Origin of the sequence: Streptomyces sp. AC550_RSS872 (assembly GCF_019049285.1) — a bacterium.
In the GTDB taxonomy this organism is placed as follows: Bacteria; Actinomycetota; Actinomycetes; order Streptomycetales; family Streptomycetaceae; genus Streptomyces.
Genome location: NZ_JAGMUL010000050.1, coordinates 105,680 through 151,084, shown reverse-complemented (window position 1 = coordinate 151,084; position 45,405 = coordinate 105,680). Strand labels below are relative to the sequence as shown.

Below are 45,405 nucleotides of genomic sequence, written 5' to 3'. Positions count from 1 at the left end.
GGCGGATGGGCTGAGTGGGCCTGGGTGGGCGTAGCGCCTTGCGGGTGGGTGGGGGTTGGGGATGGCAATGGCTTGTCCTCGAACGCCGGATGGGTTGAGTGGGTCTGGGTGGGCGTAGCGCCCTGTGGGTGGGTGGGGGTTGGGGATGGCAATGGCTTGTCCTCAAAGGGCGGATGGACTGAAGATGTCCGGGCCGGCGCCGAGAGGGGCCGCCTCTGACCGTTAGGCCACGCGCCCTGCCGGGTGGGCGGGGGTCGGGACGGCAATGGCTCGTCTTCTGGCGCCGGACGGGCTGTGAGGGGCTGGGCCGGTGGCGATGGCTCGTTCTCTGACGACGGGCGGGCTGAAATGCGTTGGGCGGGCCGGAGGTTGCTGGGTTGTGCTGGTCAGATCCAGCCTCGTTCGCGGGCCAGTAGGGCAGCGTGGGGGCGGTTGCTGGCGTTGAGGTGGCGGAGGACGTCGGCTACGTGGCGGCGGTAGGTGCGTAGGGAGATGCCTAGTTGGCGGGCACCGATCTCGTCCTTTGTCACTCGGCACATGGATTTGAGGACCTCCAGCTCCATGGGGGAGAGGGCGATCGCGTCCGGGGCCGGGTCGTCCAGGAGGTGGGAGAGGTCTGTGGCCTGGCTCCAGATCTTGTCGAAGAGGGACAGGATGCTGGCCACCAGGCCCGACTCCTGGGCGACGAGCGCGCCGCGTGAGGTGTCCGCGGGGTCCGCGGGGACCAGGGCGGTGTGGCGGTCGTAGACGAGGATGCGTTCGGCGATGTCGGAGGCGGCCCGGATGCTGGCGCCCTGGGCGGAGAGTTCGCGCAGGTAGGACGCCGTCGGTGGGTCGTCGAGGGCTTCCTTCAGTACGACGCTGCGGATGCGCACGCCGCGGCGCAGACAGCGCTTGTCGAGCGGGCGTGCGTGCTCGATGTTCTCCGGGGTGAGCGCCTTGTAGGGCTCGACGGACAGGATCTCCTCGCGGGCGAAGAACGCGAGGTCGTCGATGCGGTTGCGGATCTGCGCGAGGTTGGTCATGCGTTCCACGCCGCCGCCGGACGGCGTGTGGGCGCCCTGTTCGGCCCGGAGTTCCGCGACCAGGTGACGAGGCCTGGTCACCTGCTGCAACTCATGGTGCAGCTCGCTCAGTCTTCGGTCGGTGAGCAGGCCGACCGCGATCTCCGGGTCCGTGGCCGTCAAGCTGCCGGCCGGGGCGTTCCCGTGGTCCGCGCGGCGGAGCAGACCCAGTTCGGTGAGCCGTTCCAGGGCGGCGCGGACGTCGTCCTGCGGTGTGTGGAGGAGCAGATGGATGTCCTCCGTCGGTGTGTCCGGATTCCTCAGGAAGTGCCGGTAGACGCGTTCCTCCATCGCGGAGATACCCAACAGGCCCATGCCGCCCGCACTGTTCATCCTTCCCCCGTGTTCCCCGTTACGACCACGGTGGCGGGCATCACCGCGTATGGCTGGTCAGGCCGCGACGATGCGGAATCCACCTTTTTGATTCGGACACAGGGTAACGCGTTGGTCAAGGAAGTGGTCGGTGCTCGGCGGCGGGCCGTCGGCAGGATGGTGCCGTCCCCGTGCAGCAAGCTGCTGCGGACGGGCCCCGCCGGGCGCGCCGGCGCTTGGCAGTCTGGAATCCGTCGGACACGAACCGACACAACCGAACGCCGACTGGGGGAAACACATGACTGTTGTCGTACGGGAGGGCGCGCTGGACTTCTCCGCGCTGACCGACCGCGAGCGGGAGGTCCTGCTCCTGCTCGCCACCGGGGAGCCGAACCGCTGGCTGGCCCGCCGTCTGGGCATCGCGGAGCGCACGGTACGGGCCCACACCACAAGCATCGTGCGCAAGCTCGACCTCAAGTCGCGGTTCGAGGCGGCGATCGTCTCCCACCTGTACGCCGACGACATCGCGGCTCACATCAGGAGGGAATCGGTCGCCCGCAGCGCCTGACCGCGACCGTGCGTTGATGGTCGTACGGGGACGACCAGGGCCCCTCCGGCAGAGACCGGAGGGGCCCTCGGTCGTTCCCGCGTGCGGTCAGCCCGGGAGCATCTCGCTCGCCGCTTCCACCGCGAGCATCCACATGGGCTGGGCGCCCGTGCCGAAGGCGGCGGCGAGGGCGTGGCCGATGGCCGTGTCCAGGGCCTCCGGCTCGGCGTCCTCGCGCCATTCGGCGATGACGCGTCCGTCGCCGTCGGAGGAGAAGTCGCCGATGTGCTCCTCGTCCCGCAGCAGGCGGCTGCCGGGGATGGAGTCGGGCACCAGGCGCCAGGTGTGGTCCGCGTGGCGGACGTCGACGCGGTAGGAGCGGCGGGTCAGCCGGCCCTTGGCGGGGTCGAGGACCGCCTCCTCGCCGTCCACGGTCAGCGTGAGCAGGCTCGCGTCCCGGGTGCCGATCGGGATGTGGTCGTCGGCCTCCGTCCCCTCCGCGCGGAGCAGTTCGATCCGGGGGACCGACTCGCCCTCGACGGTGACCTCGCCCGCCTTCATGTCGAGCCGGACCGTTATCGTGCCGAACCGCTCCTCCTCTACGACGGTCTCGACGACGGGCTTCTCCTCGTACTCGTCGTCCTCGTACTCGTCGTGGTCGTCGTACTCGTCGTACGCGTCGGCGTCGTGCGCGTCCTTCGCGTCGGTGGCCGCGGAGGCGGGTGCGGGTGCCGGGTCCTTCGGCATGGGATCTTCCTTTGCTTCTCTTTTTCTGACGGGTGGTCAGGTCGTCGTCGTGGTCAGCTGGGTGGCCGCGAGGTCCCGGTACAGCTCGTCCCTTCCCAGGAGTTCCCCGTGCCGACCATGGTCCCGTACCCGGCCGCCGGCCAGCAGCACCATGTGGTCGGCGGAGGTCACCGTGGAGAGCCGGTGGGCGATCAGGACGACCGTGCAGTGCTCGGCGGCGCGCTCCACGGTGTGCCGCAGCGCGGTCTCGCTCAGCCCGTCGAGGTGGGCCGTCGCCTCGTCGAGCAGCAGTACCTGGGGCCGGCGCAGCAGGGCGCGGGCGATGGCCAGACGCTGGCGTTCGCCGCCGGACAGGGCGAGGCCGCGGGCGCCGACGTGGGTGTCGAGGCCTTCCGGGAGCCGGGCGACGAGCGAGTCGAGCAGGGTGTCCCGCAGGACCCGGCCGACCTCCTCCTCGGTGGCGTCGGGGGCGGCGTACAGCAGGTTCTCGCGGAGGGTGCCCGCCAGCATGGGGGTGTCCTGCTCCACGTACGCGATACGGCGGCGCACCTCGGCGCGGCTGAGGGTGGCGATGTCGGTGCCGTCGAGCAGGATGCGGCCGTGGTCCACGTCGTAGAAGCGCTGGAGCAGTGAGAAGACGGTGGTCTTGCCGCTGCCGGACGGGCCGACGAGCGCGGTGACGGCACCCGCCGGGGCGGTGAGGCTGACGTTGTCGAGGGTGGTGGCGCGTCCCTGGTAGGCGAACGTGACGTTCTCCAGGGTGACGCGGGGCGCCGGGCCGGTCGGGCGGGCGGGGGTTTCGTCCACGTCCGTCTCGATCTCCATGCGCTCCACCTCCTCGATCCGGGCGAGCGCGCCCAGGCCCTGCTGGAGGGAGGCCGTGCCGCCGACCAGGGAGAGCACCGGGCCGCCGAGGTTGAACAGGTAGAGCAGGAAGGCGATCAGCGCGGCCAGGTCCAGCGCGCCGGTCGCGACCAGGGCGCCGCCGAAGCCGATGACCGCCAGGAACGAGGCCTGCACCACCAGCGCGGAGAGCACCGCGATCGTGGCCTGGTAGCGGGCGCCGGCCAGACCCGCCCGGTAGGCGTCCTCGGCGGCGGCCACGGCCCGCGAAGTCTCCGTCGCCTCACCGCCGTTGGCCTTGACCGTGCGGGCGGCACCGAGCGAGCGGTCGAGTGCGGCGCCGATCTCGCCGACCGACGTCTGCGCGCGCGTGGTCACCCGGCGGATCCGCGGCATCACCACGCCCATGGCGACACCGACCACCAGCAGGACGCCGGAGGTGATGCCGAGCAGCGGCAGACTGGTCATGCCCATCAGGACGATGGTGGCGAGCAGATGGATGCCTCCGTCGAGCAGCTGGATGAGACCGCTGGTCGCCGCGTGCTGCACGAGCGTGCTGTCCGAGGTCACCCTGGTCGTCAGCCCGCCGGGCTCGGTCTGGTCCAACTCGCTGGTGCGCAGCCGGATCAGACGGTGGATCAGTCCCTTGCGAACCTGGAGGACGACCTTCTCGGCCGTGCGCTCGCTCACCAGGGCCTGGCTCCAGGTGAGGGCGATCGACACGGCCAGCAGGCCCAGCATGAGCAGGATCTCGTCGCCGAGGCCCTGTCCGGTCATGAGCGCCGTGAGCGCCGACTCGACGACCATCGGCTGGGCCAGCCCCGCCGCGCTGCCCGCGAGGGTCAGCGCCAGGACCAGCACGAGGACGCGCCGGTGCGGGCGCGCGTGGGCGAGCAGGGCCCGCAGCGGCGGCCGGGGCGCGGGCCGCGGGGCCTGGTTGGTTGATGAGTCAGGTGAGTTCACCCTGATCTTTTTACGCGAGCGTGCGGGGGCCGCGGTATTGGCGGTTGCGGCAATGCCGTTTTCGGCCATGCCGGGCCGGGCCATGCCGGGAGAGGTATTGCCTACGGCGGTCATGCCGCAACTGACAATAGCGGGCGGTCTTTTCGGCGGGCCATATTTCTCCTGTCCGCAGCGAACAGCGGCGGGCAGACAGCGGTCGAAACCAAACGGCCGTAATTCACTTCGGTTATTCACCAGAGGGAGAGACTCATGCAGTCCACGCAGAACGAGATGGACCTGTTCGAGGGCTACACCGCCTACACCTCCGCCGAGGAGCTGGGCCTGTACGACGGCAAGGACGCCGCGCCCGCGTTCAGCCCGACCATCCCGTGGGCGATCCGCGCGACCATCATCACGGCCCGCTCCTCGCAGCAGTGCGCCGCGGCCATCGGCTCGCTGACCGCCAAGACCATCGAGAACAAGTGCTGATCGGACACCCCGAGCAGTGACCCGCGGGGAGGGGCCGGCGCCGGCCGCCGGCCCGGTCCCTCCCCGGGCAACACACCACTTTCCGAGCACTTTACGAGCACTTTCCGAGCTTTTCCCAGGAGGACGGCCATGGAGGTCCCGGACCCCACCGGTATCGCGGATCCCGGATTCCGCCGAGTGCTCCTCGTGGGCACCGGAGCGCTCAGTGTGGCATTCCTGCCCTTCTGGACCAACTGGCTGAACAACACCTTTCCGGAGATGGAGAAGAGGGTCGTGCTGACCCGTTCCGCCCGCCGGTTCGTCTCGGCGGACGCGATATCCACACTCTGTGGAAACAAGGTGATCACCGACGACTGGAACGACGCGGAACCCGGCACCGCACCGCATGTGGAACTGGCCGCATGGCCCGATCTCGTCCTCGTCCACCCGGCGACGATGCACTTCCTGAGCCGCTACGCCCTCGGGCTCGCCGACACCCCGCTGCTGTGCGCCCTCCAGTCCACCGCAGCCCTGGTCGGCGTGGCCCCCTCGCTGCCGCCCCGCGCCCAGCTGAGCCCGGTCGTGCAGGCGCACCTCGACACCCTGCGGTCCCGCCCCGGTGTCGTCGTCGCGCCGACCGTGCCCGCGGTCAGCGCGAGCACCGGGGAACGGGAGGACGGCGGCGCGGTCCCGCTCTCGGAGCTGATGGGGCTGTGCGTGGGCGCGTACGCGAGGACGCAGCGGGGGGAGGAGGAGTGACGGCGGCCATCGGACGGCCGGTCACCCCTGCGCCGGCTCCCGCACAGCCGGTCGCCGAGTACGGGACCGGTCTCCAGGTCACCCGCGTCACGCGTACCGCCGACGGGCGTTACGAGTGGTGGCACGGGCCGGGCTCGGACCGTGCCGAACCACTGACCGCGCCCTTCGTGTCGTACGTGCCCCGGGGTGCCTGTCTCGCCACCGCGCGCCCCGCGGGCGACGGTCTCGCCCATCTCGCGGACGGGCCGTACTCGGCCGCCGCCTGGCTGCGTGACGCGCGGCCGCGGGCACGGCTGCTGGTCGCGCACGCGCTGGCCGCGGCGGGCGCCGCGCTGCGTGAGCTGCACGCGACGGACGCGCCCACGGCCGACGTTCCGCCCGCGCTCGCGCGACTGCGGTCCTTCGTCGAGGGCCAGGGCCGCCCGGACGCGCCCGAGCCCGCCGTCCGCCGACTGCGTGAGCACGTCGTACGCGCCTGGGGGCCCGCCCGGCTGGAACGGCTGCGCGCCTGGTGCGCCGAGCTGACCGCCCCCGGCGAGACGGTCCTCGTCCACGGCTTCGCCTCCCTCGGCGCGCTGGTCCCGCCCCTGCACCGGGGTCCGGTGGCGCTGCTGACCGGGGAGGACCTGGGGGCCGGCCCGCCCGAGCTGGACCTGGGCTGGCTGCTGGGCGACCTGGCCGAACTGGCCTGGGCGGTACCGGTGTTCGGCGACGGCGGCTCAGGTCCCGATCTGCCCGGCGTGCTGCTCGACGCGTACGGGCCCGGCGTGGACCGGGAGAGGGCGGCCCGGGCCGCCGTGCTGCGGATCGCCCTGCACATGCGGGACTTCGCCGCGTACTGCGGCTGGAGCGACGAACTCACCGACTACACCGCCTTCATCGCTGACCTGATCGACGAGGAGGGCCGCCGCGCGGTCCCCGGGGGAGCCACACCATGACCACCACTGCCGAGCCGGTGACGACCGAACGGCCGCCCACGCGGCAGCGCTACCGGCCCACCGAGCTGGAGACCGTGCCCGCCGTGAACGCGCTGCTGGAGCGGCTCGGTCTCGGCCGCCTCGACGCGGCGGCGGTCACCGCGTTCGGCGGCCGCAACGACAACTGGGCCGGTCCGACCACGACCGGCGAGCAGGTCTTCGTCAAGACGGTCGCCCTCACGCCGGACGGCGACTGCCCCGAACTCCAACGCGCCCTCAGCTTCGAGGAGTTGGCGGAGCTGCGGCTGCCGCCGGGTTCGCCGCTGCGTTCGCCGGCGCTGCTCGGCGCGGACCGCGCGGCCGGGGTGACCGTGCACCGTCTGGTGCCGGGCGCCCGCTCCGGGGCCGAGCTGGCGCTGGACGGCGACTTCGACGACGAGCTGTGCCGCGCGGCCGGGCGGGCCGTCGGCGCCCTGCACGGTCTCGGCCCCGCCGAGGACGTGGACACCGGCGCGGCCCCGCTGCCGCCGCTGGCCTGGCTGAAGGCCCTGCCCTGGAGCGCCGTCCAGGAGCGCAGCATGGCGCAGATCGCCGCCTGGCAGCTGGTCCAGGACGACACCGAGGTCGTCGCGGCGCTGCACCGGCTGCGGGACCTGGAGAAGACCGTGCCGCACGCGCCGACCCACTGCGACCTGCGGTTCGACCAGTTCATCCGGGCGGAGGACGGGGCCGGGGACCTGTATCTGTGCGACTGGGAGGAGTTCCGGCTCGCCGACCCCGCGCGGGACGTGGGCGCGTTCGCCGGGGAGTGGCTCTTCCACGCCACGTACTCCGTGTTCGCGCCGACGGGCGAGGGCACGCCCCAACGAGAGGGCGACACCGCCGGGTTCGGGCTGTCGCACCAGGAGATCGTGGCGCGCGGCTCGGCCAGTCTGCGCCGCCATCTGCCCCGGATCAGTGCCTTCTGGCAGGGCTACCTGGAGTCGCGTACGCCCGACGCCGGGCTGCCCGAACGGGCCGCCGCCTACGCCGGGTGGCACATGTTCGACCGACTGATCGCCACGGCCGAGTCCCACGCCACGCTCAACCCGGTCGCCCGCGCGGCGGCCGGCATCGGCCGCACGGTCCTCCTCGGCCCGGCCGCCGCGGCACGCACTCTCGGCCTGACGCTCGCGGGCGACACACACGCCTCGGACGACACCTCGACCGCCCGGAACGGGAGCACCCCCCGATGACCCTCGCCGTCCCCCCGCCCCACCCCCTCCTGGACTCCCCGGTACCGGACGCGTCCCCCGGCGTCCGGTACCGGGGCCTCGCACCCCGGTTGGCCGCCGCCCTCGGTGCCGTCGCCGTCGCACCCGGCGCCCGTGAGGCCACCGTCGCCGGGCGCACGGTGACCGCCGACAGCCCGCGCGACCTGCGCGGCAGGCTCACCAACGCGCTGTACGAGGAACTCCACGCGGGCCGCCACCAGGGCGGCGCCCTGCCCGACGGCCCGCCGCCCCGGCGCACCCTGCGCGACCCGGCCCTGGAGGAGCGGCTCGCAGCCGCAGTGCCGCACCGGACCACGCCCACCCGGGGCCGCCTCGTCGAGGTGCTGTCGCGGCCGGACGGCGACCAGCTCGTCGTACGCCTCGCGGAGGTCACCACGCGTGTACCGGCCGACCGGCTGCTCGCCCCGACCACGCCGCCCGCGCCCGGCGAGTACGTCGAACTCGCGCTGGAGGCCGCACGGCCCGCACTGTCCCCCGGGTTCTTCTACGTCATGGGCTCCCGCCCGCTGCCCCGCCCCGCGGGCGCCGTACGCCGGCTCTTCCTGCACGCGCGGGACGCGGACGCGGCCGTCGTGCTGTGGGGCGCGGCGCTCGACGCGCTGGAGGCGGCGGGCGCCCGGTACCACGCGAAGGTGCTCTCCGACCCGCAGGACTTCCCGCGCCGCGACGCCGTCGTGGTGTACCTGCACGGCGACCACCGCCCCGGCGAGCACGCGGTCGCGGCCGCCGTGGCCCCGCACGCCGGCACCCTGACCGGCCCCGCCACCTCGGTGTTCACCGAGGACCTGGCGCCCGGGGTCGCCGCCGCCTGGGACCCCGAGGATCCGCGCCCCGGCCAGAACGGCATGAGCTTCGGCCAGCACCGCGCCTTCGCCCTCGCCTCCGGACTCATCGCACACGCCCTGGCCGACGGCCCGCGTACCCGCGCGGAGTTCGTCGTGCAGGCCTTCCACGAGGCCGGAATCGACCCGCTGCACCCCCAGAACAACCTCGACACCCGCCCGGGAGACACACGATGACCACGACGACCACCGAGGCCCCGGCCGACACCCCGGCGGACGCCGTGTCCGGCGGGCTCGGCACCGCCCTGACCACCGCCTACAGCGACGCCCTCGCCGAGGTGTACGACGAGATCTACCCCTCCACCCCGGACCTGGAGGACATCGCGGACTTCCTCCTGACCCTCACCGCACCGGGTGCGAGCGTGCTCGAACTCGGCGTCGGTACCGGCCGGGTGGCGCTGCCGCTCGCCGACAAGGGCTTCCGGGTACACGGCGTCGACTCCTCCGAGGGCATGCTCGCCCGGCTCGCCGAGAAGGACCCCGACGCCCGGATCACCCCCGTGCACGCCGACTTCGCCGCCCTCGACCTGGGCCGTACCTTCGACGTCGTCCTCGCGCCCTTCAACTCCCTGTGCTGCGCGGTCACCCCGGACGAGCAGATCGCCCTCATGCACGCCGTGGCCCGGCACACCGCGCCGGAGGGACACGTCGTGATCGAGACGTTCGACCCCAGCGACTACCACGTACAGAAGAAGAACGAGATCAGCACGTACCCCGTCGCCGGACGGGGCGCCATGATCGAGTCGATCGGGGTGCTGCCCGCCTCGCAGAACATGATGGTGCACAACACCCTCTTCCTCGACGGCGAGCCGCCCAAGTCCGCGACCACGGTGATGCGTTACCTGTGGCCGAGCGAGCTGGACCTGCTCGCCGGGATCGCCCGCCTGGAACTGTCCGCCCGCTACTCCGGCTGGCGCGAGCAGCCCTTCGACGGGGGCGACAGCCGCAAGATGTGCGTCTCCGTCTACCGGCCGCTGCCGTGAGCCTCCGGCTGGAGAGCGGTCTGCGGCTGGTCACCGAGGAGGCACCCGGACGCGGGCTCGTGGCCGTGGCGCTGACCGTCGCCGCGGGCGGCGACGACGATCCGGCCGGCGGGCACGGCATGGCGCATCTCGTGGAGCACCTGATGTTCCCGCGTGACCAGTCGTACGGGTCCGGGGCCGGGTCCGGGGACGACGACTCCTTCGTCGCCCTCGTCCAGGAGGTCGGCGGCATGTGCAACGCCGAGACCCACCGTGACCACACCGTCTTCCACACCGTGGTGCCCGCCGACGCGCTGCCCGATGTCCTCGCCCACGAGGCCCGCCGGCTGCTCCGCTTCGAGCCGTCGACCGAGACCGTGCGCTCCGAGGTGACCGTCATCGGCGAGGAGATCCGTGCCGCCGGGGCCGGCAGCCGCCTGTGGGACACCGTGCTCACCGCACTCCACCCCGGCGCTCGGGACGCCTACGGCACGACGGCGGAACTGCGCGACGCCACGGCCGGGGAGGCGGAGACGTTCTTCCGACGCCACTACCGGCCCGAGCGGGCCGTGCTGTCCGTGGTGGGGGATGTGGACGCCGGGCTGGTCGGGGAGCTGGTGGAGCGGGAGTTCGGGACGTGGGGCGAGGCGTGCGGCCGAGGGGCGCGGGATTCCGGGCCGGCCGTTCCGAGCGTACGACGGGAGCACCGGGAGCACCGGGAGCACCGGGAGCACCGGGAGCGGCGGGAACGCGGCGGGGACGAACCCCCGCCCGCCATCCCCTACGGCAGGAACGGCGTCGCCATCGGACACGCCCTCGCCGATCCCCGCCAGGGGCTCGGCCCGTACCTCGCCCAGGTCGTCCTCTGCGAGATCCTGCGCCGCGGTCGGCTGCGCCGACTGGTCGCCGAGCGAGGGGCCGTGGACGCGGCGAGCGTGATGTGCGGCTACCAGGGGCAGTGGCTCGCCTCGGCCGCCCCCGACCTCGCGCTCGTCCTGCTCGGCAGGGCACCCGGCATCGGCACCGAGGAAGCCGTCGGCCGGTGGCTGGACGCCCTCGGCGCGTTGGCGGCCGCCCCGCCGGACGGACCCGAACTCCGGCGGGCGGTGACGGTGTTGCGCGCCGCCTGCTACCGCCAGGCCGACTCGCTCACCGCCCGCGCCGTCACCCACGGCCGCGCCGCGCTGCTCTTCCCGAACGGCAGCGACAGCTACAGCGACTGCGACAGCGCCGGCAAGGGCGACGGCGGAGGGGCGAGCAAGGGCGACGGTGACCGCGAGGGTGCGGGCCCCGACGCCATCCCCCGCCGCCTGGCCGCCGTCACCGCCGCCGACGTGTCGTCCGCCGCCCGCGCCCTGCTCGCCGCACCCCGAACCATCCACACCCTGGAGGGAGTCGCCCCATGACGGTCACCTCGCCGACCCGCCCGGCGCCACGGCGGCCCGCCGCCCGCGACACCTTCCGCACGACCCTGCCGAACGGCCTGGACACCGCCCTCGTGCATGTGCCGGGCGCCCCCCTCGCCGAGCTCCGGCTCGTCCTGCCGTACGCCCGCACCGAGCCCGGCCTCCGCCCCGCGCAGGACCTGCTCGCGGCCCGTCTCGGCACTGCCACGACCGTCCGCGACCGACAGGCCGTGGCCGACCGGGCGGCCGACCTCGGGGCGGAGTTCAGCACCGTGGTGACCGCCGAGCAGCTGGTGCTGTCGGTGAGCGTGCCGGGGGAGGAACTGCCGGGCGCCCTGGAGCTGCTCGCCGACCTGCTGCTACGGCCGTCGTACGGACCGCCCCCGCCCCCCGCTTTGACAGCGACCGCGCCACAGCCGCCCCCCGGCCCCCGCACCCGCCTGCGCCGAGCCCAGCTCCGCCGTGCCTTCGGCGGCCCGCACCCCTTGGTCGACGACGACCCCGGCACCGGAACTGCGGAGGTGGACCTGCTCGCCCTGCACAGCCGGGTGATCGTCCCCCGGGGAGCCGTACTCCTGGTGCTGGGCGGCGAGTCCACGGAGCGCGTACTGGCGCGGGTGCGCGAGGAGTTGGACGCGTGGTCCGGCGGCCCGTCCGGACTGGTCCTGCCGCCCTTCCCGCGCAGTGAGCCCGCGCCGGGACGGCTCGCCCTGCACGACCCGTCCACCGACCAGGCGCTCCTGCTCACCGCCGGCCCGGCCGTCCCCGCCCCCGACCCCGGGCACACCGCGCTGCACCTCGCGCAGGTCGTCCTCGGCGGCCACGCCTCCTCCCGGCTCACCCGGCGGCTGCGCGAGCGGCACGGGCTCGCGTACGCCGTCGACGCCCGGATCCGGCAGAACCGCGCCGGCTGCTGGCTGGAGATCGACTGCGCCGGCGCGCCCGGCACGGGACAGCGGCTCGCCGAGGAGGTCACCGCCTGCCTCGCCGAGCTGGCCGAAGCCGGGCCCACGCCCCGGGAGGCATACCGCGCCCGCCGGTACGCGGCCGGGTTCACCCGTTTCGCCCTCGCCACCCGGGCGGAGGAGGCCAGCGCCCTCGCGGGCTTCGCGGCGGGCGGCCTGGACCTGGACTGGCTGACCCGCTACCCGGACGCGCTGGCCGAGGTGACGGACGCCCACATCGCGCAGGCGTCCGCCCACTTCCTGGCCCCGGCCCGCACGTTCGTGGCCACCCTCGACCACACCGCCGACCCCGCACCGGCGCCCGAAGGACTCACACCGTGACCGCACCCGCACCCCCGGCCGTCCTCTACCCCCTCCAGCCCGACCACCCCGAACTGGTCGCACCCTTCGCGGAGTTGGTGGCGCGCACCGGCGCCCGTCGCCTCTGGCTGTGCCAGTCCTTCCGGGCGGAACCGCACCAGGTGCTGGCCCACCTGGCGGGCATGGGCCACACCGTGCCGGTGGGCACGGCGGTCACCCTGATGCCGCTGCGGCACCCCTACGAGGCCGCGCTCCAGGCGCGTTCCCTCGCGCTGCTCACCGGGCAGCCGGTCGTGGCCGGATACGGCATCGGCACCCCCGAGTTCGCGAGCGGTCTCACCCCCGAGCCGTACCGCAGCCCGCGCACGGCCGTCGGGGAGTACGTCACCTCCGTACGGGCCCTGCTGGCCGGCGAGAGCGTGGCGCACGACGGCCCGTACCACCGGCTCCACGCCACCCTGCCACCGGTCGGCCCGCACGCGCCGGTGGAGGTGGGCGCCGGGGTGCTCAGGCCCGGCATGGCCCGCACGGCGGGGGCGACAGCGGACGTGGCGATCACCTGGATGACCCCGCCGGACTACCTACGCGACACCCTCGCACCCCAACTGTCCACCGGTGCCGCCGAGGCGGGCCGCGCGACCCGCCCCCGCATCGCCACGGCGGTCCACGTTGCCGTGAGCCGCCCCGGCCGCGACCCGCGCCGCCTGGCGGAGGCCGCCGCGGGCACCCACCTGCGCGCCCCGCACTACGCGGACATGCTGCGCCGCGCGGGCGTGGACATCGACGCGCCCGACCCCGCGACCGAACTCCTGCGCGCCGACGTCGTCGTCACCGGCACCCCGCGGGAGATCGCCGACGCCCTCGCCGCCTACCGCGCGGCCGGCGTCGACGAGATCCTCCTCAACCCCACGGCCGTCCTGCTCACCGAGGGCGTCCATGCGGCGGTGAGAGACCTGGAGGAGATCATCGCGGCGACGCGGTAGCCGGGTGGTGGCAGCGGGGGAACGTTCCAGCTTCGCTCGAACGGGTGAACCAGGGACATCTGGCCTGGTCAGCACCGACGCCGTCCCTACCGTGATCGCGTTGCTTGTGCCCCGAGCACACCCAGCCCACACTTGAGGAGGAGGTGCCACCTTGACCGCTCTCGCACATGAGAGGCCCGAGACCATGTCCGAGGCTCAGGCTGAATTCTTGAACGTGTCCGACCCGGATGAGGGCCTGTGGCAGCTGTGGAAGGCCATGGAACTCCCCGAGGGCTACCGCGCTGAGATCATTGAGGGAGCCATCGAGGTGTCGCCCACCGGTCGCCGTTCTCACGGCCTCATCGCCAATCGCGTGCGAAGGGCCCTGGACAAGTTCCTGGATGGCGGTGAGTACGCCTGTCATCAGGATGTGAACGTGATCTACAGGCGCAAGGCCTGGATTCCGGATGCCTTCGTCGCCCCGGAGGATACGGAACCGTTCGGCGACGAGGAGGACATGGGAGTCAGGGCCGGCGCCGTCAAGCTTGTCATCGAAGTGGTCTCGCCCGGCAAGGCCAACCAGGATCGTGACCGCATCCGCAAGCGCCGCGAATACGCCCGCGCCGGCATCCCCGCCTACCTCCTCATCGACGACTACGACGGCCAGGGCGCCGTCACCCTCTTCACCAACCCCCGCCCCGACAAGGCCGACTGGGAGGACATCCACCGTGTCCCCTACGGCACCGAAGTCACCATCCCCGAAGGCCCCGCCAAGGGCTTCGTGATCGGTGAGGCGATCACGGGACCTAAGCGGGGCTGACCGGGCGGAGTCTCAGAGCAGGTCCGGGCGGATCATCCACGGATGCGCCGCCCCGGTCTCCGTGCCGTCCGCGAGGACCCCGACGACGCGGTAGTAGGAGACTGAGCCCAGCGGCTGGGTGGTGTCGTTGTAGGTCTGGTAGTAGGCCGTGGTCGGGGAGACCGTGCCCAGTGGGTCGTAAGTCTGGGTCTCCGGGTTCCAGCGGCTCACCCGGTACTCGGTGACCTGGGCGCAGACGTCGCCGGAGCAGTGCCACTGGACCGGCTTCGCCGCCTCGGAGATCGTCCAGCCTCCGCCGCCGTAGAGCGGGCCGCCCGCCTCGAAGTCCTTGCCGATCGGCTCGGCCGGGACGATGTTCAGCTCCGTGGCGGTGACGACCGGGATCGACGGGTCGCTCGCGGAGAGTTCGTTGCCCCAGACGTCCTCGGCGATGACCGTGTAGACGTAGGTCTCGCCGTCCGGGATGTCGATGCAGAGCATGGCCAGCGGGTCGTCGGCCCTGTCCACGCAGTGCGCCAGCTCGCCGATCCAGTCCACGGTGCCGTCGTCCTGCCGTACCCCGCGCAGGGCGCGGTAGGAGGCGATGTCGTCGTCGGCCGGGGCGTTCCAGCGCAGTTCCGTGCCGTCGGCGCGGGGCGTGGCCGTCAGGCCGGTGAGGGGGAGCGGGGCGGTGCGGTCGGAGGTGGTGACGGTGACCGTGTTGGAGGGCGCGGAACGGTTGTCCTGCCAGTCGTTGATGGCGACGGCGTAGGTGTAGGTGGTGCCGAACTCGAACTCCTCGTCGGCGCACCCGAAGGAGTACTCGCCGGCGGCGCTGTTGAGCGTCGTGTTCACGTCGCAGGGCACGGCCACCGCGTCCGCGCCCAGCGTGGTGCCGGGCGAGCGCAACACGGTGAAGTAGGCGTCGTTGTTGATCTCGTCGGAGAGGCGGCCCTCCGGCATGGTCCAGTGCAGCCGCACCGCGTCGTAGGTGGCCGTCGCCTCAAGGTTCTGGGGCGCGTCCGGCGGCGTACGGTCGATGCCGTCGGAGGTGACGGGCGTCGAGTACGCGCCCGCGTTCCCGGCCGCGTCCAGGGCCCGGACCAGGTAGGTGTGCTTGGTCTCGTCGTGCCCCACGTGGTGGACGAAGGAGGTCCCGGTGAGCTGCTTGAGCAGGGTCAGGGAGCCGGTGGCCTGGTCCTTCTCGAAGAGCTCGTAGGAGACCGCCTCCGGCGCGGCGTCCCACTCGATCATCATGCCCCACAGGTCGCCGTGCGCGGTGAGCCCCGTCGGCGCGGCCGGGCCCGTGCGGTCGGCGGTGGTGACGGGCTGGTCGGCGCTGCCGCCGGAGACGTTGCCGGCCTTGTCGTGGGCGCGGACCTCGTAGTAGTACGTCGCGCCGGTCGCCGGCGGGGTGTCCGTGTACGAGGTGGCGGCGGAGCCGGCCGTCGCGAGCGGCTTGTCCGGGTAGGCGGCGCCCTTGAGGCGGCGGTAGACCTGGTACCCGGCGAGGTCCATCTCCTTGTTCTTCGCCCAGGTGAGCTTCGCCCTGCCGGTGGCCTTGTCGTACGTGACCGAGGTGCCGGTCGGGGTGAGCGGCCTGACCTGGTCGACGGTCGCCGAAGTGCGGGGCGTGTAGCCGAACTTGACCGCGGCGCTGCCGGTCCAGTTGACGTAGTCGACGCGCAGGGTGTGCCTGCCGGACGGGATGGTGACGTTGACCGTCCTGGAGACGGTCGTGGAGGTGTTCTTCCACAGGTCGACCTTGCGGCTGCCGTCGACGTAGACGCGGATGCCGTCCAGCCCGGAGGCGGCCAGGGAGAACGGGCCGCCGGAGCCGAAGTCCCGGGTGAGCGTCCAGCGGACGCCGAAGTTGTCCCTCGGTAGTCCGGAGACCGGGGCGCCCGTGCCCCAGTTCTGGTCGATCGTGCTGTCGCAGTCGGTCTTCTTCGCAGTACCGGAGAAGGCCGTGTTCGCGAAGAACTGCCGTTTGAAGACGGGCGAGGCGCAGGTCACGGCGGCGGACGCGGAGGGGGCCGTCGTGAGCAACGTGCCCGCGGTGGCGAGCACGACCGTCGTCGCGGCCGCGGCGGTCGTGCGTCTGGCTGGGTTCATTCGATCCTCTGGGCGAGTACAGGGCAGCGCTGGGCGAGCTGTCGTGATCACGACTCGCGAGGAATGGCGTTGGTTGTGCGGTTCTCGACCAGTTCCTTGATCGATTTTTGATGGAGGGGATGTAACGGGTGTTGGGAGACATTCCTTCATGTCTTTACATGCACAGCGGAGCGTGGCGTTGCGCACTCGTTAAGTAGTTCCGCTTGACGGTGAGGGTTGTCGGCGCGTTGTCTTTTCAGACATCTGGGCGCAATGGCGCGCCCGTGTCCCGAAAGCACCAGAAGTGAGCTCCTGTATGCGTCCCTTGCGCCCCCTGCGTCGTACCGCCACCGCCGTCGCCGCGGCGTCGACGATGACCCTCTCGCTGGCCGCGTGCGGGGCACTGGGCGTCACCGGGGGCAGCAGCGAGGCGAGCCCGACCAAGGGCGACGACATCACCGTGGGGCTGCTGCTGCCGGAGACGGCGAACACGCGCTACGACAAGTTCGACTTCCCCATCATCCGGGACAAGGTCCTGGAGCTCACCGACAAGCAGGGCCGGGTCGTCTACAAGAACGCCGACGCGGACGCGACGAAGCAGGCGAGCCAGCTCCAGCAGATGATCAACGACCAGGTCGATGTGATCCTGCTCGACGCCGTCGACTCGCACGCCATCGCCGACGGCGTGAAGAAGGCCAAGGACGCCGGGATTCCGGTCATCGCCTACGACCGCCTGGCCGAGGGGCCGATCGACGCGTACGTCTCCTTCGACAACGAACTGGTCGGCGAGGTCCAGGCCCGCACGCTCCTGGACGCCATGGGCGGCTCGAACGTCGACTCGTCCGACAAGATCGTGATGATGAACGGCTCGCCCACCGACCCGAACGCCAAGCAGTTCAAGGCGGGCGCGCTCTCCGAGCTCAAGGGCACGGTGGGCATCGCCAAGTCCTACGACACCAAGGACTGGAAGCCGGAGAACGCCGAGGCCAACATGGCCCAGGCCATCAAGGACGTCGGCGTCAACAACATCAAGGGCGTCTACTCCGCCAACGACGGCATGGCCGGCGGCATCATCAAGGCCCTGGAGGCCGCGGGCGTCACCGAGCTGCCCCCGATCACCGGGCAGGACGCCGAACTCGACGCGGTCCAGCGGATCGTGGCCGGCGAGCAGTACATGAGCGTGTACAAGTCGTACCCGCAGGAGGCCGAGAGCGCCGCGGAGATGGCCGTGGCCAAGGTCCAGGGCAAGGACATCCAGTTCGACTCCCTCACCCAGGACCAGGTCGACAGCCCGACCGACAAGGGCATCCCGGCCCTGCTGGTCCCCGTGGTCGCGCTGACCCAGAAGAACATCAAGCAGACCGTCGTCGCCGACGCGATCTACAAGCTGTCGGAGATCTGCACCACCAAGTACAAGGTCGACTGCACGCGGATCGGCCTCAGCAAGTAGGGCCCGCCCCTCGCGCGACGGGCCCTGGATGGTTCACGCCACCCGCGTGAACTCCACCGTCACCTCCGGTGGCCCGCCCGGCACGCCACGGTAGATGCCCTTGTGCGGGGTGACGTCGTCGTAGTCGCGGCCACGGCCGACGACGACGTGGGACTCGTCGGCCCGCGTCCGGTTGGTGGGGTCGTATCCGCACCAGTCTCCCGCCCAGTACTCGATCCAGGCGTGGCTCTGCCCGGCGACCGGCCGGTGCAGCTCCGCCTCCCGCTCGGGGTGCAGGTAGCCGGAGACATAGCGTGCGGGCAGCCCCACGCCGCGCAGCAGCGCGATCGTGAGATGGGTGATGTCCTGGCAGACGCCCGCGCACTGCTCCCAGGCCTCGGTGGCGGACGTGTTCACGCTCGTGGTGCCGGGGAGGTACGACACCCGGTCGGCGACCAGCGCCGACACCGCGAGTGCCGTCTCGTGCGGATCGAGACCGGCCGCCGCTTCCCGCGCCGTCTCGACCAGCCGGTCGGGGACGGTCGTACGGGAGGTCGGGCCCGCGAACTCCAGCAGGCGGGAGGACGCCACCTTCTCGGTCAGTTCCCGCCACGCGGGCGCCTCCGGGAGTGAGCCGGGCGGGTGGGTCTCCACCAGGCTGGAGGCCGTGATGGTCAGGTCGGCGTGCGGGTCCATCAGGTCGAAGCCGGTGACCTGGGTGCCCCAGTAGTCCCAGTACGCCCAGGTGGTGGCCGCCGGACTGACGGTGACCCGGGCGTCCAGGGTGGTCTGGCCGGGCAGCGTCAGCGGGGTCATCCGGACCTCGTTGTGCGAGGACGCGGCCGGCTGGGCGTACGAGACGCGCGTGATGTGCTTGATGCGGAGACGGCGAGTGCCCTGGGCGGTGGTCATCTCACGCTCCTTCCTGGGCCCACTCGACGGGCCCCTGGTACGGGAAGAACCGGTCGGCCACCGCGTCCGCGGAGGCCATGCAGGCCTGCTGCAAGTCCTTCAGCAGCAGCGGCAGTTGGTCCTCCAGTGCGTGGGTGTCCAGGTATTCGAGGCGGGTGCGCATCCGGCCGATCGGGCGGCGCGCCGGGTCCTGCCGGGGGCGCCCCAGCGCCGTGAGGCACTCCTCCGCCGTGGTCAGCGCGTGCAGCGCCGAGCGCGGGAAGTCGCGGTCCAGCAGCAGGAACTCGGCGACGCGCGGGGTGTCGCCGAAGCCGCCGTACACGCGCGCGTACGCCTCGTCCGCGCCGGACGCGCTCAGCAGGGTCGGCCAGTCGGGCGCGTGCGCGGCGTCCAGCACCCGTACCGACAGCAGCCGTACGGTCATGTCCACCCGCTCAAGGCTGCGGCCCAGGACCACGAAGCGCCAGCTGTCGTCCCGGCTCATGGTGGAGTCGGCGAGCCCGAAGAAGAGGGCCGCCCGGCGTCGTACGAGTTCCAGATAGGCGTACGGGCCCGTCCGCCGGGCGGCCATCCGCTGGTCGGCGAGCGCGTGCCAGGTGGAGTTGAGACACTCCCACATCTCCGAGGACACCGCCTCGCGGGCACTGCGCGCATTCAGCCGGGCGGCGCCCAGCGCGCCCTCGATCGACCCCGTCGAACGGGCGTCGAAGGCCAGCTGGTCGAGGACCTGCTGCATGTCCACCGGCGCACCACCGGCGTCCATGCCGAGGATCGCGTACAACGACCGGCAGGCCACGTCCTCGTCGCGCCAGGGATCCTCCAGCATGCGGTGGAGGTAGGCGTCGAGGATGCGCCCGGTGGCGTCGGCCCGCTCGACATACCGTCCGGTCCAGGTCAGGGACTCGGCTATCCGGGACAGGATCACGTCGTTCACTGCTGGTGAGCCCCTTCCTGTACGACGGTGGGGGTGCCGTCGGGTCCGAGCTGACGCGGCGCGACGTCCAGCGGATCGCTCGCGCTCACCGGTGCGGGGGACTCCGCCGGGCCCTCGGCCAGCACCCAGGTGTCCTTGGAGCCGCCGCCCTGGCTGGAGTTGACGATCAGGTTGCCCTCCTGGAGGGCGACCCGGGTGAGACCGCCGGGCAGCACCCAGACATCGTTGCCGTCGTTGACGGCGAAGGGCCGCAGATCGATGTGGCGCGGTGCCATGCGCTCGCCCGCGAGGGTGGGGGACGTGGACAGGGCGACGGGCCGCTGGGCGATGAAGCCGCGCGGGTCGGCGATGACGGCTTTGCGAGTGCGTTCGATCGTGTCCCGGTCGGCCTTGGGGCCGATGACGATGCCCTGGCCGCCGGCGCCGTCGACGGGCTTGACGACGAGCTGCTCGATCTGGTCGAGGACGGCCTCCAACTGCCCAGGCTCGTCAGGCCGGTAGGACTCGACGTTGGGGAGGACCGGTTCCTCGCCGAGGTAGTACCGGATGAGATCCGGGACGTACGTGTAGAGCAGCTTGTCGTCGGCGATCCCGTTCCCCACGGCGTTCGCGAGTGTGACGGTTCCTGCCATGGCGGCGCCCATGATGCCCGGACAGCCGATCACCGAGTCGGGGCGGAAGTGAAGGGGATCGAGGAAGTCGTCGTCCAGCCGCCGGTATACGACGTGAACGGGAACCTCACCGCGCGTGGTCCGCATCCACACCCGGTTGTTGCGGCACACGAGGTCGTGCCCCTCGACGAGCTGCACACCCATCAGCCGGGCGAGGAGGGCGTGCTCGAAGTAGGCGGCGTTGTTGGGCCCGGGGGTCAGGACGACCACCCGCGGGTCGTCGGTCCCGTCGGGCGCGGCGGCGCGCAGGGCGGCGAGCAGCCGCTGGGTGTACCCGTCGACGGGAAGCACATGCTGCTCGGCGAAGAGGGAGGGGAAGATCCGGGTCATGGCACGCCGGTTCTCGATGACGTACGAGACGCCACTGGGCACGCGCACATTGTCTTCCAGCACCCGGAAGTCCCCGGCCTCGTCCCGTACGAGGTCGATCCCGGCGACATGGATACGCACCCCGCCCGGTGGCTCGACCCCATGGGCCGCTCTGTGGAAGTGGGGGGAGTTGAGCAGCAGCCGCCAGGGCACGACGCCGTCCTCGAAGGCGCGGGCGTGCCCGTAGGCATCGGCGAGGTACGCCTCAAGGGCGCGCACCCTCTGCCCCACCCCGCGTTGTATGAGATCCCATTCGAGGGCGTCGAGAATGCGGGGCACGAGGTCCAGCGGCCAGGGCCGTTCCTCGCCCGCGAAGGCGTATGTCACGCCCCTGTCGGTGAACGCCCGGGCCATCTGGTCGGCCCGGAACCGGAGTTCACTCGGCTCGATCGGCTGAAGCGCAGCCAGCACCGGCTCATAGGCGGCCCTGACCTCACCCGGCCGCTCAAACATCTCGTCCCACGCGTCGGCCAACGCGTACGCGTCAAATATGTCCGCCATGGCCAGACGTTAAGTGGGGTTTGTAACGCGGTGATCTCTGGGGGATTTCCGGGAGGTGCACGCGGAAGGGGGGCGTCCGGGCGGCTCGCCGCGCGCGGCCCCTGCCGGCCAACTGGCGGAACCAGGAAGGGAGGGCTGCCTCGGTCGACGCTTGCGGTGGGGGCAGCCCTGCCCCTGTCCTTGCTGTGGTCAGAGAGGGGTGCTGCCGACCATGAGGATCTTGATCGACACCTTGGAGCCGTCGATCTCGTACGTGGCCCGGTAGACACCGACGCGTAACCGCCGCAGGCTGGTACCGCCGAGCTTGCTGCTCGCGGTGGGCTCCGGATCGTCGGCGAGCGCGTTGATCGCTTTGAGAAGTGGCTTCACGGCGTCGCCGTCACGGGTCCTGAGCCGCTTGAGGCCGTCGGATGCGGGCCGTTCCCAGATGATGGTGTAGCTCAAGGGGCTTCCGCTCCGGCGACTAGGGCTTCGATCTCGGCCTGGGTGGACGTGGAGCCGCCCGCGGCGCGTGCGTACAGGGACACGGCTACGTCGGCGAAGTCGATCGCCTGCTCGCGTGCGTCCTCGTCCGTGGCCGAGTCGGCGAGTGCCTGGGTCCACCAGTGATTGAGGAACGCGTCGAAGCCGCCGGAGTCGGCCAGGGCGCCCAGCTCCGTGTAGAAGCCGGCGCGGTGGTCAAGGCGCAGAGCAGCCCCGATTCCGTCGACGGTGCGCTGGACGACCGCGTCCGTGAAGCCGGTGGCTTCCCGCGCCTCGGCCACCGCGTCCTGCCACTCCATCGCCATGTGTGTCCCCTTTCGCCGTGCGGCCAAGGTACCGGTGCGGCACCTTCGCAGACGGCCGAGCAGACTACGCATTCATCGCTCCCTGAATGTCCAGCTCCGCCCAGACCGTCTTGCCCACGGTGAGCTTCTCCACGGACCAGCGCTCGGCGAGTGTGCGGACGATGAGCAGGCCTCGGCCGAACTGGTCGTCGGTGGTGGAGGGGCGGGGGTGCGGGAGCCGCTCGCCCCGCGGGTCGGTCACGGCGACGCGCAGGGTCGTGCCGGTGAGGGACGTCTCCACCCGGAACAGGCGGTCCCGCAGGCATCCGTGCAGCAGGGCGTTCGTGCACAACTCGCTCGCCAGCAGCGCCGCGTTGCCGGCGGCGTGGGGGTGCCCCCAGTCCACGGCGAGTTGGGCGACGTGTCTGCGGGCGAGGGGGATGTTGTGGGGGAGGGGGGTGTAGCTGGCGGTGTCGTAACGGTCGTACGTCTTGGGGGCTTTGGAGTCCTTGGGGTGGCGGGGAGGGCAGGAGTCGGTCACGGGGGCGTACCTCCTTGTGCGAGGCCGGGGTGCCCGGAGCGGACGCCAGATGGGTGGGGGGAGGTGGCTCTGCGGTGCGGGCCTGGTTTGGGCAGCACGGTGCACTTCCGCCAACTGGTGTCGGTGAGTGGGCGATTGAGTACCGACCGTAGCGGCGTGCGAGCTCGGCAGCAACTGATTCTGGGCAGAAATATCCCTGCCCTGGTTGTAGGTTGCTGGCGGAAGGCCTCAAACTGGGGCGACTCATCGGGAGGGATCGCTGTATGGGCAACAACCCTGACCGGGGGCGGACCGTGACAACCGTCCTGGGGCGCAGGCTCGGTGGCGAGCTGCTGCGAATGCGTGAGGCGTGCTCGCTGCGTCAGACGCACGCTGCCGAGGCACTTACGGCTTCCGTCACCAAGGTGGCGAAGATCGAGCGCGGGCAGGTGCCGATGCGAGATCCGGACGTCAGGGCGCTGTGTCATCTATACGGCGAAACGGACGAGTCGGTGGTCGGCAAGCTGCTGGCCCTGGCGAGGGCCGACCGAGATCGACGCAAGGTCCAGGGATGGTGGCATCAGTACCCCCAGCTGAAGGCGCAGATGGAGTACGTGGCACTGGAGGACATCGCCACGCAGCTCCGCACCTGGCAACTCTCCTTCGTCCCGGGCTTGCTGCAAACCGCCGACTACGCCCGCGCCCTCGCGGTGGGCAATGGCACCTGGGAAGACCCCGAGGCGATCGAGTCCTTCGTGGAAGCGAGGATTGCCCGTCAGGCCCGGTTGACCGGTGAGCGCTCGTTGTCGCTCGTGGCGGTGCTGCACGAGGGGGTGCTGCGTCAGTTGGTTGGTGGACGGGACGTCATGCGGGCCCAGTTGGACCACGTTCTCGAAGCGGCTCGGCTCTCCAACGTGTGCGTACAGGTTGTCCCGTTCGGTGCGGGCGCCCACCCTGGGATGACCAGCGCTTTCACCGTGGTCTCCTTTGCCGAGCCAGGCGCCCTGGATCTCGTACAGGCGGATACTCTCTCGACGCAGGTGTGGCTGGAGAGCGAGGCCGATGCCGCACGCCACAATGCGATCTTCGATCGCATCACGCGGCTGGGGTTGGCGCAGCGCGACTCCCTCAACCTCATCGACAGCATCCGCAAGGAGATGTAGGCCGAGTGTCCGAGTTCGACTTCCATAAGTCCACGCACAGTAGCGGCGACGCCCACGGCGAATGCGTCGAAGTCGCCCGCAACATCCCCGGCACCACCGCCGTCCGGGACTCCAAGGCCCCGGACGGTCCGATACTCCGGCTCGCCGCGGAGGCGTGGGTGGAGTTCGCCGCGTACGTGGGGAGGCGTTAGCCAGACGTCAAGCCTCGCCCTCACCATCGATACCTGGTGGCTGCCAGATAGAGGCATTGCTCTTGATCGGCGTCACGCAGTTCACTCGGCTCGATCGGCTGCGGGAGATGCACGCGGAAGGCCCGGGTCCGGGTGCCCATTCCATGTGAATCCCTGGGCAACCAGCTGGCGGAGCTGCGACGAGAGGGCTGCCCATCAGCCAACTCTTGCGACCGTCGGCGCCCAGGTGCTCGATGGCTTGGCGAGAGTGCCCAGCCGGATGGGCGGAGCGACGGGGCAGCCACCGAACCAGCGGGCCAGCACGTCATGGGTGGTGCCATGGCGCAGATTCACCAGGTGGCCGGCAGCCGGTCGACGAAGTCGAGTTCGTGTGCGACGTGGCGCGACGAGCTCAGGCAAGCTGCGAAAAAGGTTCAACGAGTTTGGTGAATTGATGCCATCCAGCTGGGTGATCAGCGGAAGGGGCGCATTGGAGACACTTCGGAGATACCTGAGGGGCATGATCGCCACATGCCTGAGGCAGTAAAGAGTCGCGACGAAGCGATCGCGAAGAGAGGGCCTCGTGAGTCTGTGCAGGCCGCCGACCAACCGGTCCCGGCGGCTCGGCATTTGATTCACGGAGGATTCCTTGAACAAGAACCGCATCATCGCGAGCACCGTGCTCGTCGGCGCGCTCATAGGCGTCGGCGCACCGGCCGCCTCCGCGATGCCCCAGGCTCGCCCCACCGCCGTTGCCCAGGTTCAGACGGTCGACACCCACCGTGCGGTGTCGTCGGCCGCCGAGGTGAAGCTGACGTCGTCGGCTTCGACCGTCGGCACGACGGGTACGGCTTCGACCGAGACCGGGGCCAACAGGGCCGGGGAGAGGGGCCGGTGGGACTGGATCCTCAACAAGCTCCAGGGCCTCGGCTCCGCTGCCTGGAAGAAGCTCAAGGACGCGGCCAAGGCGGGCTACGAGAAGTTCAAGGATGCATACGAGCGCTACGTGCCGTGGCTCGTCCGCAAGGCGATCGAGGTCGGTGCCACGGTCTACGAGGTCTACCAGGCCGTGCGGGACTTCATTGGTCTCTGACCTTCGGGCCATCTGACCGAGGCGTCACAGGGCGAGTCGGTCAGTTGTGAAGCGGTGTGCGGTCCACGGAAGTTCCCCCCTTCCGCGGCCCGCACACCGCACTCCCTCTCCTCCCGCCCCGCCGCATTTCACTTCGACGACTCAAGGAAGACATGAGTAAAGGAAGGCCCTCCGTGACGGCGAACGAGGCTCCAGCCTCCGTGAGTGGCGATGCCTGGCCAGTGATCCCGCTGGGCCTGGCCGCCCTGCTGCTGCGTACTCTGGGCGATCACACCTGGGCGTACGTCGTGGGCGCGGTGATCGGCGGCATAGGCTTGCTGGCAGCGCTGGTCGGTCTGACGGAGTGCGTGCGCGCGGTGCGGCGTGGTCTCGCCCTCGGCAAGGCGGTTTGGGTGGTCATCCTGCTGCTCTGCGGCGGATTCGCCGTGGTTCACCAGCTTGTCACGGCCTGATGAGGCGGGGTGTCACCGATGTCCACGATCGAGATCACTGATCTGACCAAGGCGTATGGGAAGAAGCGCGTGGTTGACGGCCTGTCGTTCACTGTGCGCCCGGGATCCGTCACCGGATTCCTTGGACCCAACGGTGCCGGCAAGAGCACCACACTGCGCATGACGCTCGGCCTGACCAGGCCGGACAGCGGCACGGCCCGAATCCAGGGACGCAGCTACCACGAGCATGCCGAACCGTTGCGCGTCGTGGGCGCGCTGCTGGACGCGCGGTGGGCGCACCCTAAGCGCAGCGCACGGGCTCACCTGGCGTGGCTCGCCCACAGCAACCGGATCCCTGTCGGCCGCGTGGACGAGGTTCTGTCCCGGGTCGGGCTCATCGACGTGGCGGACAAGCGGGTCGGAGGTTTCTCTCTGGGCATGGCCCAACGTCTGGGACTGGCCGGGGCGTTGCTGGGGGACCCGGGAATCCTGATCCTGGACGAGCCCGCGAACGGTCTCGACCCTGAGGGCATCGCATGGATGCGCGGGCTGCTCAGACAACTCGCGGCCGAAGGACGGAGCGTCCTCGTCTCCAGCCATCTGCTCGCCGAGATGGCACAGCTGGCCGACGAGGTGGTGGTGATCGGCCGGGGGCAGCTCATCAAGCAGTGCTCCATCGCCGAACTCACGTCGGCCGGTGCCAGCACGCAGGGCGAGGTTGTCGTACGCGGTCCGGAGCCCGGGCGACTGCGCGAACTGCTCACTCAGGCGGGCGCCACCGTGGTCGATGGCGTGCCGGGAACGGATCCGTCCGCCCCGCCCCTGCTGGTCAGTGGTCTGGGCGGCGAGGACATTTTCAGGGCCGTGGCCGGGGCCGGCCTGGTGCTGTACGAACTGACTCCGCGCCGCGGCACGGTCGAGGATGCCTACCTCCAGCTCACGGGCAGCTCGGTGGAGTACCGGGGCTCGGTGCGACCGGCGGAAGAGAGGGCCGTATGACCAGCACCGCCGTGCTGAAAGCCGAGGCTTACAAGCTCCGTTCACTCACTTCCACACCCTGGCTTCTGGGCATCACCGCGGTCGTGTCGCTCACTCTCAGCGGCCTCGCTGTGCGTTCGCCCATGGAAGGGGAGGAGCCGGGCCTGTCCGAAGTGATGGTGGGTCCGGCCTTCGCTCAATTCCTGATCATGGTGTTCGCAGCCCGTAGCGTGACGATGGAGTTCCGTACGGGCACAATCTGGCAGTCCCGTCTGGCCGTTCCGTCCTGGGCACGGCTGTTGCTGGGCAAGGCCGGGGTGATCGCGGCGCTGGCGGCGCTGATGGGAGTCCTGCTGGGGGCGGGGGGAGTCGCCGTCGCGGCCGTCGTGGCGCCTGACGCCGATGTCGCACCCTCCAGCGGACTCGAATGGCGTCAACTCCTCACCCTCCCTGTAGCCCTCGCCATCGTGGCTGTGCTGAGCATGGCCATCGGCCTACTACTCAAGAGCGGTGGTGCGACCATCACCGTCGTACTGGTCTGGGCGCTGGTCGTCGAACCGGCGCTGTCGGCCACGGGGGACTGGCTGGCGGGGATTGATATCGGCCCGTGGCTGCCGTTCCTGGCGCTGAGCGACTTTCAGGGGCAGTCCGGCGGTGTCTTCTTTCCCGGCGGGCCGTACTTGGCCTGTGTCTACGTGGCGTCCCTGACGGCGGCACTCCTGGCGGCTGCGATCAACGTGCAGGATCGTCGGGAGCCGTGACATCTCGACCCGGAACACCTGAACCCCGGGAAGGAGCCGATGCTCCCTCCAGCGAGAGGCTTGCCCTTCCCGGTGCGGAGATGAGGCGCTGACTGGTCATCGGCAGCTGGCGGCTTCGCCATTCCCCCGTGCACGCGGAGCCGCGCTTCTCCGAGCCCCGCCCCGCCCTGTCCGGCAGGGCGGGGCGTTTGGCCGAGTCCTGGCGAGATCGCGGCTGCGAGGAGGGAACGACGCAGTCCGGTGCAGACTCGCAGTACCTACGCTTCCGCTACGACGCCGCCCAGTGCCGGGAGGGCCGAATCGTCGGCGGGGCGCAGTCCGGCAAGTCGACAGTCCTGCGGACGATCGTCTCCGCCTTCGCACTGACCCTCACTCCGCACGAAGTCCACGCCTACGGCCTGGACTTCGGCGGTGGCGGCATGTCGGCCGTCTCCGGACTGCCGCACGTCGGCGGGGCCGCCTCACGCCTGGACCTGGAGCGGGTACGCCGCACGGTCGCCGAGGTGTACGGCATCATGACGCGCCGCGAGGAGTACTTCCGAGCGCCAGCATCGACTCCATCGCCACCTTCCGAAGGATGCGGGCGCGCGGCGACATCCCGGTCGCGGACCAGCCGTGGGGTGACATCTTCCTGGTCATAGACGGCTGGGGGAACTTCCGCACCGAGTACGAAGGTCTGGAATCGGCCGTTCTCGACATCGTCGCGCGAGGCCTCGGCTACGGCATCCCCCTCATCCTCACCGCCTCCTGCGCCATGGAGGTCCGCGCCAACCTCAAGGACCTGCTGATGAACCGCCTTGAGCTGCGGCTCGGCGACCCCATGGACTCCGAGCTGGACCGCAAGGCGGCCGGAAACGTGCCGGCGGGCGTGCCCGGCCGGGGCATCACTCCGGAAGCACTGCACTTCATGGCAGCGGGCCGCGTTCCCTGTCAGCGTCTGCCGCTCCTGTCTGGTCCGCCCGCAGTGGACGACCGCCACGCTCGGCCGCCGCAAGCTGTCCTGGCACCCCCGCGAGGTCCATGAAGCCCGCCATGTCGCTCGCGCCGCACGGGACACCACGGCCTGGCAGTCCAAGTACGCCCTGCGCGCCGGAGTTGAGGGCACCATCCGCCAGCCGTGTCTGTCACCGGCCTACGTCGGGCCCGGGTCGGGTACGGCGTGAATTTTCACGCACGGATCCGCGGCCACGCCAAGACACGTCGGCGTAGTACGACGCGGGAGCGTTCGACGGTGCGTTCGCTGGTCATGTCGGCGGCGGTGAGCACGTGGTGCGTCTCGGCGGCGGTCTGTGATCACCCGGCCAGGGCTGCCACACGGGCGAGGTCGAACGCGGGCTCGACACCGAGCTCCTTCCGCAGACGGCGCCGGAATTCCTGGTACAACTCCGTGGATCTTCCCGGGGCTCCCAGCTTCATGTGTGCACGTATCAGCAGGAGATGGCTGGGCTCGTCCAACCGTTCCCACATCACCAGGAGTTCCGCGATCTCGACAGCCTCCAGTGGCCTCCCGTTGGAGAGCAGAGTCTCGCCTGCTTCGCGCAGAGCGTGAAACCTGCGCTGATCCCAGGTCCTTTGGTGTTCCTCCACCCAAGGTGAGTGCACGTCGACCAACAAAGGGAGCTGCAGCAGTTCGAGATCAGTCCTGAGAGACGCAGTGTGCGGCCAGTCCGGGTGGGCCAGAGCATCCCGGGCCTGCTGCCAGTCACTGGTGAGCACCTCCGAAATGCGTACGGTCTCGCCCTCCGCGATCACTAACTCCCGGGACGCTGCCTGGTTCACCCGCCACAGTAGTCGGCTCAGCCTGCGCCGCCCGAGGCGTTCACTCTCCTCGGGCCACAGGGATCTGATGATCGCGGGGCGTCGCGCGGTTCGCCCTTCGCGCAGTTCGAGGTAGGCCAGGAGCTCCGCCGTCTGCGGCGGCAGGCGGTAGGACTCGTCATCAGCGATGTGGGCGCCGTCATGGCCCAGCAACCGGAGTTGAACTGAACCAGGACCTGTCGTGGCACCGGTCATTGAGCTCGACATACGTCCCCTGTTCCCGTTTGTCTGGAAGGACGGACCAGTCGCTTGCTTTTGGGAACGACCCGCCCGTCGGATGCGACGAAGTGGTCAGCAACACGCATCACGTGCCTCAGCAATAGCAGGAGCTGTTGCAGAAGCGTGCGGCATGCCCATAAGGCCTTTTGTTCGCTGCCGCTTGATCAACCATGCATGGCATGCGCACGTGCAGGTAGCCTCATGATGCTGAACATGCCTGAAGCGGAGGGTGGGTAAAAGGTGCATGAGCTGGCATCTCGGTCGCCCTTGGTTTGTGGAGTTGGGAAGCCCGTGCGGAGGTGAGGTCAGGGCCGTGTTGCGGCGGCAAGCCCCTCTGCGCATAGTTGCGCTGCGGAAGTCGCGGACTGTTGCCCGCTAATGCAGTGAGCGTGCTGCGCGGGCGTATCGGTCGTGTGCGGCAAGGGACGGTAGTCGGGGGTGGAAAATGGCCGAGCGCGGAAGGGGCGTGCATCCACACGGTGCCGACCGGCTGTGCGAGGCCGGGGATCGCGTGTATTCCCGGGCCGTACGGCGGGGCCGTGTGCCGCGCCGGGACGCGGAGCCGGTGCCCTGCCTGCTCGACTTGGCGCTGCTGCACCCCGACCCCGACGATATGGACTGGCTGGTGCCGACCTCCCCGCAGGAGGTCATGACGCGGCTGCTGCGCGGGGTGTACGACGAGGTCAGCGCGAGTAAGCGGCGGGTGGGGTCGGCGGTGGCGGCGTTCGAGTGGTACGCCGGCCTCGGCCCGCAGCAGCCGCAGACGTCCGGCGCGGAGGGCACGGCGATCCGTGTGCTGGAAGGCGCCTCCCGTATCCAGGGGGCCCTGGACGCGGCGACGGAGGCGTGCACGACGGAGGTGCTGACGGTCCAGCCCGGCGGCATCCGTCCCGAGCACGAGCTGACGGAGGGCCTGCACCGGGCGCTGGCGTTGCGCGGGCGGGGTGTGCGGATGCGCGATCTGTACACCCATGTGGCCCGGCACGGCCAGGGCCTGCTCAACTACCTTGAGCTGATGGGCGATTCGGTCGTGGGTCGCACGCTGGACGAGGTGATCGACCGGCTGATCATCTTCGACCGTACGGTGGCCTTCATTCCCGCCAACGCGGACCGCACGATGGCGCTGGAACTGCGCCATCCGGCGTTGGTGCACTACTTGGTGACGGTCTTCGAACGCTTCTGGCGCCTGGCGATCCCGCTCACGGCCCCCCTCCCTGACACCGGCATCGAGGGCATCTCCCACCGTGAGCAGTCCATCGCCGCGCTGCTGGCAGAGGGGCACCAGGACGCGGTGATCGCTGAACGGCTCGGCATAAGCGTTCGCACCTGCCGGGCCCACATCGCCCGGCTCTCGGAAACGCTGGGGGCGGCGAGCCGTACGCAGCTAGGCGTCCGCATCGCTCAGGCAGGCCTGGACCGACCGCCGCGGGCCACGGACGTCGCGGCGCCGCCTTCACTCAGTCTGCCTGATCAAGGATCCCGGACTGTCCGATGAGGTAGCCGAGTTGGGCGCGGCTTTCGCTGCCGAGGGTGGCGGCGAGTTTGGCGATGTGGACGCGGGCGGTGCGGACGTTCAGGCCGAGACGGTCGGCGATGACGGCGTCGGTGTGGCCCTCGATGAGGAGACTCGCGATAGCGCGTTGTCGGGGAGTGATGCCGGTGAGGGCAGGCTGGTGGGCCGACTGCGGGTGCATGGGGATGGCCAGGCGCCACAGGCGGTCGAAGACGGTGACCAAGTATGCGGTCAGAGCAGGGTGACGGACTTCCAGGGCGAGAGTGCCGCTTTCGTTCGCGGGGATGAAGGCAACGTTTGCGTCGATGACGATCAGGCGATCGGTCACTTCGTCGAGGGTGCGCGCTTCGACGTCACCTCGCAACTGTTCGTAGCGGGCGATCACCGCGGGTGAGTGACGTTGCGTGTGCTGGTAGAGGGTGCGGATGCCGCCGCCGCGATCCAGTAGCGCCTGGTCCCGGTCCAAGGCGACGGCACGAGCCACCTGGGCGCGCGGGTCGCTGTAGCGAACGTTGGGCTGGATGCAGAGCATTTCCCGTGACGCAGCGGCCATCGCCTCAGTGATTGTCGGGTTGATCTGCTCCCTGGTGAGTACTCTGATCGCCGGGCTGTTCATACCCGGCGACCGCTGCCCGTCGAGTCGCATGAGGGCCGCGAAGGTCTCGGACAGCTTCTCCTCTCGCTGTCGTTGGTTCGCAATCCTTTGCGCGGACGCCCGCAGCAGCCGATGCAGTGCCACAGAGGGTGAAATCGGCTCCAGCCAGTCCAGGTCATCGAGGGCGGGGTGCAGCAGACCGAGGCCGACGAGACAGGGGGCAGGCGCGGCGTCCTCAGTCGAGATACGGCCGTCGCGCAGGGCCTGCTCGTACAGCCTGGTCCCTGCCGCGCACAGGTCTTCCACGCTGTGCTTCGAGTGTGGCAGCGCGCTCACTCGGTGGCTCCCTCCTGTTTGAGGATCCCGGACTGTCCGATGAGGTAGCCGAGTTGGGCGCGGCTTTCGCTGCCGAGGGTGGCGGCGAGTTTGGCGATGTGGACGCGGGCGGTGCGGACGTTCAGGCCGAGACGGTTGGCGATGACGGCGTCGGTGTGGCCTTCGATGAGGAGGCCGGCGATGGCGCGTTGGCGGGGGGTGATGCCGTTGACGGAGGGCTTCTGGGCGGTCTGGGGGTACATGGGGGTGGCGTGGCGCCAGAGGCGATCGAATGTCGTGGCGAGATGGGATACGAGGGCGGGTTGTCGGATTTCCAACGCCATCGTGCGGTCCGAGTTCGCTGGAATGAAGGCCACCGCACGGTCGACGATGATGAGCCGGTCGGTGATCTCGTCGAGGGAACGGGCCTCAGCGTCGCCCCGCAGCTGCTCGTATCTGTCGATGATCACGGGTGCGTGGCGCTGTGTGTGGTGGTACAGGGTGCGGATGCGGCCGCCCCGGTCCAGCAGAGCCTGATCGCGGCCCATGGCAATGACCTGTGCCGTCTCCTTGCGTCGGTAAGCGGTGTTGGGCTGGATACAAAGCGATTCCTGCGTCGCGTCGGCCATGGCCTCGGTGATCACTTGGTTGATGCGCTCCATGCCGCTGAGCACTCTGATCGCCGGTGAGTCCTGGCTCGCTGTATGACGGCCCTCGATCCGCATCAGCGCTGCGAACGTTTCCGCCAGCTGTTCCTCCCGCCGCCGCTCCTCGGCGATCCGCTCTTCGGACTCCTTCAGCAGCCGGTGCAGAGCGACGGGGGGCGCAACCGGTTCGAGACAGTCCATGTCCTCAAGGGTGGGATGCAGCAGGCCAAGGCTTACGAGGCAGGGGGCGGGCGCTGCGTCCTCGGTGCGTATGCGGCCGCCGCGCAGGGCGCGTTCGTACAGCCTCGTGCCTGCTGGGCACAGGCTCTCCGTGCCGTGTTCAGGGTGGTCTGTCGCGCTCACTGACCGGCCTGCTCCTGTTCGGGGATGCTTCACCCTGTGATGACGTACATGAGTTGTGCTCGGTTGTCACCGACAGTGGTCGATGGCTATTTCTCAAAGGTCAGTGATCTTGCTCCAGGATCCCGGACTGCGCTATGAGGTAGCCGAGTTGGGCCCGGCTCCCGCTGCCCAGAGCGGTGGCCAGCTTGGCTATGTGGGCCCGGCATGTGCGGACGTTCATGCCCAGCCTGCGGGCGATCGCCTCGTCGACGTGGCCTTCTACGAGGAGCTTGGCGATGGAGTGCTGGATGTCGGTGATGCCGTCCGGAGCGGTCTCGTACGGGCCTCCCGTACTCAGCGGGACCGCGCGGCTCCACATGAACTCGAAGACCTTGATCAGGTAGCGGACGAGGCCGGGGTGGCGCAGCTCCAGCGCAACCTGCCGGTCGTCGCGGGTGGGGATGAAGGCGACGCTCTCGTCGCAGATGATGAGGCGTTCGACGAGTTCGTCGATGGTGCGTATTTCGACCTTGCCGTTCGACACCCGGTCCACGTAGGCGAGAGTCTCAGGGCTGTACCGTGCGGTGTGCTGGTAAAGGGTGCGCATGCTGACGCCGCGGTCTATCAGGGGCCGATCGCGCTCCAAGGCCTGGATGAGGGTCTGTTCCAGCCGCCGGCTGCTGGGCTGAACCGTGAGCATCTCGGACTGGCACTGGGTCGTGGCCAGGTCGAGCGCCGCGTTGATCCGTTCGTAGCCCTCCAGCACCGTGATCGAATGAGTGGACGCCGTTGCTTGGGCGCTGACCGCCATGAACGGCTCGAAAGCATCTGCTAGCTCGATCGACATCCGCCTGCGTTCGGAGATTTCACGCTCTATGGGATTGAGCCACTGGGCCAGGGCCACCGACGGGGGTACGGGGCGCAGCCAGTTCGCGTCGTCCGGATCGGGGTGGAGGAGGGCCAACTCCATCAAACAGGGAGCCGACTCCACGTCCGTGCGCGCGATGCGTCCTGTGCGCAGAGCGTTCGCGTAGAGGCGGCTCCCTTCCTCGCACAGTTCGGTCACCGCATGGGGGTGTGTGCCTTTTGCCCCATTTATTATCAAATCTCCACCCCCCAGGGTCCTGAACATGCAGGAACATGATGCACCGATCGTGTGGCCATGACGTGCCTGAATGAGCCATCGTCTTATCCGACGGGGGAAGAGGGGACCTTCAAGTGAGGACGAAGCCGACTATGCGTAAGAGAATGCTTCGCTCGGTGCTTGTCGCCACCTTCTCCGCCGCAGTGGCCTTCGGAACGCTGAGTGGCCTCGCTGGTGCGAAGGGCGACGTCCGGGCTGACAGCAGTTGGGGCCCGAATGCGGTGACTCTCGCAGTCGCCGCTGACAGTTCCTGGGGTCCGGTGTCTCCTGCGGTTGTGGACGGCACAGACGACAGCTCCTGGGGACCCTGATGACCACTCCACCCGACGACCGCTCCTTCCGCAGAGAAATGGCCACTGCCTACCGCTCCGGCTGGCACTTCATCGACCTGGTCACCGCGATCCCCCACGCCGGTGACTCACTGATGGTGACCGTCTTCGGCGAGCCGGTCGTCGTCACGCGGGACGAGGACGAGGATGTCCGGGCATACCGGTGTCTGCGGCGGCCTCGGGGGGCGCCGCAGCCCGTGCGGTGTGCCATCCGGTACGGAATGATCTTCGTCAACCTCGATCAGCGCGACCACCGCCTGGTGGAACCGGAGGCCCCGGCCCCAAGGACTGTCTCAGCCACCCCCCGCAGTGCCTGACGCGATTCCCCCGTCGTAACAGATCGCTCAGGCGCTTCCCCCCGCAGCGGCGTCACCGTGACCTGAACACGGTGACGCCGCTGCAGTTTTGCGGGGACATTTACCCGTATCCACCAGTTGCGGCAGTGGCCAGAACCGGTCACCCGGTATTCGGCCGTTCGTGGCAGGGTGCCCGCATCCCGCAGTCGGCGATCCGGGCGCCGACGATGCGCCCGCCCCGGGTGCGCCCGCCCGGGGTGCGGCCGCCCACGACCCGGCCATCCTGGGGCCTGGGTCCCGCCGCCTGCGATCCGGCGGCCCCAGATCGACCTGCCCGCGATCCGGTGGCTCCGGATTGCCCCCCACGCTCCGCCGGCCTTCGACCGAGCCACCCCGAATTCCGGCCGCCCGCGCCCCTGTCACCCCGTATCCGGCCCTCGACGCACGGAAGGGCCTCCCGCTGCCCCGTCACCGGCCTCGTCACCGGCCTCGTCACCGGCCCCGTCCCCGGCCCCGGCACGCGGCCCCCGCCACCCCCGTATCCGTCCCCGGCGTAAGCCCCGCCTCGCCCCCCCTCCCGACGTCACCCCCGCCCCATAGCCCGAGTAAGCGCGATCTCGATAACCACCCGCTCCGGATTCGGCCTCGGTGTCCGCCCGTACCTCTCCGCGTACCGTCGCTCGGCGTCAGCGACCCGCTCCGGCTCGGTCCGGATGATGGCGCGGCCCTCCAGGGTCGCCCAGCGCCGCCCTTCCATCTGGCAGACCGCGACCCGGGCCCCGTCGGGGCCGGCGGCGAGTACGTGGCGTACCTTCGCGCTCGACTTGCTCGTGATCACTCGAGCCAGTCGGGCCTCCGGGTCGTATGTGACTCCGACGGGTACGACATGCGGGGTGCCGTCCGGGCGCAGGGTCGTCAGGGTGCAGACGTGCTTCTCCTGCCAGAAGGTGAGGTACGGCGCGTCCGGGGCGCCCGGGTCCTGGGGGTATGTGGCCATGGACCGGAACCTAGCCGCCGTACGTCTTCCTCGACCACCCGCGACCAACCCAGAACCGACTTGAGCGGAATAGGCTCAACTTTGTGTACGCTGACTCAGTCAGTACTGGAGACGGTGACGCCAGGAGGAGAACGCCAACGTGGACGCCGAGCTGACCAACAGGAGCCGGGACGCGATCAACGCGGCCAGCAACCGGGCCCTGACCGAGGGCCATGCGGACCTCACCCCCGCCCATCTGCTCCTCGCTCTGCTCCAGGGGCAGGACAACGAGAACGTCATCGATCTGCTGGCGGCCGTCGACGCCGACCAGGCCTCGATCCGGGCCGGCGCGGAGAAGGCCCTCGCCGCGCTGCCCAGCGTGACCGGGTCCACCGTCGCGCCCCCGCAGCCCAACCGTGAGCTGCTCGCCGTGATCGCGGACGCCCAGGCACGGGCCAAGCAGCTCGGGGACGAGTACCTCTCCACCGAGCACCTGCTCATCGGCATCGCCGCCAAGGGCGGCCAGGCCGGCGAGGTGCTCACCCGGCAGGGTGCCAGTGCGAAGAAGCTGCTCGACGCCTTTCAGAAGGCCCGTGGCGGGCGGCGCGTGACCACCGCCGACCCCGAGGGGCAGTACAAGGCCCTGGAGAAGTTCGGCACCGACTTCACCGCCGCCGCGCGGGAGGGCAAGCTCGATCCCGTCATCGGGCGGGACCAGGAGATCCGGCGGGTCGTACAGGTGCTCAGCCGCCGTACCAAGAACAATCCCGTTCTCATCGGTGAGCCGGGCGTGGGCAAGACCGCCGTCGTGGAAGGGCTGGCCCAGCGGATCGTCAAGGGGGACGTCCCCGAGTCCCTCAAGAACAAGCGGCTCGTCGCGCTCGACCTGGGCGCCATGGTCGCCGGCGCCAAGTACCGCGGTGAGTTCGAGGAGCGGCTGAAGACCGTGCTCGCGGAGATCAAGGACTCCGACGGGCAGATCATCACCTTCATCGACGAGTTGCATACGGTGGTCGGCGCGGGTGCCGGTGGTGACTCCGCCATGGACGCCGGGAACATGCTCAAGCCGATGCTCGCGCGTGGTGAGCTGCGCATGGTCGGGGCCACGACGCTGGACGAGTACCGGGAGCGGATCGAGAAGGATCCCGCCCTGGAGCGGCGCTTCCAGCAGGTCCTCGTCGCCGAGCCCACGGTGGAGGACACAATCGCCATCCTCCGCGGGCTCAAGGGGCGCTACGAGGCCCACCACAAGGTGCAGATCGCCGACAGCGCGCTGGTGGCGGCCGCGACGCTCTCCGACCGGTACATCACCTCCCGGTTCCTCCCGGACAAGGCCATCGACCTCGTCGACGAGGCCGCCTCCCGGCTCCGGATGGAGATCGACTCCTCCCCCGTCGAGATCGACGAACTCCAGCGGTCGGTGGACCGGCTGAAGATGGAGGAGCTGGCCATCGGCAAGGAGACCGACCCGGCCTCCCGCGAGCGCCTGGAGAAGCTGCGCCGCGACCTCGCCGACAAGGAGGAGGAGCTGCGGGGCCTGACCGCCCGCTGGGAGAAGGAGAAGGAATCCCTCAACCGCGTCGGTGAGCTGAAGGAACGGCTCGACGAGGTGCGCGGCCAGGCCGAACGCGCCCAGCGCGACGGCGACTTCGACACCGCCAGCAAGCTGCTCTACGGCGAGATCCCCACCCTGGAGCGGGACCTGGAGGCCGCCTCGCAGGCAGAGGAGGAGGCCGCCAAGGACACCATGGTCAAGGAGGAGGTCGGCTCCGACGACATCGCCGACACCGTCGCCGCCTGGACCGGCATCCCGGCGGGGCGCCTGCTGGAGGGCGAGACGCAGAAGCTGCTGCGCATGGAGGAGGAGTTGGGGCGCCGTCTCATCGGGCAGACGGAGGCCGTGCAGGCCGTCGCCGACGCCGTACGCCGCACCCGCGCGGGTATCGCCGACCCGGACCGCCCGACCGGCTCCTTCCTCTTCCTCGGCCCGACCGGCGTCGGCAAGACCGAACTCGCCAAGGCCCTCGCCGACTTCCTCTTCGACGACGAGCGGGCCATGGTCCGCATCGACATGTCCGAGTACGGCGAGAAGCACAGCGTGGCCCGGCTGGTCGGCGCGCCTCCCGGGTACGTCGGCTACGAGGAGGGCGGTCAGCTGACCGAGGCGGTGCGGCGGCGGCCGTACAGCGTCGTGCTGCTCGACGAGGTGGAGAAGGCGCACCCCGAGGTCTTCGACATCCTGCTCCAGGTGCTGGACGACGGGCGGCTGACGGACGGTCAGGGCCGTACTGTCGACTTCCGCAACGCGATCCTGGTGCTGACGTCCAACCTGGGCAGCCAGTTCCTGGTCGATCCGGTCAGGAGTGAGGCGGAGAAGAAGGAGCAGGTGCTGGAGGTGGTCCGCACCTCCTTCAAGCCGGAGTTCCTCAACCGGCTCGACGACCTGGTCGTCTTCTCGGCCCTCGGCAAGGACGAGCTGAGCCGGATCGCGCGGCTCCAGATCGACCGGCTCGCGAAGCGCCTCGCCGAGCGGCGGCTCACCCTGGAGGTCACCGACGAGGCCCTGGCCTGGCTCGCCGACGAGGGCAACGACCCGGCGTACGGCGCCCGCCCCCTGCGCCGTCTCGTCCAGACCGCCATCGGCGACCGGCTGGCCAAGGAGATCCTGTCGGGTGAGGTCAAGGACGGGGACACGGTGCGGGTGGACGCGTTCGGGGACGGTCTGATCGTGGGGCCGGCGAGCGGGAAGACGCTGTGATCGTGGGGCCGGCGAGCGGGAAGGCGCTGTGATCCGGGGTACCCGGCCGGGGCGGCGGGCCGGTGTCAGTTCTGGAGCTGGTCGAGCGGCATCTCGTCCGCCCACAGCATGATCACGGCCACGACGAACCAGACGGCGACCCCCAGGCACACCAGCCACAGGCCCCACAGCAGCCACCGCAGTTCTCTTCCCCTCCGCATGTCGCGATCATGCCCCGCGCCGGTCATGGCACCGTCATCCGCAGGTGACCGGATCGTGTCAGCCCATGGCTGACAGGGCCGTCGGGGGTTGCCACCCCCCACCCCGCATGGGGGAGGATGACTGAATCCGTACGAAGGGAAAATCACGGTGACCATCGACCCGTCCTCGATTCCGAACTTCGGGGGCCAGCAGCCGCAGCCGCAACAGCCGGCCGGCCCCGTCGTCCCGGATCAGGACCTCGTGAAGCAGCTCCTGGACCAGATGGAGCTGAAGTACGTCGTCGACGACGAGGGTGACCTCGCGGCGCCGTGGGAGCAGTTCCGTACGTACTTCATGTTCCGCGGCGAGGGCGACCAGCAGGTCTTCTCGGTGCGGACGTTCTACGACCGGCCCCACAAGATCGACGAGAAGCCCCTGCTTCTGGAGTCGATCGACGACTGGAACCGCCGGACGCTGTGGCCCAAGGTCTACAGCCACACGCACGACGACGGCACCGTCCGCCTGATCGGCGAGGCGCAGATGCTGATCGGCACCGGCGTGAGCCTGGAGCACTTCGTCTCGTCGACGGTCAGCTGGGTGCGGGCCGCCATCGAGTTCGACAAGTGGCTCGTCGAGCAGCTCGGCCTGGAGCAGGAGATCAACGAGGCGGACAAGCCCGAGGAAGACGACGAGTAGGGCGGCGCACCAGCCGCGACAAGGGAGAGCCCGGCCCGGGCACCGGCCGTCACGGCCGCGTGCCGGGCCGGGCTCTCGCCGTACGCGCACCCACTTCGTCCACAGCCTGTGGACGAATGCCGGGATGGACGGCATGACGACGATCCACGGTGAGGTCGCGGCTGGGTTCGAACCGGTGCGTGAGGCGTTCGGGGTGAATTTCTCCCAGTACGGGGACTAATCGCCGCCCCCTAGGACTGGACTTCTTCATCGGGCTGCCGACGCGTGGACGCGACCGCGTCCGCATGGTGTACCAGCGGCCGGCCGTGGCCTCACCACCGGCCCGGCCGAGGCGGTGCCGAGGAACTCCGCGAACAGGTGGTCGCGTGGTGGGATCCGCAGTCGTTCAGCAACAGGGCGCACGCGGTCAGCGACCCTGCCGAGATCGACTTCGACCCGCCCGAGGTACAGGCCGCCTTCGACTATGCGATGAACAACATCGGCGGGGGCCTTAATGACCTGCGTGCGACGTCACTGGTCGACGCGGTGCGAAAGTCGCTGGCGTAGCAGCTGGCATCGCTGCGGCCCTTGTCCGCCGTCACAACCACCCCGAGATCCGGAACGGCTCGCCAGCAACGTCGGCGTACGTCGTTACGGTGCGCGGTGGCTACGCCGCCGACCGCCGAGTCCCAGTCGAGGTGGTAGCCGACGGAGTGGAGGTGATGCCGACGACCTCGACCTGGACACCCCATGTTTCGAGCGTCCTGGCCGTCTGCACCAGAGTGACCTGTGAGAACGGGAACAGGGTGTCGGCGGTGAGGTCGGCGCCGTCCTTCAGCAGGATTGCGAAGACGACCTTCGAAGGCCGGAAATCTTCCGGTAGACCGCGCCCTTGCCGGGCGGCGGCCACCTTCTCGGCGAACCGTTCCCTCCCCTCCGGGGAGTTCCGCAGCGTCTGTACGGCGACGAGCGCCTGACCGAAGAGATGGCTAAGCGCGTCGGAACCCTTGGCGCGCTTCACCATGACCAGGACATCGTCCGGGCTCAGCAGGTCGCAGATCTCCACACCGTTCCCGCGGTGCAGCGCGGTCCGCACATTGTCGCGGTCGAAGCAGACGTACCCGGGCCGCTGGTCCGGCACGGACGCGTTGTAGGTGCGCTCCTTCTCCCCGAGGACCCACGGGGGCAGGTCGACGGACGGAGTGTCGGTGATCAGCCGCTCGGCGTGCGAGCGGACCGCCTTCAGGTACTCCTGGTCGATCTCGTACCAGTGCTCGTCCATCAGGAAGAACCGGCGAGAGGCGAGAAACACTTCCGCCTCGATCCAGCGGAGCGCGCTGGACGTCCAGATCTCGTCGGCCCGGTCGGCGCGGTTGTGCCGATAGAGCGTGACGGTTCCTTCCCGGAGCGCGGCCACGCGTCTGCCCGCACGCTGGATGCGCGCACGGCAGAGGACGTACTCAAGGTCGAAGTCGTCGGTCGACGGGCCGGCCGAGTCACTGTTGATCCTGGCCCTGAATGCCCGGGCGCCCATGTAGTCGTCCCAACGGTCTGCGGGGACGGCGACGCTGATTCTCCCGTCGGGCTCCTGGCCCAGAAGGTCGTCGAGCCTGGCCTCCAGGCGGGTGACAAGGCTGGGGTCGTCGACGGGCACGACGTGTTCGACGAACTCCAGCTCCGGACTCGGCTTCTCCTCACGCAGAACGCGGGCGATCGCACGGATGTCGGCGATCAGGTCGGCGCCCTCCACACCGAGTCGCATGCGCAGGCCGGCGCCGCCCTCGGCACTGGAGATCTTCCCCGGGTTGTCCCGGGAGATGGTGAGAGGGATGTTGTCCAGGTGGCCGCCGAGGCGGCGCACGATCTGCGCGTGCTCGATGATGCCCAGGCTCCACACCGAGGCCCCGCTGGGGATCAGAGTGATGTCGGTGCGCCCTCCTCCCGGCGTGTGTGACACAAGGTCCCGGATCTTCGCGGGGTCCACCCGGCGGGACGCGAAGCTCAGCCCGAAGCGGTGATCCTTCAGTCGGTCGGGCACGAGGCGGAAGCCCTGGTCATAACCGATCGCGTATACCTCACCGTCGACGGCCAGCATCAGCAGGCCGGCCGAGCGGTTGACGGGCCGTGACACCTCGATACCCGTCGTACGGAAGATCTCGTCGCACCAGCTCGCGACGGGCTGCTCGAAACTGCCGGTGACCAGGACCGCCGGTACACCGATGTTCTCGGGGATGTCGAAATCCGCGTGGACCCTTTCCAACTGGTCCGCGTCCAGGGCGTCGAACATCGCGTCGGCAGTGGGAGGCACGCCCCTGAGCCGGTACAGGGTTCGCTTGGACGTACGGGCCGTCATACCGCTGCTCCTCGTTCTGGTCTTCGTGGACGGTCGCGATAACCGTCCTCGTCGTGTCGTTCTCACGTGTGTCTTCTCCCGGCAGTGCCTCTCCCGGCGCAGATGCGGATCAGAGGGCCAACAGGGCGACGATTGCCGCTACTTCGGTACGCCACGCGCGGACCTGGTCCTCGGTCGGACCGATCTCGTACTGGTGGTAGTGGCATCCCAGGCAGAGCTGGCTCCACACGGCCTTCGCGCGGCGGGCGGTTTCCGCTTCGGCGCAACCGCGGAGCCAGAGGAACGCGGCCCGCTGGGTGCCCTCCCGGATCGCGCGCGGCGCCCGGTGGGCGGTGAGGCGGTCGGCGACCGCGCTCTCCAGCGCGACACGGAGGGCGAAGGCGGCACCTCGACACCGGCTCGCCGTGGCGGCAGCGGACGCGGCGGGTACGGCCGTGGCGGGCTCGCTGGTGTCCGTGACGAGCAGGTCGGCGGTGTCGAGCAGCTGGCGGATCGTCTGGCTCACGGCCCCTCCTCGGGCTTGCGTACCGTCAGAGCGACGGCCTTGATGTCGTCCACGAAGCGGTGGGGGTCCGGCATCGGGGTGCCCGACGGGTGGGCACCCTCCTGGCACTGCCGGACGAGGTCCACGGCCCTGGGCCCGCACCGCCTGCGCAGCTCGCCGTAGACGTGACCGGCCGTCTTCGACGGATCTCCGAAGAGCCCCAGCGCGGCGATGTCCATCAGCGTGATGGCCTTCGCGACGGTCTTCTCCGCCTCGTGTTCGGCCATCCCCGCCCGGTGCAGCCGCAGCCACGCGGCCTCCGAGAAGGCGCGTTCCAGGACGGTGCGGCAGAGGCTGGGCAGCACATGGGTCATCGCGACCGGCGGGAGGTTTCGCGTGCGGACGAGGGCGCGGGCGTCGGCCAGAGCCTGACCGACCGGATCGGTCACCCGGTTCACGGTCACCACGGACCGGCCTGCCCGCTCCACCTCCAGTACGGTCACCGGGAGTTCCTGGTTGGTGAAGGCCCGCTGGAGCCGCGTGTCGTGGGTGAAGACCACGACCTGCCGGGTCTCCCCGAGGTCGTGCAGCACCTTCGCGAGGCCGTGGACCTTGGCGGGATCCATGGACTGCACGGGGTCGTCGATGACGACGAACCCGAAGGGGCTGTCCGGGGCGGCGGCGCGCGGCAGGAAGAGCGAGAGCGCGAGGGAGTGCAGTTCGCCCTGGCTCATGACGCCGAGGGCCGCGGCCTCCGTGCCGTCGACGGACACGTCCATCACCAGCTTGCGCACGTTGGCCTTCTCGCTGCCGGTCAGGCGTACGGAACGCAGGTCCACGTTGCTCTGCTGGCGCAGTTCCTCCCAGATCCGCTGCGAGTGGTCCTCGAACGGCCGCAGCCGCTCCTCGCGCAGCTCGGCGCAGGCCTCCTTGAGCCACTTACGGGCCGCCCTGACCTGGCGCAGCCGGGGCTTGCCGGCGTACGCGGGCCGGGCCCGGTCGAGCCAGCCCGCGAGGCGGGCGGCACAGGCGCGCCACTCCTCGTCGAGCTTCTCCAGCTCCCGCAGGGCCTCCTCGCGCAGCGCGGCGCAGGCGTCGGCGAGGACGAGCGCGGCAGTCTCGGCGCGGGCGGCGAGCCGGTCGGCGTCGTCGATCGCCCGGCACGCCTGCCACTCCTGCCATGGGTCCACGAGCGGGGCGGGCAGCCATGCGGGGACCGGCGCGACGAGGAAGCGAACCGCGTCCACCGCGTCCCGCAGCCCGGTGCGGGCCTCCCTCGCGGTCGCGGCCTCCCGCCGCAGGCTCGCCACCTGCTCGGCGGCCTGCTCGGCCCACGCCTCGTCGAGCGGCCGATCGGACCCGCACACCGGGCAGCTGTCCTCGTCCTCGTGCCGACGGCTGTGCTCCAGGGCCTTGGCCAGCAGTTCCGCGCGCTGGTGGGCGTCCTCGGCACCCGAGGCGCGTACGTCGTCGAGTACGGCGACGGCCTCGCGCAGCCGGTCCACGGCCGGGCCGACCGCGCCGAGGTCGGGCCCGGCCAGCGCGGCGGTCGCGCGCAGCTCCCGGAGACGGCCCTCGTCCGCGTCGGGCAGTGCGGTCACGAGGGAATCGAGCTCGACGAAGTCGGGTTCGCCCGCCCCGCCGACGATGGAGAGCGCGCGTACCGCCCGCGGGTCGTCCAGCGCGGACAACGCCTCGGCCAGTACAGGCCGTTCGGCCTCGGCCTGCTTCAACGCGGAATCGAGCGCCTTCTCGACGCCCTGGAGGCGCTCGTCCGCGGCGGTCAGTTCGCGCAGTCCGAGGATGGCGGCGACGGAGTCGTACTGCTCGCTGGGCCTGCCGTTGAGAACCTTGTCGAGATCCGCGTATGACAGGAAGGGGCTGTAGTCGTTCAGTGCCAGCTGCCACCCGATGCCGGCGAAGGGCCGACTGCCGTGGCCCGGCCGCCTGAACTCGACCTCGGGGGCGGTGACATCGTCGCCGGGCCAGGTGCACGTCAAAGTGGACAGCCGGGGGTCGCCAGCAATGGCGAGGCGGACCTCGACCTTCGGGTCGGCCCCGTCGTGCAGGTTGCGCCAGTGCCGGCGCCACACCTCGCCCCGCTGCTTGTCCAGGCGGGCGGTCCGGCCCGTGAGCGCCGTCTCGGCGCCCTCGGCGAAGCTGGACTTCCCCGAGCCGTTGCGCCCCACGACGAGGGTGACGCCGAGCTTCGCGGTCAGCGGCAGACGCGCCTTGCGGCCGATACCGCGAAAGCCGTTGACGCTGATGGAGTCGAGGAACACCCGCTGGTCCGGATGCGGAGCGGTGAGGGCGCCGGACTCCGCCCCCGTGGCGCCCAGCGCCTCGCGCAGGAGTTCCCGGGGCGCCTCGGCGAGCGCCGAGTCTTCGAGGCGGGCGGTCAGGCGGGAGAGCGTCGAGGAGACGCCTCGGCGGTGATCGACCTGCTGGTCAGATGCGTTCGGCTCGTTCTGCGCGGGGTGTTCCGTCATGGTGCTCTCCGCCCTCCGTGGTCGGTTCCGGGGCCGGGCTTGTGCGGTGAGCGAGAGGGGTGAGCCTCTCGCTTTGCGCGAGCCCGGTGTGACGGAACAGACGTTAGAGGCGGAGAAGTTGCTCAATCCAAGTTCTCAGCGATAACCCTGGTTATCGCAATTCACACGCCAATGCTGGAAGTTGGAGGGGTGATGGACACTTCCGCCCACACGGTCTTGCCCAGCGGGTGACGCGGCGCCGAACCCCAGCGCACGGCCAGGGTGTCCACCAGGAGCAGCCCTCGGCCCGACTCGCCCTCGGGGACCGACGACGGCGGGGTCGCCGGAGGCCGTTTCGCGGAGGCCGCGTCCGCGACCTCGACGCGGACCAGGCCCGCCGCCGCGTCGAGAGCGAGCCGGAGGCCGAAGTCCCGTCCGGGTACGCGGCCGTGCCGCACGGCGTTCGCGGCGAGTTCGGCGACGATGAGGGCGACCGCGCACGACGCGTCCGACGCCGGCGGATACCCCCACTCCTCCCAGCTGTGGCCGTTCGTGTACCGGGAGGCGTTTCCGGACTGGTCGCGGAGGTTCATGGAGTACTCGGAACGGGCGGTGCTCATTCGTGAGTACGCGGCGCACGTGGTCCCGGGTTTGTTGCAGACCGAGCCGTACGCGCGGGCGGTGCTGAGTGTCGGTCTGACGCTCGGCAGCCAGGAGCAGTTGGAGGAGCGGGTCACGGTTCGCATGGGGCGACAGGAACGCCTCCGCACGCCTGACCGGCCCGAGTTGTGGGTGGTCCTCGACGAGGCGGTGCTCCAGCGTCCGGTCGGCGGCCAGGCGGTGATGCGTGAACAGTTGGAACGACTGCTGACAACCCAGAGAGACCGTCACATCACCGTGCAGGTGCTGCCGTTCGACCAGGGCGAGCACGATGTGATGGGCGGCTCGCTCACTGTTCTCACCATGCCGGACGGCTCGGAGGTCGCCTGCACCGAGGGTGCGCACTATGGCCAACTCGTCGAGGATCCGAACGAAGTCAGGGGCTACTTGCTGGCCTACGATCGACTGCGGGCGGAAGCTCTGCCCCCGCTCATGTCGCTCGACATGATCAGATCCGTGCTGGAGGAGAACCGCCGTGGCTCTAATCTCCCTTCCCGAACTGAACGGCGTCGCCTGGCGCAGGAGCAGTTACAGCAATCAGGAGGGTGGCAACTGCGTGGAGGTGGCCGACGGTTTCCACGAGAGCGCCATCCCTGTCCGTGACAGTAAGGTCCCGCACGGTCCAGCCCTGTGCTTCGAGGCCGCCTCCTGGGCGGCTTTCATAGGCGGTTTGAAGGCCGGAGGCCACCGTCACTGAGGCCGCCGGGCTCCGGTCGCCGTCCACGCCCCGG

44 protein-coding genes and 3 pseudogenes are annotated in these 45,405 nt (G+C 70.2%); 27 read left to right on the top strand and 20 right to left on the bottom strand.

Going from position 1 to position 45,405, the window contains the following annotated elements; all coding sequences use genetic code 11:
- Positions 1-386: 386 nt before the first annotated feature.
- The gene (locus tag KUM44_RS21785) at positions 387-1,397 is read right to left on the bottom strand and encodes a LuxR family transcriptional regulator (RefSeq protein WP_254389854.1); all 1,011 of its coding nucleotides are present in this window, start codon (positions 1,395-1,397) and stop codon (positions 387-389) included.
- Between the two features lie 277 nt (positions 1,398-1,674).
- On the opposite strand from KUM44_RS21785, the gene KUM44_RS21780 reads away from it, so the two are divergent.
- Positions 1,675-1,944 carry a helix-turn-helix transcriptional regulator gene (locus KUM44_RS21780; protein WP_217210045.1) on the top strand — a complete coding sequence of 90 codons (270 nt, stop codon included), beginning with the start codon at positions 1,675-1,677 and terminating at the stop codon, positions 1,942-1,944.
- An 87-nt stretch (positions 1,945-2,031) separates the two neighbouring features.
- Here the strand turns inward: KUM44_RS21780 and KUM44_RS21775 are convergent, their stop codons facing one another.
- Positions 2,032-2,670, bottom strand: coding sequence for a hypothetical protein (locus KUM44_RS21775; RefSeq protein ID WP_308402687.1), 639 nt, complete (start codon positions 2,668-2,670; stop codon positions 2,032-2,034).
- A 36-nt stretch (positions 2,671-2,706) separates the two neighbouring features.
- Positions 2,707-4,476, bottom strand: a complete 1,770-nt coding sequence (locus KUM44_RS21770; RefSeq protein WP_217210043.1) for an ABC transporter ATP-binding protein — start codon at positions 4,474-4,476, stop codon at positions 2,707-2,709.
- A 249-nt stretch (positions 4,477-4,725) separates the two neighbouring features.
- Here KUM44_RS21770 and lxmA point away from each other — a divergent pair, with 249 nt between their 5' ends.
- From lxmA to KUM44_RS21720, 10 genes are all read left to right on the top strand, one after another.
- Positions 4,726-4,944: a lexapeptide family class V lantibiotic gene (gene lxmA, locus KUM44_RS21765; RefSeq protein WP_217210041.1), complete on the top strand. Its 219-nt coding sequence runs from the start codon at positions 4,726-4,728 to the stop codon at positions 4,942-4,944.
- A 129-nt stretch (positions 4,945-5,073) separates the two neighbouring features.
- Complete coding sequence (lxmD, locus tag KUM44_RS21760; protein ID WP_217210034.1) at positions 5,074-5,682, top strand: flavoprotein; 609 nt, start codon at positions 5,074-5,076, stop codon at positions 5,680-5,682.
- Positions 5,679-6,620: a hypothetical protein gene (locus KUM44_RS21755; RefSeq protein ID WP_217210032.1), complete on the top strand. Its 942-nt coding sequence runs from the start codon at positions 5,679-5,681 to the stop codon at positions 6,618-6,620. The genes lxmD and KUM44_RS21755 overlap by 4 nt, the downstream gene beginning before the upstream one ends.
- Positions 6,617-7,834: a class V lanthionine synthetase subunit LxmK gene (lxmK, locus tag KUM44_RS21750; RefSeq protein WP_217210030.1), complete on the top strand. Its 1,218-nt coding sequence runs from the start codon at positions 6,617-6,619 to the stop codon at positions 7,832-7,834. Before KUM44_RS21755 ends, lxmK begins: the two co-directional genes overlap by 4 nt.
- A complete protein-coding gene (locus tag KUM44_RS21745) occupies positions 7,831-8,892 on the top strand; it encodes a T3SS effector HopA1 family protein (RefSeq protein ID WP_217210027.1) in 1,062 nt (353 codons plus the stop codon). Before lxmK ends, KUM44_RS21745 begins: the two co-directional genes overlap by 4 nt.
- A complete protein-coding gene (locus tag KUM44_RS21740) occupies positions 8,889-9,698 on the top strand; it encodes a bifunctional 2-polyprenyl-6-hydroxyphenol methylase/3-demethylubiquinol 3-O-methyltransferase UbiG (RefSeq protein WP_217210025.1) in 810 nt (269 codons plus the stop codon). Before KUM44_RS21745 ends, KUM44_RS21740 begins: the two co-directional genes overlap by 4 nt.
- A complete protein-coding gene (locus KUM44_RS21735) occupies positions 9,695-11,083 on the top strand; it encodes an insulinase family protein (protein ID WP_217210022.1) in 1,389 nt (462 codons plus the stop codon). Before KUM44_RS21740 ends, KUM44_RS21735 begins: the two co-directional genes overlap by 4 nt.
- Positions 11,080-12,369, top strand: coding sequence for a pitrilysin family protein (locus KUM44_RS21730; protein ID WP_217210020.1), 1,290 nt, complete (start codon positions 11,080-11,082; stop codon positions 12,367-12,369). The genes KUM44_RS21735 and KUM44_RS21730 overlap by 4 nt, the downstream gene beginning before the upstream one ends.
- On the top strand, positions 12,366-13,331 hold the full coding sequence (gene lxmJ / locus KUM44_RS21725; protein WP_217210018.1) for a F420-dependent peptide dehydroalanine reductase LxmJ: 966 nt from the start codon (positions 12,366-12,368) through the stop codon (positions 13,329-13,331). Before KUM44_RS21730 ends, lxmJ begins: the two co-directional genes overlap by 4 nt.
- A gap of 184 nt (positions 13,332-13,515) precedes the next feature.
- The gene (locus KUM44_RS21720; protein WP_217210016.1) at positions 13,516-14,130 is read left to right on the top strand and encodes a Uma2 family endonuclease; all 615 of its coding nucleotides are present in this window, start codon (positions 13,516-13,518) and stop codon (positions 14,128-14,130) included.
- A gap of 12 nt (positions 14,131-14,142) precedes the next feature.
- Here the strand turns inward: KUM44_RS21720 and KUM44_RS21715 are convergent, their stop codons facing one another.
- A complete protein-coding gene (locus KUM44_RS21715; protein ID WP_217210014.1) occupies positions 14,143-16,224 on the bottom strand; it encodes a PA14 domain-containing protein in 2,082 nt (693 codons plus the stop codon).
- A gap of 295 nt (positions 16,225-16,519) precedes the next feature.
- Here KUM44_RS21715 and KUM44_RS21710 point away from each other — a divergent pair, with 295 nt between their 5' ends.
- The gene (locus KUM44_RS21710; RefSeq protein WP_217210012.1) at positions 16,520-17,653 is read left to right on the top strand and encodes a sugar ABC transporter substrate-binding protein; all 1,134 of its coding nucleotides are present in this window, start codon (positions 16,520-16,522) and stop codon (positions 17,651-17,653) included.
- A 33-nt stretch (positions 17,654-17,686) separates the two neighbouring features.
- Here the strand turns inward: KUM44_RS21710 and KUM44_RS21705 are convergent, their stop codons facing one another.
- The 6 genes from KUM44_RS21705 to KUM44_RS21680 all read right to left on the bottom strand — a co-directional run bounded on the left by KUM44_RS21705 (position 17,687) and on the right by KUM44_RS21680 (position 22,327).
- On the bottom strand, positions 17,687-18,544 hold the full coding sequence (locus KUM44_RS21705; protein ID WP_217210010.1) for a transglutaminase family protein: 858 nt from the start codon (positions 18,542-18,544) through the stop codon (positions 17,687-17,689).
- 1 nt (position 18,545) lies between these two features.
- Positions 18,546-19,478 (bottom strand): alpha-E domain-containing protein, encoded by a 933-nt coding sequence (locus KUM44_RS21700; RefSeq protein ID WP_217210008.1) that lies wholly within the window; start codon positions 19,476-19,478, stop codon positions 18,546-18,548.
- Positions 19,475-21,019, bottom strand: coding sequence for a circularly permuted type 2 ATP-grasp protein (locus KUM44_RS21695; protein WP_217210007.1), 1,545 nt, complete (start codon positions 21,017-21,019; stop codon positions 19,475-19,477). The genes KUM44_RS21700 and KUM44_RS21695 overlap by 4 nt, the downstream gene beginning before the upstream one ends.
- A 189-nt stretch (positions 21,020-21,208) precedes the next feature.
- Positions 21,209-21,463, bottom strand: coding sequence for a type II toxin-antitoxin system RelE/ParE family toxin (locus KUM44_RS21690; RefSeq protein WP_217210006.1), 255 nt, complete (start codon positions 21,461-21,463; stop codon positions 21,209-21,211).
- Positions 21,460-21,807: a hypothetical protein gene (locus KUM44_RS21685; protein WP_254389853.1), complete on the bottom strand. Its 348-nt coding sequence runs from the start codon at positions 21,805-21,807 to the stop codon at positions 21,460-21,462. The genes KUM44_RS21690 and KUM44_RS21685 overlap by 4 nt, the downstream gene beginning before the upstream one ends.
- Positions 21,808-21,871: 64 nt before the next feature.
- Entirely contained in the window at positions 21,872-22,327 is a 456-nt protein-coding gene (locus tag KUM44_RS21680; protein WP_217210005.1) for an ATP-binding protein, read from the bottom strand.
- A 263-nt stretch (positions 22,328-22,590) separates the two neighbouring features.
- Here KUM44_RS21680 and KUM44_RS21675 point away from each other — a divergent pair, with 263 nt between their 5' ends.
- The 8 genes and pseudogenes from KUM44_RS21675 (at position 22,591) to KUM44_RS47610 (ending at position 28,065) form a co-directional block, all read left to right on the top strand.
- The gene (locus KUM44_RS21675) at positions 22,591-23,469 is read left to right on the top strand and encodes a helix-turn-helix transcriptional regulator (RefSeq protein WP_217210004.1); all 879 of its coding nucleotides are present in this window, start codon (positions 22,591-22,593) and stop codon (positions 23,467-23,469) included.
- A gap of 5 nt (positions 23,470-23,474) precedes the next feature.
- Complete coding sequence (locus KUM44_RS21670) at positions 23,475-23,660, top strand: DUF397 domain-containing protein (RefSeq protein ID WP_217210003.1); 186 nt, start codon at positions 23,475-23,477, stop codon at positions 23,658-23,660.
- A 628-nt stretch (positions 23,661-24,288) separates the two neighbouring features.
- Positions 24,289-24,732 (top strand): hypothetical protein, encoded by a 444-nt coding sequence (locus KUM44_RS21665; protein WP_217210002.1) that lies wholly within the window; start codon positions 24,289-24,291, stop codon positions 24,730-24,732.
- A gap of 173 nt (positions 24,733-24,905) precedes the next feature.
- Positions 24,906-25,184: a hypothetical protein gene (locus tag KUM44_RS21660; protein WP_217210000.1), complete on the top strand. Its 279-nt coding sequence runs from the start codon at positions 24,906-24,908 to the stop codon at positions 25,182-25,184.
- Positions 25,185-25,202: 18 nt separating this feature from the next.
- Positions 25,203-26,162 (top strand): ATP-binding cassette domain-containing protein, encoded by a 960-nt coding sequence (locus tag KUM44_RS21655; protein WP_217209998.1) that lies wholly within the window; start codon positions 25,203-25,205, stop codon positions 26,160-26,162.
- Entirely contained in the window at positions 26,159-26,902 is a 744-nt protein-coding gene (locus KUM44_RS21650; RefSeq protein WP_217209996.1) for a hypothetical protein, read from the top strand. The genes KUM44_RS21655 and KUM44_RS21650 overlap by 4 nt, the downstream gene beginning before the upstream one ends.
- A 296-nt stretch (positions 26,903-27,198) precedes the next feature.
- Positions 27,199-27,818, top strand: a pseudogene (locus KUM44_RS21645) (FtsK/SpoIIIE domain-containing protein); the annotation flags it as partial.
- Positions 27,700-28,065: a transposase gene (locus tag KUM44_RS47610; protein ID WP_217209994.1), complete on the top strand. Its 366-nt coding sequence runs from the start codon at positions 27,700-27,702 to the stop codon at positions 28,063-28,065. The pseudogene KUM44_RS21645 and the gene KUM44_RS47610, both read left to right, overlap by 119 nt.
- A 130-nt stretch (positions 28,066-28,195) precedes the next feature.
- Here the strand turns inward: KUM44_RS47610 and KUM44_RS21635 are convergent, their stop codons facing one another.
- The gene (locus KUM44_RS21635; protein ID WP_217209992.1) at positions 28,196-28,873 is read right to left on the bottom strand and encodes a bacterial transcriptional activator domain-containing protein; all 678 of its coding nucleotides are present in this window, start codon (positions 28,871-28,873) and stop codon (positions 28,196-28,198) included.
- A 511-nt stretch (positions 28,874-29,384) separates the two neighbouring features.
- Here KUM44_RS21635 and KUM44_RS21630 point away from each other — a divergent pair.
- Positions 29,385-30,434: a helix-turn-helix transcriptional regulator gene (locus tag KUM44_RS21630; protein WP_217209991.1), complete on the top strand. Its 1,050-nt coding sequence runs from the start codon at positions 29,385-29,387 to the stop codon at positions 30,432-30,434.
- Here the strand turns inward: KUM44_RS21630 and KUM44_RS21625 are convergent.
- The 3 genes from KUM44_RS21625 to KUM44_RS21615 form a co-directional block, all read right to left on the bottom strand.
- The gene (locus tag KUM44_RS21625) at positions 30,397-31,383 is read right to left on the bottom strand and encodes a helix-turn-helix transcriptional regulator (protein ID WP_217209989.1); all 987 of its coding nucleotides are present in this window, start codon (positions 31,381-31,383) and stop codon (positions 30,397-30,399) included. The two genes, KUM44_RS21630 and KUM44_RS21625, sit on opposite strands and share 38 nt — an antisense overlap.
- Positions 31,380-32,372 carry a helix-turn-helix transcriptional regulator gene (locus KUM44_RS21620; protein WP_217209987.1) on the bottom strand — a complete coding sequence of 331 codons (993 nt, stop codon included), beginning with the start codon at positions 32,370-32,372 and terminating at the stop codon, positions 31,380-31,382. The genes KUM44_RS21625 and KUM44_RS21620 overlap by 4 nt, the downstream gene beginning before the upstream one ends.
- Before the next feature lie 100 nt (positions 32,373-32,472).
- Entirely contained in the window at positions 32,473-33,483 is a 1,011-nt protein-coding gene (locus KUM44_RS21615) for a helix-turn-helix transcriptional regulator (RefSeq protein ID WP_217209986.1), read from the bottom strand.
- Positions 33,484-33,805: 322 nt separating this feature from the next.
- Between KUM44_RS21615 and KUM44_RS21610 the strand changes: the two genes are divergently transcribed.
- Positions 33,806-34,141 carry a hypothetical protein gene (locus tag KUM44_RS21610; RefSeq protein WP_217209985.1) on the top strand — a complete coding sequence of 112 codons (336 nt, stop codon included), beginning with the start codon at positions 33,806-33,808 and terminating at the stop codon, positions 34,139-34,141.
- A gap of 562 nt (positions 34,142-34,703) precedes the next feature.
- On the opposite strand, the gene KUM44_RS21605 is transcribed toward KUM44_RS21610, so the two are convergent.
- Entirely contained in the window at positions 34,704-35,117 is a 414-nt protein-coding gene (locus KUM44_RS21605; RefSeq protein WP_217209984.1) for a pyridoxamine 5'-phosphate oxidase family protein, read from the bottom strand.
- 139 nt (positions 35,118-35,256) lie between these two features.
- Between KUM44_RS21605 and clpB the strand changes: the two genes are divergently transcribed.
- Positions 35,257-37,854 (top strand): ATP-dependent chaperone ClpB, encoded by a 2,598-nt coding sequence (clpB, locus tag KUM44_RS21600; RefSeq protein WP_217209983.1) that lies wholly within the window; start codon positions 35,257-35,259, stop codon positions 37,852-37,854.
- 65 nt (positions 37,855-37,919) lie between these two features.
- Here clpB and KUM44_RS46815 read toward each other — a convergent pair whose 3' ends face one another.
- Positions 37,920-38,054, bottom strand: coding sequence for a hypothetical protein (locus KUM44_RS46815; protein WP_302186025.1), 135 nt, complete (start codon positions 38,052-38,054; stop codon positions 37,920-37,922).
- A 148-nt stretch (positions 38,055-38,202) separates the two neighbouring features.
- Between KUM44_RS46815 and KUM44_RS21595 the strand changes: the two genes are divergently transcribed.
- Positions 38,203-38,730 (top strand): YbjN domain-containing protein, encoded by a 528-nt coding sequence (locus KUM44_RS21595; RefSeq protein WP_062723971.1) that lies wholly within the window; start codon positions 38,203-38,205, stop codon positions 38,728-38,730.
- Positions 38,731-38,957: 227 nt separating this feature from the next.
- Positions 38,958-39,276 (top strand): annotated as a pseudogene (locus KUM44_RS47605) (esterase); the annotation flags it as partial.
- 100 nt (positions 39,277-39,376) lie between these two features.
- Here KUM44_RS47605 and KUM44_RS21585 read toward each other — a convergent pair.
- The 4 genes from KUM44_RS21585 to KUM44_RS21570 form a co-directional block, all read right to left on the bottom strand.
- Entirely contained in the window at positions 39,377-41,062 is a 1,686-nt protein-coding gene (locus tag KUM44_RS21585; protein ID WP_217209981.1) for a TIGR04141 family sporadically distributed protein, read from the bottom strand.
- A gap of 109 nt (positions 41,063-41,171) precedes the next feature.
- Positions 41,172-41,567: a hypothetical protein gene (locus KUM44_RS21580; RefSeq protein ID WP_217209978.1), complete on the bottom strand. Its 396-nt coding sequence runs from the start codon at positions 41,565-41,567 to the stop codon at positions 41,172-41,174.
- Positions 41,564-44,035, bottom strand: coding sequence for an AAA family ATPase (locus KUM44_RS21575; protein WP_217209977.1), 2,472 nt, complete (start codon positions 44,033-44,035; stop codon positions 41,564-41,566). Before KUM44_RS21575 ends, KUM44_RS21580 begins: the two co-directional genes overlap by 4 nt.
- Before the next feature lie 161 nt (positions 44,036-44,196).
- Positions 44,197-44,607 carry an ATP-binding protein gene (locus KUM44_RS21570; RefSeq protein ID WP_254389852.1) on the bottom strand — a complete coding sequence of 137 codons (411 nt, stop codon included), beginning with the start codon at positions 44,605-44,607 and terminating at the stop codon, positions 44,197-44,199.
- Between KUM44_RS21570 and KUM44_RS21565 the strand changes: the two are divergent.
- Both KUM44_RS21565 and KUM44_RS21560 read left to right on the top strand, forming a co-directional pair.
- Positions 44,552-45,277, top strand: a pseudogene (locus KUM44_RS21565) (DUF5753 domain-containing protein); the annotation flags it as partial. The gene KUM44_RS21570 and the pseudogene KUM44_RS21565 sit on opposite strands and share 56 nt — an antisense overlap.
- Positions 45,231-45,371, top strand: a complete 141-nt coding sequence (locus tag KUM44_RS21560; RefSeq protein WP_374202059.1) for a DUF397 domain-containing protein — start codon at positions 45,231-45,233, stop codon at positions 45,369-45,371. The pseudogene KUM44_RS21565 and the gene KUM44_RS21560, both read left to right, overlap by 47 nt.
- Positions 45,372-45,405 lie beyond the last annotated feature (34 nt).

Bases quoted from the DNA above. Each gene is read 5' to 3' on its own strand.
- KUM44_RS21785 (WP_254389854.1), bottom strand. From the start codon at position 1,397: ATGAACAGTGCGGGCGGCATGGGCCTGTTGGGTATCTCCGCGATGGAG.
- KUM44_RS21780 (WP_217210045.1), top strand. From the start codon at position 1,675: ATGACTGTTGTCGTACGGGAGGGCGCGCTGGACTTCTCCGCGCTGACC.
- KUM44_RS21775 (WP_308402687.1), bottom strand. From the start codon at position 2,670: ATGCCGAAGGACCCGGCACCCGCACCCGCCTCCGCGGCCACCGACGCG.
- lxmA (WP_217210041.1), top strand. From the start codon at position 4,726: ATGCAGTCCACGCAGAACGAGATGGACCTGTTCGAGGGCTACACCGCC.
- lxmD (WP_217210034.1), top strand. From the start codon at position 5,074: ATGGAGGTCCCGGACCCCACCGGTATCGCGGATCCCGGATTCCGCCGA.
- lxmK (WP_217210030.1), top strand. From the start codon at position 6,617: ATGACCACCACTGCCGAGCCGGTGACGACCGAACGGCCGCCCACGCGG.
- KUM44_RS21745 (WP_217210027.1), top strand. From the start codon at position 7,831: ATGACCCTCGCCGTCCCCCCGCCCCACCCCCTCCTGGACTCCCCGGTA.
- KUM44_RS21740 (WP_217210025.1), top strand. From the start codon at position 8,889: ATGACCACGACGACCACCGAGGCCCCGGCCGACACCCCGGCGGACGCC.
- KUM44_RS21730 (WP_217210020.1), top strand. From the start codon at position 11,080: ATGACGGTCACCTCGCCGACCCGCCCGGCGCCACGGCGGCCCGCCGCC.
- KUM44_RS21720 (WP_217210016.1), top strand. From the start codon at position 13,516: ATGTCCGAGGCTCAGGCTGAATTCTTGAACGTGTCCGACCCGGATGAG.
- KUM44_RS21715 (WP_217210014.1), bottom strand. From the start codon at position 16,224: ATGAACCCAGCCAGACGCACGACCGCCGCGGCCGCGACGACGGTCGTG.
- KUM44_RS21710 (WP_217210012.1), top strand. From the start codon at position 16,520: ATGCGTCCCTTGCGCCCCCTGCGTCGTACCGCCACCGCCGTCGCCGCG.
- KUM44_RS21705 (WP_217210010.1), bottom strand. From the start codon at position 18,544: ATGACCACCGCCCAGGGCACTCGCCGTCTCCGCATCAAGCACATCACG.
- KUM44_RS21695 (WP_217210007.1), bottom strand. From the start codon at position 21,019: ATGGCGGACATATTTGACGCGTACGCGTTGGCCGACGCGTGGGACGAG.
- KUM44_RS21685 (WP_254389853.1), bottom strand. From the start codon at position 21,807: ATGGCGATGGAGTGGCAGGACGCGGTGGCCGAGGCGCGGGAAGCCACC.
- KUM44_RS21675 (WP_217210004.1), top strand. From the start codon at position 22,591: ATGGGCAACAACCCTGACCGGGGGCGGACCGTGACAACCGTCCTGGGG.
- KUM44_RS21655 (WP_217209998.1), top strand. From the start codon at position 25,203: ATGTCCACGATCGAGATCACTGATCTGACCAAGGCGTATGGGAAGAAG.
- KUM44_RS21650 (WP_217209996.1), top strand. From the start codon at position 26,159: ATGACCAGCACCGCCGTGCTGAAAGCCGAGGCTTACAAGCTCCGTTCA.
- KUM44_RS21630 (WP_217209991.1), top strand. From the start codon at position 29,385: ATGGCCGAGCGCGGAAGGGGCGTGCATCCACACGGTGCCGACCGGCTG.
- KUM44_RS21615 (WP_217209986.1), bottom strand. From the start codon at position 33,483: ATGTTCAGGACCCTGGGGGGTGGAGATTTGATAATAAATGGGGCAAAA.
- KUM44_RS21610 (WP_217209985.1), top strand. From the start codon at position 33,806: ATGACCACTCCACCCGACGACCGCTCCTTCCGCAGAGAAATGGCCACT.
- KUM44_RS21605 (WP_217209984.1), bottom strand. From the start codon at position 35,117: ATGGCCACATACCCCCAGGACCCGGGCGCCCCGGACGCGCCGTACCTC.
- KUM44_RS46815 (WP_302186025.1), bottom strand. From the start codon at position 38,054: ATGCGGAGGGGAAGAGAACTGCGGTGGCTGCTGTGGGGCCTGTGGCTG.
- KUM44_RS21585 (WP_217209981.1), bottom strand. From the start codon at position 41,062: ATGACGGCCCGTACGTCCAAGCGAACCCTGTACCGGCTCAGGGGCGTG.
- KUM44_RS21575 (WP_217209977.1), bottom strand. From the start codon at position 44,035: ATGACGGAACACCCCGCGCAGAACGAGCCGAACGCATCTGACCAGCAG.
- KUM44_RS21570 (WP_254389852.1), bottom strand. From the start codon at position 44,607: ATGAACCTCCGCGACCAGTCCGGAAACGCCTCCCGGTACACGAACGGC.